This window comes from Actinokineospora spheciospongiae, from assembly GCF_000564855.1.
GTDB classification, from domain to species: Bacteria; Actinomycetota; Actinomycetes; order Mycobacteriales; family Pseudonocardiaceae; genus Actinokineospora; species Actinokineospora spheciospongiae.
This window is the reverse complement of sequence record NZ_AYXG01000118.1, coordinates 1-51,663: the sequence shown is the minus strand read 5'-3', so window position 1 is coordinate 51,663 and position 51,663 is coordinate 1. Positions and strand designations below refer to the sequence as shown.

At 72.2% G+C, this 51,663-nt stretch carries 46 protein-coding genes; 21 read left to right on the top strand and 25 right to left on the bottom strand.

Annotated features, from left to right (window positions below):
* Window positions 1–93: 93 nt before the first annotated feature.
* The 9 genes from UO65_RS16640 to UO65_RS16600 form a co-directional block, all read right to left on the bottom strand.
* Window positions 94–816 carry a beta/alpha barrel domain-containing protein gene (locus UO65_RS16640; protein ID WP_200873386.1) on the bottom strand — a complete coding sequence of 241 codons (723 nt, stop codon included), beginning with the start codon at window positions 814–816 and terminating at the stop codon, window positions 94–96.
* Complete coding sequence (trpF, locus tag UO65_RS16635) at window positions 813–1,580, bottom strand: phosphoribosylanthranilate isomerase (protein WP_063935957.1); 768 nt, start codon at window positions 1,578–1,580, stop codon at window positions 813–815. Before trpF ends, UO65_RS16640 begins: the two co-directional genes overlap by 4 nt.
* A gap of 1 nt (window position 1,581) precedes the next feature.
* Window positions 1,582–2,721, bottom strand: coding sequence for an acyl-CoA dehydrogenase family protein (locus UO65_RS16630; RefSeq protein ID WP_035283471.1), 1,140 nt, complete (start codon window positions 2,719–2,721; stop codon window positions 1,582–1,584).
* A gap of 75 nt (window positions 2,722–2,796) precedes the next feature.
* Window positions 2,797–3,171, bottom strand: a complete 375-nt coding sequence (locus UO65_RS16625; protein ID WP_035283469.1) for an ectoine synthase — start codon at window positions 3,169–3,171, stop codon at window positions 2,797–2,799.
* Complete coding sequence (gene trpA, locus UO65_RS16620; protein ID WP_035283468.1) at window positions 3,168–3,995, bottom strand: tryptophan synthase subunit alpha; 828 nt, start codon at window positions 3,993–3,995, stop codon at window positions 3,168–3,170. Before trpA ends, UO65_RS16625 begins: the two co-directional genes overlap by 4 nt.
* The gene (locus UO65_RS16615) at window positions 3,988–5,013 is read right to left on the bottom strand and encodes an anthranilate phosphoribosyltransferase (protein WP_035283466.1); all 1,026 of its coding nucleotides are present in this window, start codon (window positions 5,011–5,013) and stop codon (window positions 3,988–3,990) included. The genes trpA and UO65_RS16615 overlap by 8 nt, the downstream gene beginning before the upstream one ends.
* A gap of 1 nt (window position 5,014) precedes the next feature.
* The gene (locus tag UO65_RS16610) at window positions 5,015–5,278 is read right to left on the bottom strand and encodes a phosphopantetheine-binding protein (protein WP_035283465.1); all 264 of its coding nucleotides are present in this window, start codon (window positions 5,276–5,278) and stop codon (window positions 5,015–5,017) included.
* Window positions 5,275–6,804 carry an AMP-binding protein gene (locus tag UO65_RS16605; protein WP_084175689.1) on the bottom strand — a complete coding sequence of 510 codons (1,530 nt, stop codon included), beginning with the start codon at window positions 6,802–6,804 and terminating at the stop codon, window positions 5,275–5,277. Before UO65_RS16605 ends, UO65_RS16610 begins: the two co-directional genes overlap by 4 nt.
* Window positions 6,764–7,696 (bottom strand): MaoC family dehydratase, encoded by a 933-nt coding sequence (locus UO65_RS16600; RefSeq protein ID WP_052021257.1) that lies wholly within the window; start codon window positions 7,694–7,696, stop codon window positions 6,764–6,766. Before UO65_RS16600 ends, UO65_RS16605 begins: the two co-directional genes overlap by 41 nt.
* Before the next feature lie 555 nt (window positions 7,697–8,251).
* Between UO65_RS16600 and UO65_RS34030 the strand changes: the two genes are divergently transcribed.
* Window positions 8,252–11,614, top strand: coding sequence for an ATP-binding protein (locus UO65_RS34030; protein WP_063935956.1), 3,363 nt, complete (start codon window positions 8,252–8,254; stop codon window positions 11,612–11,614).
* A gap of 200 nt (window positions 11,615–11,814) precedes the next feature.
* On the opposite strand, the gene UO65_RS16590 is transcribed toward UO65_RS34030, so the two are convergent.
* From UO65_RS16590 to UO65_RS16555, 7 genes are all read right to left on the bottom strand, one after another.
* Window positions 11,815–12,378, bottom strand: coding sequence for a phosphoribosyltransferase family protein (locus UO65_RS16590; RefSeq protein WP_233427626.1), 564 nt, complete (start codon window positions 12,376–12,378; stop codon window positions 11,815–11,817).
* A gap of 56 nt (window positions 12,379–12,434) precedes the next feature.
* Entirely contained in the window at window positions 12,435–12,893 is a 459-nt protein-coding gene (locus UO65_RS16585; protein WP_035283464.1) for a PH domain-containing protein, read from the bottom strand.
* A 474-nt stretch (window positions 12,894–13,367) separates the two neighbouring features.
* Window positions 13,368–13,766, bottom strand: a complete 399-nt coding sequence (locus tag UO65_RS16575; protein ID WP_035283462.1) for a hypothetical protein — start codon at window positions 13,764–13,766, stop codon at window positions 13,368–13,370.
* Between the two features lie 42 nt (window positions 13,767–13,808).
* Window positions 13,809–15,152 (bottom strand): AAA family ATPase, encoded by a 1,344-nt coding sequence (locus tag UO65_RS16570; protein ID WP_035283460.1) that lies wholly within the window; start codon window positions 15,150–15,152, stop codon window positions 13,809–13,811.
* 538 nt (window positions 15,153–15,690) lie between these two features.
* Entirely contained in the window at window positions 15,691–16,455 is a 765-nt protein-coding gene (locus UO65_RS16565; RefSeq protein WP_035283458.1) for a 3-oxoacyl-ACP reductase family protein, read from the bottom strand.
* Window positions 16,452–17,438, bottom strand: coding sequence for a 3-oxoacyl-ACP synthase III family protein (locus UO65_RS16560; protein WP_035283457.1), 987 nt, complete (start codon window positions 17,436–17,438; stop codon window positions 16,452–16,454). Before UO65_RS16560 ends, UO65_RS16565 begins: the two co-directional genes overlap by 4 nt.
* Window positions 17,439–17,448: 10 nt before the next feature.
* Window positions 17,449–17,709 (bottom strand): hypothetical protein, encoded by a 261-nt coding sequence (locus tag UO65_RS16555; protein WP_035283455.1) that lies wholly within the window; start codon window positions 17,707–17,709, stop codon window positions 17,449–17,451.
* 192 nt (window positions 17,710–17,901) lie between these two features.
* Between UO65_RS16555 and UO65_RS16550 the strand changes: the two genes are divergently transcribed.
* The 8 genes from UO65_RS16550 (at window position 17,902) to UO65_RS38115 (ending at window position 25,878) form a co-directional block, all read left to right on the top strand.
* A complete protein-coding gene (locus UO65_RS16550) occupies window positions 17,902–19,470 on the top strand; it encodes a flavin-containing monooxygenase (RefSeq protein ID WP_063935955.1) in 1,569 nt (522 codons plus the stop codon).
* A complete protein-coding gene (locus UO65_RS16545) occupies window positions 19,467–20,867 on the top strand; it encodes a pyridoxal phosphate-dependent decarboxylase family protein (RefSeq protein ID WP_411431363.1) in 1,401 nt (466 codons plus the stop codon). The genes UO65_RS16550 and UO65_RS16545 overlap by 4 nt, the downstream gene beginning before the upstream one ends.
* A gap of 38 nt (window positions 20,868–20,905) precedes the next feature.
* The gene (locus UO65_RS16540; protein WP_052021256.1) at window positions 20,906–21,547 is read left to right on the top strand and encodes a hypothetical protein; all 642 of its coding nucleotides are present in this window, start codon (window positions 20,906–20,908) and stop codon (window positions 21,545–21,547) included.
* Entirely contained in the window at window positions 21,544–22,206 is a 663-nt protein-coding gene (locus tag UO65_RS16535) for a DUF6875 domain-containing protein (protein WP_052021260.1), read from the top strand. Before UO65_RS16540 ends, UO65_RS16535 begins: the two co-directional genes overlap by 4 nt.
* Entirely contained in the window at window positions 22,203–22,808 is a 606-nt protein-coding gene (locus UO65_RS16530) for a hypothetical protein (RefSeq protein WP_035283454.1), read from the top strand. Before UO65_RS16535 ends, UO65_RS16530 begins: the two co-directional genes overlap by 4 nt.
* On the top strand, window positions 22,795–24,228 hold the full coding sequence (locus UO65_RS16525; protein ID WP_035283453.1) for a multicopper oxidase family protein: 1,434 nt from the start codon (window positions 22,795–22,797) through the stop codon (window positions 24,226–24,228). Before UO65_RS16530 ends, UO65_RS16525 begins: the two co-directional genes overlap by 14 nt.
* A 221-nt stretch (window positions 24,229–24,449) precedes the next feature.
* A complete protein-coding gene (locus tag UO65_RS16520; RefSeq protein ID WP_035283452.1) occupies window positions 24,450–25,439 on the top strand; it encodes an AraC family transcriptional regulator in 990 nt (329 codons plus the stop codon).
* A gap of 334 nt (window positions 25,440–25,773) precedes the next feature.
* Entirely contained in the window at window positions 25,774–25,878 is a 105-nt protein-coding gene (locus UO65_RS38115) for a S8 family serine peptidase (RefSeq protein ID WP_146241318.1), read from the top strand.
* Between the two features lie 57 nt (window positions 25,879–25,935).
* Here UO65_RS38115 and UO65_RS34675 read toward each other — a convergent pair whose 3' ends face one another.
* The 3 genes from UO65_RS34675 to UO65_RS16505 form a co-directional block, all read right to left on the bottom strand.
* Entirely contained in the window at window positions 25,936–26,460 is a 525-nt protein-coding gene (locus tag UO65_RS34675) for a DUF3558 domain-containing protein (protein ID WP_233427635.1), read from the bottom strand.
* Between the two features lie 72 nt (window positions 26,461–26,532).
* Window positions 26,533–26,916 (bottom strand): hypothetical protein, encoded by a 384-nt coding sequence (locus UO65_RS16510; RefSeq protein WP_084175695.1) that lies wholly within the window; start codon window positions 26,914–26,916, stop codon window positions 26,533–26,535.
* Window positions 26,917–27,007: 91 nt separating this feature from the next.
* Window positions 27,008–27,874, bottom strand: a complete 867-nt coding sequence (locus UO65_RS16505; protein ID WP_035283449.1) for an alpha/beta fold hydrolase — start codon at window positions 27,872–27,874, stop codon at window positions 27,008–27,010.
* Window positions 27,875–27,930: 56 nt separating this feature from the next.
* On the opposite strand from UO65_RS16505, the gene UO65_RS16500 reads away from it, so the two are divergent.
* Window positions 27,931–28,743 (top strand): helix-turn-helix transcriptional regulator, encoded by an 813-nt coding sequence (locus UO65_RS16500; protein ID WP_233427624.1) that lies wholly within the window; start codon window positions 27,931–27,933, stop codon window positions 28,741–28,743.
* A 63-nt stretch (window positions 28,744–28,806) separates the two neighbouring features.
* Here the strand turns inward: UO65_RS16500 and UO65_RS16495 are convergent, their stop codons facing one another.
* From UO65_RS16495 to UO65_RS16485, 3 genes are read right to left on the bottom strand one after another with little or no spacing between them, the layout of a single operon-like run.
* Complete coding sequence (locus UO65_RS16495) at window positions 28,807–29,598, bottom strand: MaoC/PaaZ C-terminal domain-containing protein (RefSeq protein WP_052021254.1); 792 nt, start codon at window positions 29,596–29,598, stop codon at window positions 28,807–28,809.
* Window positions 29,595–30,824, bottom strand: coding sequence for a beta-ketoacyl-[acyl-carrier-protein] synthase family protein (locus UO65_RS16490; RefSeq protein WP_035283448.1), 1,230 nt, complete (start codon window positions 30,822–30,824; stop codon window positions 29,595–29,597). The genes UO65_RS16495 and UO65_RS16490 overlap by 4 nt, the downstream gene beginning before the upstream one ends.
* A 7-nt stretch (window positions 30,825–30,831) precedes the next feature.
* Window positions 30,832–32,049 (bottom strand): aminotransferase class I/II-fold pyridoxal phosphate-dependent enzyme, encoded by a 1,218-nt coding sequence (locus UO65_RS16485; protein WP_035283447.1) that lies wholly within the window; start codon window positions 32,047–32,049, stop codon window positions 30,832–30,834.
* A 236-nt stretch (window positions 32,050–32,285) separates the two neighbouring features.
* Here UO65_RS16485 and UO65_RS16480 point away from each other — a divergent pair, with 236 nt between their 5' ends.
* From UO65_RS16480 to UO65_RS16460, 4 genes are all read left to right on the top strand, one after another.
* Window positions 32,286–33,170, top strand: a complete 885-nt coding sequence (locus UO65_RS16480) for a class I SAM-dependent methyltransferase (RefSeq protein WP_035283445.1) — start codon at window positions 32,286–32,288, stop codon at window positions 33,168–33,170.
* A 91-nt stretch (window positions 33,171–33,261) separates the two neighbouring features.
* Window positions 33,262–34,746 (top strand): flavin-containing monooxygenase, encoded by a 1,485-nt coding sequence (locus UO65_RS16475; protein WP_233427621.1) that lies wholly within the window; start codon window positions 33,262–33,264, stop codon window positions 34,744–34,746.
* Window positions 34,747–34,760: 14 nt separating this feature from the next.
* Entirely contained in the window at window positions 34,761–36,275 is a 1,515-nt protein-coding gene (locus UO65_RS16470) for an FAD-binding protein (RefSeq protein ID WP_052021253.1), read from the top strand.
* 94 nt (window positions 36,276–36,369) lie between these two features.
* Window positions 36,370–37,662 carry an alpha/beta fold hydrolase gene (locus tag UO65_RS16460; RefSeq protein ID WP_200873385.1) on the top strand — a complete coding sequence of 431 codons (1,293 nt, stop codon included), beginning with the start codon at window positions 36,370–36,372 and terminating at the stop codon, window positions 37,660–37,662.
* Window positions 37,663–37,766: 104 nt separating this feature from the next.
* On the opposite strand, the gene UO65_RS16455 is transcribed toward UO65_RS16460, so the two are convergent.
* Both UO65_RS16455 and UO65_RS16450 read right to left on the bottom strand, forming a co-directional pair.
* Entirely contained in the window at window positions 37,767–38,285 is a 519-nt protein-coding gene (locus tag UO65_RS16455) for an RICIN domain-containing protein (RefSeq protein WP_084175684.1), read from the bottom strand.
* A 191-nt stretch (window positions 38,286–38,476) separates the two neighbouring features.
* Window positions 38,477–39,889, bottom strand: a complete 1,413-nt coding sequence (locus UO65_RS16450) for an ATP-grasp domain-containing protein (RefSeq protein WP_233427617.1) — start codon at window positions 39,887–39,889, stop codon at window positions 38,477–38,479.
* A 294-nt stretch (window positions 39,890–40,183) separates the two neighbouring features.
* Between UO65_RS16450 and UO65_RS16445 the strand changes: the two genes are divergently transcribed.
* The 7 genes from UO65_RS16445 to UO65_RS16415 all read left to right on the top strand — a co-directional run bounded on the left by UO65_RS16445 (window position 40,184) and on the right by UO65_RS16415 (window position 48,897).
* Entirely contained in the window at window positions 40,184–41,863 is a 1,680-nt protein-coding gene (locus UO65_RS16445) for a non-ribosomal peptide synthetase (protein ID WP_052021252.1), read from the top strand.
* A gap of 2 nt (window positions 41,864–41,865) precedes the next feature.
* Entirely contained in the window at window positions 41,866–42,801 is a 936-nt protein-coding gene (locus tag UO65_RS16440; RefSeq protein ID WP_035283437.1) for a chlorinating enzyme, read from the top strand.
* The gene (locus UO65_RS16435; RefSeq protein ID WP_052021251.1) at window positions 42,798–43,892 is read left to right on the top strand and encodes an alpha/beta fold hydrolase; all 1,095 of its coding nucleotides are present in this window, start codon (window positions 42,798–42,800) and stop codon (window positions 43,890–43,892) included. The genes UO65_RS16440 and UO65_RS16435 overlap by 4 nt, the downstream gene beginning before the upstream one ends.
* Window positions 43,889–45,109, top strand: a complete 1,221-nt coding sequence (locus UO65_RS38620; RefSeq protein ID WP_052021250.1) for an FkbM family methyltransferase — start codon at window positions 43,889–43,891, stop codon at window positions 45,107–45,109. Before UO65_RS16435 ends, UO65_RS38620 begins: the two co-directional genes overlap by 4 nt.
* Entirely contained in the window at window positions 45,106–46,245 is a 1,140-nt protein-coding gene (locus tag UO65_RS16425) for an acyl-CoA dehydrogenase family protein (RefSeq protein WP_035283435.1), read from the top strand. The genes UO65_RS38620 and UO65_RS16425 overlap by 4 nt, the downstream gene beginning before the upstream one ends.
* A 131-nt stretch (window positions 46,246–46,376) precedes the next feature.
* Window positions 46,377–46,865 (top strand): anthrone oxygenase family protein, encoded by a 489-nt coding sequence (locus UO65_RS16420; RefSeq protein WP_035283433.1) that lies wholly within the window; start codon window positions 46,377–46,379, stop codon window positions 46,863–46,865.
* A gap of 235 nt (window positions 46,866–47,100) precedes the next feature.
* Window positions 47,101–48,897, top strand: a complete 1,797-nt coding sequence (locus tag UO65_RS16415) for a non-ribosomal peptide synthetase (protein WP_052021249.1) — start codon at window positions 47,101–47,103, stop codon at window positions 48,895–48,897.
* 157 nt (window positions 48,898–49,054) lie between these two features.
* Here the strand turns inward: UO65_RS16415 and UO65_RS16410 are convergent, their stop codons facing one another.
* Window positions 49,055–50,980 (bottom strand): CocE/NonD family hydrolase, encoded by a 1,926-nt coding sequence (locus UO65_RS16410; RefSeq protein ID WP_052021248.1) that lies wholly within the window; start codon window positions 50,978–50,980, stop codon window positions 49,055–49,057.
* Window positions 50,981–51,663: the final 683 nt, after the last annotated feature.

The following is a 51,663-nucleotide window of genomic DNA, read 5'->3' as shown; positions in this document are numbered from 1 at the left end:
GCACATGATCGCCATAGGGGCCCCGGCCAAACACATCCACCCAGCCGGGCACACACCACAAACAACCGGGCTCCAAAACCAGAGCACATCCACTCACCCGGGCACCACGACGGGGATCTCGGCCGCAGGAACCCGCCCCAGCGCGGTGTCGAATTCCGACACCCAGTCGGCGACGTTCCCGGCGCGCAGCAGGGAGGTGCCGAGCAGGAGTCCTCTGTAGCCGGTGCGCACCAGGTGCGCGGCGACCGCCGGGTCGGCGATGCCGCTGGCGCTGACCGGGCAGCGGGTGCCCGCGGCGAGCACGTGCGGGAGCATCCGCTCGCTGCGGCCGAGGTCGCCCGCGTCCTTCTCGCCGGTCTTGATGTCCTTGTTGTTGACCGCGATGACGCAGTGCTCCGCCAGGGGCAGCGCGGCCACCTCTGCCTCGGTGGTGACCTCGACGAACGGGGTCAGCCCGAGTGCCAGCGCCCCGTCGACCAGGGTGGTGAGGCTGGAGCGGGTGAGCAGCCCGGCGGTCAGCAGCACCGCCGAGGCGCCCAGGTCCCGGGCCCGGTGCAGGTGGTCGCGGCGGGTCAGGAAGTCCTTCTGCAGCACCGGGAGCGTGGTGGCGGCGGCGACCTCGGCCAGCAGCTCCGGGGTGCCGCCGAACCAGCGGCCGGTCACCACGGACACGCAGGACGCGCCCGCCGCCGCGTAGGAGGCGACGACCTCGGCGACCGGCCGCCCGGCCATCAGGTCCTCGCCGTGCGGGGACTTCCGCTTGACCTCCATGATCAGCGGGCGCCCGGCGAGCAGGCTGTCGACGAAGGCGCTCACGGTGCCACCGCCCCTTCCTGGCCGACCACGACCGGCCGCGCCGTCGGCACCGTCAACTCCAGGACCTCCGTTTCCGGCTCGCCGCCCCAGGAGGCGGTGAGCGCGGCCACGGCGTGCCGGTCGAACCGGCCGTCGCCGCCTCTGGCGGCGGTGTCGACGTCCACGCCGAGCATCCCGGGGTGCACCGAGAGCCGCGGGTAGGACGGGCGGCTGTCGGCGTCGATCCCGCCCGCGAGGACGAACGGGATCGTCATGCCCGCCACCAGGTCGACCACGTCGGACTCGGCCAGTCGCAGCCCGGTGCTGCCGACCTGGCCGTTGAGCCCGACCCGGTCGAGCAGGAACGTGTCGACCCCGGCGCGCTCGTAGGCGGGGATGAGCCGCTTCTCCACGCACTGCCCGTCGGCGACGTGCAGCACCTTGAGGATGTGCGCCCCGGGCCTGCGCTGCCGCAGGGCCTTCACCAGCGCGGGCGGCTGGTAGGCGTGCAGTTGCACCCACTCGATGCCGGAGTGCTCCATGGCGTCGGCGATCGCGTCGGCGTCGGCCAGGAAGGTCACCAGCACCGGCCGCAGCCGCCCGGTCGAGCGGGCGGCGGCGGCCAGGTCGGCGAGCCGGTCGAGGGGCAGCTCGGCCGGGCCGCCGGGGACGCCGTGCCAGAGGCCGACGAGGTTGACCCCACCGGCGGCGAGCAGGTCGATGTCGGCTTCCGCGGTCGCGCCGCAGACCTTCAACAGGGGGTTCAGCAGGGAGCGCACGGTCACCTCACAGGCCCATCATCGACGCGATGCGGTTGTACTGGGTCTCGGTGGACCCGGAGTAGATGGTCCCGGCGACGGCGTTGCGCACGTCCTTCTCCAGGCCGGTCTCGGCCATGTAGCCGTGCCCGCCGAAGACCTGCACCGCGGCCAGGCTCGACGCCAGGTTCGCCTCGCTGGTGAGCAGCTTGGCGATGGCCATCTCGGTGGTGACGCTCTTGCCCGCGACCAGCAGCTCGGCCACGTCGTAGAGCCACTTGCGCGCGGTGTCGAGCTTGATCTTCATGTCGACGAGCTTGTGCTGGATCGCCTGGTAGGACCCGATCGGCCGGCCGAACGCCGTACGCTCCTTGGCGTAGGCCACGCACCGGTCGAGCCGGTGGGCCATCTCGCCGACGTTGGTGATGAAGGAGAACAGGATCTCCCGCTTCATCACGTGGTCGAGCACCATGAACCCGGCGCCGACCCGGCCGATGACGTGGTCGGCGGGCACCCGGCAGTCGTCGAAGAACAGCTCCGAGAGCGGGGAGGTGCGCAGGCCCATCTTCTTCATCGGCTTGCCGACGACCAGCCCGGGGGTGTCGCGGCGGAGGAGGAACGCGGTGGTGCCGAGCGCGCCCGCGCCGGGGCGGGTCAGCGCGTACACCACGAACAGGTCGGCGACCGGGCCGTTGCTGACGAAGGTCTTGCTGCCGTTGAGGACGAACTCGTCGCCCTCGCGGCGGGCGGTGGTGCGCATGTTCAGCGCGTCCGACCCGCCCGACGGCTCGGTGATGGCGTGCGCCCCGATCGCCTCGCCCGAGGTGATCAGGGGCAGGTACCGGTCCTTGAGGGCCTGCGACCCGAAGGCCTCCAGCGGGATGCCCGTGCTGCACATGCTGGTGGTCACGGAGAACGTCAGGCCCGCGTCGCGGTTGCCCTCGCCGAGCGCTTCCAGCACACCCATGACGGTGATGAGGTCGAGGCCGTCGCCGCCCCACCGCTCGTCGAACGGCAGCGCGAGCAGCCCCGCCCGCCGCACCAGCTTCCACTTCTCCCAGGAGAAGGTGCCCTCCTCGTCGCGCTCGACATGGTCGGCGCTGAATGCCTCGCACCAGCGCGCGATGCCCGCGCGCAGGTCTTCCTGATCAGCGGTCCACTCGATCACGGCGAAACGCCCTTCCTGGTCTTGTGTGGGATCACCGGTGCGGCGGGGCGGGGAACCGCCCAGCGGGGAACGGGCTCAGTACGCGGAGGCGCCGGAGCCGTCGAGGCTGTGCACCTCGTCGCCGCGCAGGGCGGGGGTGAACACCGAGACCAGGTGCAGGTCCTCGTCCGGGCTCGCGATGAGCCAGTGCTCGTCGTGCTCGTTGAGCGCGTAGAGCACGCCCGGGGTGATCGGGAAGGAGTTGCCGTCCATGTCCTGCACCTCGCCGGAGCCGCCGATGCAGTAGCAGGCCTCCAGGTGGTTGCGGTACTGGAGCTTGGACTTGGACCCGGCGGTGACGACGGTGTCGCAGACGGTGTAACCCAGGCCGTCGGCCGCGACGAGCAGGCGGGCGCTGGTGCCGTTGCCCCAGTCGACGGTCTTGACGGTGCCGAGATCACGGATGATCATGGTGTGCTCCCTGATGCGAGGGGGTAGTGGATGGGGTGGAGGAGGGAGCGGGCGAAGTCGCCGAACTCGGCGACCAGGTCCGTGCGCCTGTGCAGGGCGCGCTCGACCACCCCGACGCCGGCGGAGCCAACGATTGCGGCGTTGGCTCCGATCCGGTGCACCGCTTCGACGTCGTGCCGCGTCTTGACGCCGAAGCCGACCGCGATCGGCGCGGTGGCCGTCGCGTTCAGGCGGACCACGGTGTCCGCCAGTTCGGCGTAGCCCGCCGCGGGCGCGGTCCCGCTGCGCCCGTAGTGGGCCACCAGGTACAGGTAGGCCGTCGCGTGCGCGGCGGCTTCCCGCTGCACCTCGGGGGTGCTGACCCCGTGGTAGCAGGTGGTGACGATCGGGAGCTGCGCTTCGGTCGTCACCCGGTGGTACTCGGCCCGCAGACGCGGTGGCAGGCCGTGGACCAGCAATCCGTCGACACCGCTGTCGACCACTTCCCCGGCCACCGCTGCCAGTGACCGGCGCTTGAGGGAGTGGCTCCAGTCCGCCAGCAGGGCGATCCGGAGCCGCTTGAGGGTGGGGCGGACCCGCGCGACGAACTCCAACGTCACGTCCAGGTCCACCCCCTGGGCCAGGGCCCGGTCCGCGGAGTCGCGGACGGTCTTGCCGTCGGTGACCGAACCGGGGAACGGCACGGCCAGCTCCAGGCAGTCCACGCCGATCTCGTCCAGCGCGGGCAGCAGCTCGGCCAGCACGTCCAGCGGCGGGTCACCGGCGTTGAGGAACAGCGCGAGCCCGGGGCGGTCCGGGGTGAGCTGGTCGAAGAACCTAGCCACGGGCCACCGCCTTCGCGCGCACCCGGTCGACCAGGGCCACCACGGCACCGCCGTGCACGGCTTCGGTCGCGGCGGCGAAAGCCCCGGGCCACGTTGCGGCGTGACCACCGGCCATCGCCAGCGCGGCGGCGTTGAGGCACACGGCCTCGGTGGCCGCGGTGGTGCCGCGGCCGGAGAGCACGTCCAGGAAGTGCGGGACGAGGCTGTCGGGGTGCGCCTCGGCCAGGTCGTCGAGCGAGCCGTGCCCGGGGGCCAGGTCGCCCGGCGACAGGGTGACGGGGTCACCGCCGGTGTGGACGACGTTGTGGGCGAAGCCGAGGAGTTCGTCGCAGCCGAAGTCGTTGGCGCACAACCAGACCGTGCGGTCGGTCGCGGTCGCGGCCAGGTGGCGCAGCGGCTCCAGCGGGGCGGCCGAGGACACCCCGGTCACCTGGGCGGAGACCGGCACCGCGGCCAGGAACGGCCCGAGCGCGTTGAGGAACCGCCCGAAGGGCTTGAGCCCCAGCGGGAGCAGCGCGCGGGCCATCCTGGTCAGCGTGGCCGGGTAGACGAACGGGCCCGCGAAGGCGATCCCGTGCTCCCCCAGGGCGTCCTCGGTGTCGGGCACCGAGCGGGTCAGCCGCACCCCCAGCCGGTCGAGCAGGTCGATCGACCCGACGGAGCCGGTGTGGGCGCGCGACCCGGTCTTCACCACCGGCACCCCCATCGCCGCGGCGACGAACGCCGCGGCGGTGGAGACGTTGAACGTGCGGGGCCCACCACCGGTGCCGACGATGTTGACCGCACCCGGCCAGGCCGGGTGCTCCGGACCGGACCGCCGCTCCCGCAGCGAGACCACCAGGGCCTCCAGCGGGGCCGGGGCCGGGAGGCGGGTCGACAGCGTCGCCAGCAGCGCGGAGACCTCGGCGCGGTCGAGGGCGCCGCTCTCCAGCCGGTCCCACAGCGCCCGCCAGGCGGGCAGGTCGATCCCCCCGGCCGCGTCCCCGCCGCGCAGCAGGGCGGCGATCACCTGGTCCATGTCAGCTCCCGGTCACCGCACCCGCGGTCACGCGGGCGACGAAGGTGTCGATGGCGGTGACGCTGCGGAAGTTGTCCGGGTCGAGGTCGTCGTCGGCGATCGGGGCGCCGAAGCGGTCCTCGATCCAGGCGATCAGCTTGAGCAGGCCCAGGCTGTCGATGACGCCGTTGGCCAGCAGGTCGTAGTCGACCGCCAGCGCGGCGGGCTCCACGTCCGGCAGGAACTCCTCGATGATGAACGACTTGATCGTGTCGACGTTGCTCATGACACCCTTCTCTCCACTGTGGATTGCTCGGTGAGCGTGCCGACCGCCTTTCGGTCGACCTTGCCTGTTGCCGTCTTCGGCAGGGGGACGTCGCTGATGTGCAACGTCTTCGGGATGGCGTTGCGCGGCAGCTCCCGTGAGCAGTGCGCGCGCAGGGTCAGGCTGTTGAGGCCGCTGCCGGGCGCCCGGCGCACCGCGGCGGCGAGCAGCCTGCCCGCGACCGGGTCCGGCACCGCGAGCACCGCGGCCTCCAGCACGTCCGGGTGCGCCAGCAGCGCCCGCTCCACCTCGGCGGTGTTGACGGCGACGCCGCGCACCTTCACCTGGAAGTCGGCGCGGCCCAGGAGCAGCAGGCTGCCGTCGGGGGCGCGGCGGACCAGGTCGCCGGTGCGGAACCAGCGCAGGTCGTCGGCGCCGGTGGGGTGCGCGCCGAACTTGTCGGCGTGCCGGGAGCGGTCGAGGTACCCCGCCGTCTGGAAGGGCGTGTGCACGAACAGCTCCCCGGTGCCGGGACCGTCCACGACCGCGCCATCGTCGACCAGCAACGCCTGCACACCGGGCAGCGGGTGTCCGATCGGGACGGGGTTGTCGGTCGGGGCGACGTCGGCGATGAAGCTGTCGTTGGTCTCGGTGCAGCCGTAGATGTTGCGCAGCCTGGCCCCGGGGAACAACCGGGGCAGCTCGGCGAGCACGTGCGCGGGCATCGCGTCACCGGTGAACATCAGGTGCTCCACCGAGGGGAACGCGGTGTCGGTATCGGCCACGGTTTGCAGGATGAGGCCGAAGAACATCGGCACCGCCTGCACGACCCGCACGTCCTGGGTGGACAGCAGCTCCACCAGGTGCCTGCCGTTGGCGGCGTGCGCCGGGTCCACCAGCACGACCCGCCCGCCCGCGGCCAGCGTGGTCCACACGTCCAGCAGGCACAGGTCGAAGTTGAGCGGCGCCACGTTGAGCACCGCGGTGCCCGGGCCGATGCCGAACTCCGGGGCGGCCCAGGCGATGAACCGGTCCACCGCGCCGCCCGAGAGCGGCACGACCTTCGGCAGCCCGGTCGAACCGGAGGTGGTCAGCATCAGCGCGGTGTCGGCGGGCGCGGGCTCCACCGCGGCGAACGCGGCCGGGGCGGGCAGCTCGCGCCGCGGCTGGCCCTGCGGGACCAGCACCCTGGCGCACCCGGCCTGGGCGAACAGGGTGGCCAGCGCGCCGTCGGCCAGCGCCGGGGACGGCAGCAGGAACGGCCGCCCGGCCAGCAGGCAGGCCAGCGCCAGCGCCACCGCCTCCGGCGACTTGTCCGCCAGCAGCCCCACCGGGACACCGGGGGCCAGGCCCAGGCCGTCGATGCGGTCGCGCTCGACGCACACCAGGTCGTACAGGTCGCCGTAGTCGATCCGGGTGTCGTGCCAGACCAGGGCCACCGCGTCCGGGCGGCTCTCGGCCTGGCGCAGGAACCCGGCGACCAGCCCGTCGTGCGGGAGGACCGGCTCAGGCAGCGGTGCCGCTGTCGTGGTGATCGTGGTTGTCATCGCTCTCGCCTCCTTCGGCGGTGATCCGCACCCATCCGCCCTTGACCACCGGGCCGCGCGCCGAGGCGCACGTGAAGCCGACGAGCGGTCCGCTCTCGGTGGTGGTGTACAAGATCTCCAGCGCCTCGTCCGGGAACGCGGGCGCGGTGAAGCGCGCCCCCACCCCGGCGATGCGCTCCGCGTCACCGCCCGCGAACCGGTCGATGACGTCCTCGACGATCAGCGCCACCAGGCACATCCCCTGCACCACCCGGCCGGGGAACCCGGCGGCGACCGCGGCCCCGTCGTCGCTGTGCACCGGGTTGCGCTCGCCGGTGGTGGCCGCGAACCGGTCGACGGTCTCCCGGGTGACCACGCAGGTCACCGCGGTCGACTCGACCGGCCCCGGGTCCGGCTCCGCGTCGCGGACCACGGCCACCGGCATCACGCCGAAGGCCGCGGGCTCGGTCGCCCCGACCAGCAGGACCGCGGTGCGCAGCTCCGAGAGCGTGGCCCCGTCGCCGCCGACCAGCACGCACCGGATGGCCAGCCGCACCCCGCGCGGTTCGCGCCGGGCGGCCAGCACCTCCAGGTCGATGGCCACCCGCTCCCCCGGCTTGACCAGGCCGCGCAGCCACAGTTGCTGGCCCAGGTGCACCGCGGTCGGGCGCGGCCCCTCGGCCGGGGTGAGCTGGCCGACGAGCTGCTCGTAGGTGTTCGAGGAGAGCAGGAACGGGTGCACCGGCGACGCCTTGGGCGTCCCGGCCGCGGCCCTGGCCTCGATGGCGGTGCGCAGCAGGCCGCGGAAGTCGCTGATCTCGGCGGCGGTGACCACCCGCATGTCCGTGGTGGCGTACCGGTCCGCGTGCCGACCCGCGGCTGCCTCGCCCGGCCGGGCGGCGACTGTGCTCACGTGCGTCTCCTCGAATTCGTATTGGCCCCGACAGCCCGAAAATCGGATTCGGCCGGATCACCGTGCGGCGCACAATCCGGCCGAGTCGCGATCGCCCGTGCCACCAATGCCGGAGGACGCGCATTCCGACCCCTGTGGTCGCCGGGTGCCTCCTCGTTGGACCATTTCTACGGGGCCGCGCGCAAGCGCACCGCAACACGCGCCCGCCCCCCGGGGTGAGACGCTGGAACATGGGTGCTCACACCGGGTGCACACCGTCCACGACGGACCCCTTCGAGGCAGCGGTGCCAGGGCGAGGGAAGATCGCGAAACGGGACCGCGTCTCGCCAGTTCGACTGTTCGGCGCAACGCGGTACTCCATCCCGCCATTGTGGCGGGCCATTAACGAGGTGTTCGCCCAGTCGATGTTCCAGAGTCGACACGACATCAGGGGCAACACTTGACACGCCAATCCCGCCCGGTTGTATGGTTCCTCCGCGAATCCGGAACCGATTTCGGCGCGGAGCGAATTCGACGGACAATCGTGGAGTGGCGAGACCACCGAGGAGTGCGGTCATGCTGATCAGGCTCATCGGACTGGTGTCGGTCACCGGCGACGACGGGCAGCCCCGGCACATGTCCAGCGCCCAGGCGCAGGTCGCCTTCGCCCGGCTGATCATGGAGCGGGCGGGCGGCACCGAGCGCGACCAGCTCGCCGACACCGTGTGGCCCGAGGGGCTGCCCGACACCTGGGCCTCGGCTCTGCGCAGCCTGATGAGCCGGGTGCGCGCGTTCATGGCGGGCACCGTCGGGCCGACCGAGACCGGCGAACCGCCGCTCGTCGCCCAGGGCCGCCGCTACGTGCTCAAGCTCCCCGACACCGCCGAGGTCGACGTCGAGCTGGCCGAGCGGGCGGTCGGCGAGGCGGTCCGCGCGCTCGGCGACGGCGCGCACACCGAGGCGCGCAGGCTGGCCCAGTCCGCGCTGGAGCACCTGCGCGAGCCGTTCCTGCCGCACCACGAGGGCGAGTGGGTGCAGGGCGTCCGCGACCACGTGGACGGTCTGCTGCAGACCGCGTTGCAGGCGGCCAGCACCGCCGCCGCGGCCGAGCGCGACGACCGGGAAGCGGTGCGGCTGGCCGAGGAGGCCGTGCGCCGCTCCCCGCTGAGCGAGGGCGCGCACCGCTGCCTGATGACCGCGCACAGCACCGGCGGCGACCGCGCCGAGGCGCTGCGCGCCTACCAGCGGCTGCGCCAGGTGCTGGCCGACGAGCTGGGCATCGACCCGTCCCCGGAGACCCAGTCGGCCTACGTGGAACTGCTCGGCGTGCGCGTCGGCCGCGACCGGGCCCGCTCGGCCCCCGGCGCGGCCGTGCCGTTCAGCGGCAGGCGCGGGGAACTGGCCGCGCTGGCCGAGTCCTGGTCGCGCGCCGAGGACGGCGACTGCCACCTGGCCCTGGTCACCGGCGAACCCGGGGTCGGCAAGACCCGGCTGGCCACCGAGGCCGCCGGGCGGATCGGCCGCGACGGCGGGCTGGTCGTCTACGGCCGCTGCCAGCCCGGGGCCGCCACCGCGTTCCAGCCGATCACCCAGGCGCTGGCCGAATACGTCGCGGCCACCCCGCCGGACTCGCTGCCGGTGCTGCCGCCCGGCCCGCGCGAGACGCTGGCCGCCCTGGCCGCCGACCCGGGGTTCGGCGCGCGCCGCGGCGAGGCGGTCACCGCGCTGGCCGACCTGCTGGGCGCGCTCGGGCAGGAGTCGCTGTGCCTGGTCGTCGACGACCTGGACCTGGCCGACGAGGGCACCTTTGCGGTGCTGCGCCGGGTGGCGCTCAACCGGGCCGCGGGCGCGGCGGAGGCCACGAACGGCTCGGTGCTGCTGCTGGCCACCGCGGGCAGCCGGGCCGCGGGCCGGGCCGACGCGCGGGTCGGCGCGGCGTTCGCCGAGTTCGTGCAGGAGGCCGACCGGTACGGCAAGCTGCGCCGGGTCCCGTTGGCGGGCCTGGACGAGTCGGACGTGCGGGCGCTGTCGCGCAAGCTGGTCCCCACCGCGGCGGGCGCCGACGTGCCGCCGCCGTACCGGCTGATCGCCGACACCGCTGGCAACGCCTACCTGACCGTGGAACTGCTGCGCTGGTACCAGGAGGGCCCCGCCGAGCCGGGGCGGCGGCTGCCCTCGGGGGTGCACGACTACGCCGAGGCGTGCCTGGCCGCGCTCGAACCCGGTCCGCGCCGGTTCCTGCGCGCCGCGGCCGTGGCGGGCTTCGCCTTCGAGCTGGACCTGGCCGCCGACGCCGCCGGGCACGACCAGGACGAGGCGATGGACGCCCTGGACGTGCTGGTGGAGCTGGGCCTGGTGGCCGAGGTGATCGCCACCGGCTACGGCTCCCGCCCGGTCACCAAGTACCGCTACAAGCACGACGTGGTGCGCCGCGCGGTCTACGAGCAGCTCAGCGAGACCCGGCGCCGGTGGCTGCACGCCCGCTTCGCCGACGCCATCGAGCGCAGGCGCACCGGCGACCTCGGCTTGCAGAGCCGCGCCCTGGCCCACCACCGCGCCGCCAGCGCCGAGGCCGACGGCGACACCCGCACCGTCCAGGCGAGCTGGCACGCCGCGGCCTGGGCAGGCCGCCAGGGTTCGCCGAACGAGGCGGTGCGCCTGTTCGAGCAGGCCCTCGCCCACGTCCCGGCCGCCGACAACGAGCTGCACGCCGACGCCCTGACCCGCCTGGGCCTGGCCCAGTTGGCAGCGGGCCACCGCGACTGCGACCAGACCCTGCTCGACGGTTTCATCCAGGCCCTGCACTGGCACCGGCTCACCATCGCCGCGCAGGCCGCCCTGGGCCTGGCCGACGCGGTGCGCACCCGCCCCCGGCTGCGCCCGGAGGCCGCCGCCCTGATCGACCTGCTGCTGCGCACCCTGTCCCGGGGCGAGGGCCCCAGCGTCGGCGGCACCGTCGACGACGTCACGGTGGGCAGGCTCCTGGCGCGGCAGTGCGACCTGACCCGGGTCACCGCCGACCCGTCGGTCACCAGGGCACTGCACGCGATGACGGGGGAACTGCGCCTGCTGGAAGGTCCAGACCACCTCACCTGGCGGGCCACGCTGGCCGCCGAGGCGCTCACCGTCGCCGAGGCCGTGGGCGACACCGGCGCCAGGGTCGTCGCCGCGCACCACCGCGCCGCCACCGCCGACCTCACCGGCGACCTCACCGGGCGCGACACCGCCCTGGCCGCCCTGGCCGCGGCCATCGCCGACAGCGACGACGACGGCGAGGACCTGCTGGCCGAACACGCGGTCGCCCTCGCGGTCACCCAGGGCAGGCTCACCGACGCGGCGGCCACCGCCCGCCAACTCGCCCCCGGCGGCCTGGCCCAGCGCCAGATGCTCATCGCCCGCTGGCTGGTCAACGGCGGCCGGGTCGACGAGGCCACCACCACCCCCGGCAGCGCCGAACGCGCCCTCGCGGCAATCCTGCGCGGCGACCGGGGCGCCGCCCACCTCACCGTCCGCGCCCTCGCCATCGGCGCCGAAGCCCTCCCCACCGGCGACGAGTGGCCGCACATGGTCGGCGTGCTGGCGCTGTGCGCGGTGGAACTGGGCGACCCCAACACGGCGGAGGCCGTCCGCGCCCTGCTCACCCCCCACACCGACCTGACCTGCGGCGTCGGCTACCGCAGCTTCGTCGGCACCTCGTCGTTCCACCTGGGCAGGCTGGCGGTGGTCATCGGCGAGTGGGACGAGGCCGAGCGCCACCTGTCCTCGGCGCTGTCACAGCTCTCGGCCCGCCGGGCGCGGCCGTGGATGGCGGTGGCCCAGCACGCGTTGGCGCAGGCGTTGGAGAACCGCAACCAGATCGGCGACCGCCGGTGCGCGGAGGCCCTGCGCACGGAGGCGAGCTGGACCCTGGCGAGCCTCGGGGTCCGCAGGTACGCGTAGCCCGGTGTCAGCAGCAAGGGTCTCACCCCCGCGTATCCGAAAGCCCTTTCCCCCACACCAACCCTTCGACCACCAACACCCGAGTGCCGGATTCACCACCAAGCCCCTCGGTTGAATACCGAACGACCCGCAAGATCATGACAACCCACCACCCGAAACGGGTGGCAAAGCCTCATCCAGGGACAAATCCCCACCCGCCGCTACGGCAAATCCCTCTGCCGCACCAGCGACCGGACGTTCAACCGCCGTCGGATCTCACTGCTCTCCAAGGAGTCGACGATCACCGAGGCGCCGACCCAGGAAGCCCCGGAGTCCTCGACCAGGCCGAGCGCCCCCAGGGCCTGCCCGCCGGTGTCGATCCAGTCGTCGACCAGCAGGACCCGGTCCGAACCCGACAGCAACCTCCTGGGGAAGCCCAGGCCCAGGTGCCGGTCCCGGTAGTCCGGCGGCGTGGTCCGCCGCAACCACACATCGCTGTCGGCCAGCGGCGGGTGGTCCTTGCGAACCTCGACGAAACCCACGCCCAGGTCCAGCGCGACCAACGGCCCCAGCAGACTCCCCCTCGACTCGACACCGATGACCACCGTCGGGGCTTCCTCGCGGAAGCTGTCCGCCAACCCCGGCCCGAGCTCGGCGAGCAGCCCGGGATCACGCCACCACCCGGTGACGTCCGCCCGGCTCCGGTCGTCCGTCCGGTCACCCCGCCACGCGAACGACCCCCGCAACCGCTCGACCAGCCGCCGCCTGGACGAATCCGCTTTCACGGCGCGATCGTCCAGACCCCCCACCGCCCCGTCAACCGGAATCCCGAGCCCGGCACTCAGCTCCCGTTGCCCACCCCGGCCGCCAGCTCCTCGACCGTGGCCTTCAACTTCCGAACGCCCGCGGGCACGTGGTCGGTGCCGAAGGTGTAGAACGACAGCGCCGAGAGGTACACGTCCTCCCGGTGCGGGACCGTGGTGATGACCGGCATCCGGGACGGCAGGACGGAAGCGCCCGCACTGATCTCCATGCCGACCACCTCAGCCCAATCGACCCGGGTTCGGCGGCCGAAGAACGGCACCTCGACCAGCCCCTCCGGCCCCGCCTCGACCCTCGACCGCACGGCCGCCCACCCCGCACCCGCTGCCACGAGTGCGAACAGCACGGCCAGCACGACGTCCGCCACCCCCACCCGCCCCGCCACCACCTGGGCGACGGCGAGCAGGAGGAACAGCAGGGCGATCACGAGGACGAGCCACCGCCACTTCGACGTCACGGAGCAGGACTGGCCGGTCACGGGTGGTCCCTCCAGCGGTTGTCACTGCCCCAGAACGCTTTCGTCGCCATCGCACAGCGGTTCACCGCTCAGGCCGAGTGGAAGGGGCGACCGAACCGCTCGCAGAAAACGTACCACCGGGAATGCCCACCCAGTTCCCGCCACCGCCGGGAGGTCCGGAAGCAGAACCCGACCCAGCACACCGCGATGACCGCGAGGGCACACCCCACGAAGACCCGGACCTGGAACTCGGCGCAGACCAGACCGCAGATGACCAGAAGTGCAACGACAACACGGGGTCCCACCCACGACCACACCTCATCGGGATGCTGCGATCCCCCCACGACTTCTCCTCACCATCCGCGCCGGGTCGCCTGGATCACTTCGACTCCCTCTTGTCGACGAAGGACTGCACGTGGAAGGCGGCGCAGATCGTCGCCGACACGGCACGATACCGGCGCACCACACCTCCGGCGGGCGGGCCCGGACATCGGACTACCGCTGTTCGCCGAGGGCCTCGACTTCCCAGTCCTCCAACGGCGGGAACGAACGGCTGCCCCACACCGTGTGCGCTTCCCCGGCAACGTCGACGGTCAGCTCGAGCGTCCTCCTGGACAGACCGGTGACCACCAGGCTCAGATCGCCGGTGACGAGCTTGGCCACAACTGCCGGGAGCCGCTCGATCGCCACCGCGTCGAACACGTACCTGCCGAAGAGCACCGTGCCGAACGCGCTCCGGTCGGCGACCAGCACCTGCGCGTCGAGCCCGCCGGGCACCTCAACGTCCACCAGGTGACCCCCGTGGCCGCCCGACGCGCGCGCGTCGACGGTCACCCCCGGGACGAGGGCTCGAACGCCATCGGCCACGAACTCGACGCACCCTGCTTCCGACACCGGAACTCCTCCCGCCCGAGTCGCCGTCCTCGCGCGGACCGCTCACGCCAACTGCACGCGCACCAGTGCCGCCGGGTCCGGGTGGGTCACCACGTCCACCACCCGGTCCGTCACCGGGTGTCGGGTTCCCTCCGTGGTCGCCACGACCATCAGCGGCTGCCCGCGCAGCGCGTGCCAGAGCTGCGACAGCAGCGCCACCGACGCCGGGTCCGCGCGGTGGGCGTCGGCCAGGACGAGGACCGTGGGGGTTCTCCTGGTGAGGGCGCCGATCCAGGCGCACAGGGCCTCCACGACGCCGGAGCGGTCGGGGTCGCCCGTGGTGCGGGTCATCGTCCGGCCGCCGACGCGGGCGCCGACCTCGGGGAGGACGCGGTAGATCTCGTCCGCCCAGCCTTCGAGGTCGGCGGCGAGGCGGCGGGTTTCGACGCCGTCGGCGTAGGTGCCCAGGGCCTCGCGGAAGGCGCCCCAGCTCGACCCGGAACTCCACCGCCCGTGCAGCACCAGCGCGCCCGCCGCGTGCAGGCGCAGTGCCGCCTCGGCGGCGACCGCGATCCGGGACGCGCCGTCGCCGCCGGAGATGAGGACCAGGCGGGCGGTGTTGGCGCGCACCGGGGTCCACGCCGACATCACCCCGTCGACCCCGGGTGGGGTGACCCCGGCGTGCACGGCGCGGCGGGCCCAGTCCAGGTTGGACGTCCCGAGCCCGTCGACCGCCTGGGTTCCCACGCGCAGCTCGTACACCCGCTCGGCCGGGCCGCCCTCGACCGGGGTCCACAGGTCGCGGGCGAGCAGGTCGATCCCGGCGGGCAGGGTGGGGCCGGCGACCATCGCGGTGGGGGCGGTGGTGAGGATCTGCCCGGCGGCGGCGCGGGGCAGCAGGGCGCCCGCGTGCCGCAGCGCCGCGGTCCCGGGGGCGGTGTCCCCGGAGTCGGCGGCGGTGCACAGCACGACCCGCACCGCCGCCATCGGCACGGCGGACGTCGGCACAGCGGGCGTTGGCACAGCGGGCATCGACACAGCGGGCGCCACCGGGGCGCGGGCCGTCGAGGTGGCGACCACGACCATGCTGGCGATCTCCAGCGCCGCCCTGGTCGCGTCGCACACGCTGGGGAACAGCGCGCTGAGCACGCGCTTGTCCCCGACCCTCGGCACGGCCAGGTCCTGGCCGCCGAAGCGCAGGGCGATGTCGTTCACCCGGACGGCGACCCCGGGGTCGCCCGCGCCGAACTCGACGACCAGGGCGGTGAGCAGGCCGGGGCCGGTGGAGCTGTCCTCGCGCGGCCACGGCTGGGCGACCAGCCTGCGCAGCGAGGCGGCGAGTTCGTGGGCGCGGTGGGTGGCGGGGTCGGCGGGTGGGGGTACGGGGGGACGGCGGGTCACGGACATGCGGGTCTCCTCGCGCGCGCGGACCGGTGTTCCCGGTGGTCGCGGAGTCGGGCCAGGGGTGCTGGCGGACGGCGGTCGACCGGGGGCCCGAGCGCGTCGGGGCGGGCGGGTCGCGTAGTCGACCGCATCGCCCCACCTCTCCCGCCACCCCTGATCCGGACAATACCGCGTGCGTTTCCCGCGGTGGCTGTCCCCGGTCCACCGGGTGAATGCGCGTCGGTATTGGGTACGAATCCTAGCTGTCTCCACTCGAAACAGTCAAACAGGACGTGCCGGTCCACCCCATTGTCGCGCCAGGCTTTGCCGGTCGAGAACAAACCACAGGTCAGGCCGCACATCCGCGATGCGGGCGCGGTGAGACAAAAGCACCGCAATTGCACCCCAACAGATATCCACCGTCGCAGCGGGTACGCCGATCGGCCTAATTCACAGCAATGGCGTAACGAATTGCCGAACAACGCGCGACCGGCTGGCCGCACAAACGGAACCGGGGTGGTCCGCGTCGGCGGACCACCCCGGTCGGGGACGTGCCGGCGGCTCAGGTGACGCTGATGCCGCCGTCGATGCTGATGACCTGCCCGGTCATGTAGTCCGCGTCCAGGAACAGCCGGATCGCCGATGCGACCTCCTCGGTGGTGCCGAAGCGCGGGATCGGGGACTTGCCCTTGATCGCGTCCTGCACCCCGTCGGACAGCGTCTTGGTCATCTCGGTGATCATGAAGCCGGGGGACAGGGCGTTCACCGTGACGCCGCGGCGGCCGACCTCGGCCGCCAGGGTGCGGGTCAGGCCGATCAGGCCGGTCTTCGACGCGCCGTAGGCGGTCTGCCCCGAGGTGGCGATGATGCCCGACGGGGACACGACGTTGACGATGCGGCCCCAGCGCTTGCGGAGCATGTGGCCGATCGCCGCCCGCGAGGTGTGGAAGCTGCCGATGAGGTTGGTCTCGATGACCCTCCGCCAGTCGGCCGGGTCCTGCATCGCCATCAGCGCGTCCGAGCGGATCGCGCCGTTGTTGACCAGGACGTCCACGCCGCCGAACTTCTGCTCGACCTCGGCGAACATCGCCTGGACCTGCTCCCAGTCGGCGACGTCGCCGCCGACCACCAGCGAGTCGTTCTCCAGCTTGTCCGCGACGGCCTGCGCCTTCTCCCGGGAGCTGGCGTAGTGCACGACCACCCGGCAGCCCAGCGCGTCCAGCTCGACGCTCAGCGCCTGCCCGAGGCCGCCGGACCCGCCGGTGACCAGCACGACCGGCTGCTCCGGCCGCGTTCCAACCTTCCCACCGTTCCCAGCGCCGCTCATGTGGACACCCCTCCCCATTCCAGCAGTACCGATCCCCACGTCATGCCCGCGCCGAAACCGGCCAGCAGAACCAGGTCACCGTTGTTGATGCGCCCGCCGTCCAGCGCCTCGGCCAGCGCGATCGGGATCGACGCGGACGCGGTGTTGCCGTAGCGGTCCAGGTTGGTGACCAGCTTCGCCGGGTCGAGCCCGGTGTGGCTGAGGATCGAGTTGATGATCCGGATGTTGGCCTGGTGCGGGATGATGTGGTCGACGTCGTCGACGGTCACCTTCGCCTGCTCCAGGGTCTGCTTGACCGTCCGCACGGTGAACCGCACGGCGTTCAGGTAGATCTCGTTGCCGTTGATCTTCGCGTAGTGCAGGCCCTGCGCGACCGTCTCCGCCGTGGTGGGCATCCGGCTGCCGCCCGCCACCACCTTGAGGCTGTCGTGCTTGGAGCCGTCCGCGCCCAGGTTCCAGGCCCGAATCCAGGTGTCCGGGCTCGGGGTGAGCACCACCGCCCCCGCGCCGTCGCCCACCAGGATGCTCAGGTCCCGGTCCTCCGGGTTCACCGTGAGCGAGTGGGTGTCCGACCCGACGATCAGGATGGGCCTGGGGTCCATCATCATCAGCCCGGCCGCGGTGACCAGGGAGTACACGAAGCCCGAGCACTCGGAGTTGACGTCGTGGGCGCTCCCGGCGATCCCCAGCGCGGTGTGGACGAAGGCCGAGGTCGCCGGGGACAGCTGCTCCGGCGTGGCGGTGGCGACGATCAGGTGGGCGATGTCGGCGCCGGTCAGACCGGCCTTGTCCAGCGCCCGCCGACCGGCCTCGATGGCCAGGGAGGCCGTGGTCTGGCCGTCCTCGACGATCCGCCGCTCGTTGATCCCGCAGCGGCTGACGATCCAGTCCTCACCGACACCGAGCCGGTCGCCCAGCTCGGTGCTGGTGAGCACCTGGTCCGGGACGCTGATGCCCCAGCCGGCGATCTCGAATCCACTCATGGCCGTGCGCTCAGCCCGCGGCCGGGACGAGGTCCAGCAGGCGCTGGTGCACGGTGCGCAGCGTGGTGCTGTCGTCGATGTCCTTGAACAGCGACTCGTCGGCGGGGATGTGCGGGTACTGGTTCTGGAACCCGTAGAGCCACTCCATCAGGTCCAGCGAGTCGACGTCGGAGAGCTGGAGCAGGGCGGCGTCCACGTCCACCTCGTCCGCGCCGGACACGGCCTGCAGCTGGGTGGCGAGCTCCTCGACGGTGGGCAGTTCTGCGCTCATGACTTCGCTCCTCGGGTTTGGTTCCGACCGACCGACTTCCGTTGCGGCTGTCGGTGCTTGGGACGAATACAACCCAGGGCGGCGCAACAGCCGCGCAACCCGGCCCGTGTTGCGGGGCTGTTGCGTTCGCCGGGGTTGGCTCTCGCTCATGGGCGGCTTCGCCGTGGAGCCGAGGATGAGTGGAGATCTCTCATGACGAGCACCATCAATCCCGGGCGCGTCGAACCGCCCGCGGACAGCCAGGGCGCGCCGACCCCGCACTTCCGGGTCGCGGTCATCGGCACCGGCTTCTCCGGCCTGGGCACGGCGATCCGCCTCAAGCAGCAGGGGATCGACGACTTCGTCGTCTTCGAGCGCGCGGGCGAGGTCGGCGGCACCTGGCGGGACAACTCCTACCCCGGTTGCGCCGGGGACATCATGTCGCTGCTCTACTCGTTCTCCTTCGCGCCGAACACCGAGTGGAAGACGACCTTCGCCACCCGCGACGAGCTGCTGGCCTACCTCAAGGACTGCACGGCGAGGTACGGGGTGCGCGAGCACATCCTGTTCGACCACGAGGTCACCGGCGCGGAGTGGGACGAGCGCGAGGGCCGCTGGCACGTCCAAGCCGGGGGCCGCGCCTTCACCGCGCAGGTCCTGGTGGCGGGCGCGGGCTACCTCAGCGACGCGAAGCTGCCCGACATCGACGGTCTCGACTCCTTCACCGGCGAGCTGTTCCACTCCTCGAACTGGAACCACGACGTCGACCTCAGGGGCAAGCGGGTCGCGGTGATCGGCACCGGTTCCTCGGCCATCCAGATCGTCCCGGCGATCCAGCCCGAGGTGGGGCAGCTCCACGTGCACCAGCGCACGCCCGGCTGGGTGCTGCCGAAGAACGACAAGGTGATCGGCAAGCTCCAGTTGGCGCTGCGCCGCGGTGTGCCCGGCTACCAGAAGTTCCGCCGGGGTTTCAACAAGTGGGGTCGCGAGATCGTCGCGTTCTGGTTGGCCCGCCCGAAGGCCGCCACCAAGACCCTCCAGGGAATGGCGGAGAAGAACCTCAGGAAGAACGTCAAGGACGAGGCCCTGCGCGCCCGGCTCACCCCGGACTTCACCGTGGGCTGCAAGCGGATGCTGTTCTCCAACGACTGGTACCCGACGCTGGAGAAGGACAACGTCGAGCTGGTCACCGACGGCATCACCCGGGTCGAGGGCAACACCGTGGTGACCGCCGACGGCACCCGCCGCGAGGTCGACGTGATCGTCGCCGCCACCGGGTTCTCCGCCACCGACCGCCCCATCGCCCACCGCATCCGCGGTCGCGGCGGGGTTTCGCTGGCCCAGACGTGGGCGGAGGAAGGCATGACCGCCTACGTCGGCTCCACCGTCGCGGGCTTCCCGAACCTGTTCCTGATCCTGGGCCCGAACACCGTGCTGGCGCACTCCTCGGTCACCCTGACCATCGAGGGCGGCATCAACCACACCCTCGACGCGCTCAAGGCGATGGACAAGCGCGGCCTGTCCACCCTGGAGGTCAAGCCCGAGGCGCAGACGGCCTACAACACCAGGCTCCAGGAGCGCTTCGACGGCACCGTGTGGGCGCCGGGCGGCTGCCAGAGCTGGTACATCGGCGAGCACGAGACCAACCCGTCGGTGTTCCCGACCTACTCGTGGCGCTTCCTCAAGCAGACGAAGAAGGTCGACCTCACCGCGTACACCGCGACCACCGGCGTGGCGACCCCGGTGGTGGGTGCCCGGAGCACCGGCACCGGCCCGCGGTGACCGCGACCGACCTGCGGCCCGCCCTCGGCAGCGGCGTGGACCTGCGCCACTGGCTGCCGCGGGCGGTCGAGGTGGTGGCCGCGTGGGGCGAGCGGTTCGGCCCGTTCACCGCGCACCCCGCGAACCGGGTCGACGAGTCCGCCTTCGCCGAGGCGTTCGAGGTGTTCGCGGCCCGGATGACCGACAACTACCCGTTCTTCCACCCGCGCTACGCGGGTCAGATGGTCAAGCCGCCGCACCCGGCGGCGGTCGTGGGCTACGTGACCGCGATGCTGCACAACCCCAACAACCACGCCGCCGAGGGCGGTCCGGCCACCACCGCGATGGAGAAGGAGGTCGTGGCCGACCTCGCGGCGATGTTCGGGCTGCCCCGGCACGTCGGGCACCTGACCACCAGCGGCACCATCGCCAACCTGGAGGCGCTCTACGTCGCCCGCCAGGCGCACCCGGGCAAGGGGATCGCCTACAGCGGCGAGTGCCACTACACCCACCAGCGGATGTGCCACGTGCTGGGCGTCGAGGGCCACCGGCTGCCGGTGGACGACCTCGGCCGCCTGGACGTCGAGGCGGCGCGGGAGGCGATGGCGGGCGGGCGGATCGGGACGATCGTGCTCACGACCGGGACCACCGGTCTGGGCGCGGTCGACCCGGTGCACGAGGTCCTGCCCATCGCCAGGGAGTACGGCGTGCGGGTGCACGTGGACGCCGCGTACGGCGGTTTCTACGCGCTGTTGAAGGACTCCGGTGAGATTGACGGCCGCCCGTTCCGGGCGATCGCCGGGGTGGACTCGGTGGTGGTCGACCCGCACAAGCACGGCCTGCAACCCTACGGCTGCGGCGCGGTGCTCTTCGCCGACCCCGGCATCGGCAGGCACTTCGCGCACGACTCGCCCTACACCTACTTCACCGACAGCGACCTGCACCTGGGCGAGATCAGCCTGGAGTGCTCCCGGGCCGGTGCCGCCGCGGCGGCGCTGTGGCTAACCACGCGGCTGCTCCCGTTGGACCGCGGTGGTTTCGGCGAGATCCTGGCCGCGTGCAGGCGCGCGGCCACCGGCTGGGCCGACCGGATCGAGGCGAGCACCGAGCTGCGCCTGTACCAGCGGCCCGAGCTGGACATCGTCACCTTCTTCCCGGAACCCACCCCCGCCGACGCGACCACCGTGGACGCGGCGGCCGACCGGCTGCTGCGCGACGGCATGGCCGCCGACGACCCGGTGTACCTCAGCGTGCTCCGGGTCGACGGCGCCGACCTGCGCGCCCGCCACCCCGACATCGCCGCGCGCCCCGGCGAACCCGCCCGGATCGCGCGCAGCGTGCTGATCAAACCCGAGGCCGAGGACCACCTCGACCGGTTGCACGACCGGGTCCGCGCGCTCGCGGCCCCGGCCCCATGACCGCGCGCACCCCAGACGAGGCGGAGGGAGATCCCCCCATGACCTACACCGAGCCCGCGACCGCGGCGCGGACGATCCGGCCCGGCGGGCCGGAGGACACCGACCGGTTGTGCGGACTGCTGGCCGAGGCGTTCCAGGACGACCCGCTGACCGCGTGGATTCTGCCCGACCCGGTCGAACGGGCGGCGGCGCTGCCCGCGTTCTTCCGGGTCTTCGTCGACCTGTCGCTGGCGCACGGCGGGGTCTTGGTCGGTGGGGTCGGCGGGGACTTCGCCGCGGCGCTGCTGTACCTGTCCCCCGCCGGGTGGGAGGAGGCGCAGGAGCGCGACGAGGACGTGCAGCGCAGGCTCGCCGAGGCCGTCGGTTCCGGCACCGCGGCGCTGTTCACCATCCTGGCGATGCAGGCCGCGCACCACCCGTCGGAGGAACCGCAGTACTACGCCTCCTTCGGCGCGGTGCGCCCCGGCGAGCAGCAGGGCGGGTGGATGACCGGGATGCTGGGCCTGCTGGTCGCCCGCGCCGACGCCGAGGGTGTGCCCACCTACGTCGAGGCCAGCTCCCCCGGCGGGTACGCGGTGAGCCTGCGCAACGGGTTCGCGCCGCTGGGCACGGAGATCCGGCTGCCCGACGGCCCGGTGCTGCGCCCGATGTGGCGCCCGGCGCGGAGGTCCGGGGCGTGAACGGCGACCGGCACGTCCTCCTCTTCTCCGCCGAGGAGGTCGCCCGCGGGCAGGTGCCCGCCGAGCACGCGGCCGTGCTGCGCACGGTCCTGGACTGGAGCGAGGAGTTCCTCGTCTCCCCGCACCCCGACCTGGGCCGCACCGGCCCGGTGTGCCCGTACACCCAGTCGTCGCTGCGCAAGGGGCTCTACCACCTGGCCGTGACGCGCACCGGCGACCTGGGCGCGACCGTGGCCGCGCTGCGGTCCTGGTACGAGCGCTTCGCCGCCGACCTGTCCGACGCCGACCGCGAGCTGCTGACGATCCTGGTGGCGCTGCCGCACCTGGACCACACCGACTCCACCGAGCTGGACGCGGTGCAGCGGGCGGCCAAGGACGAGTTCGTCGCCGAGGGCCTGATGATCGGCCAGTTCCACCCGGTGTGCGCCGAACCGGGGCTGTGGAACGACGACTTCCGGCCGCTGGTGTCACCGGTCCCGCTGTTGGCCATCCGGCAGATGCTCGTGTTCGACCTGCTGTTCGTCGTCGACGACGAGGCGCACCTGGACAGCTACCTGCGCCGGTTCGCCCCGGCCATCCCGTCGCGGGTGCGCGACCTGCTCACCGTGCGGCTGCGCCCCACCGGCGTGCCCGGCGTCCCGGTGGGGGTGACGGCGTGAGCGGCGGGGGGAACGCCCTGGGGCGGGTGCGGGAAACGCCCGTGCTGCTCGGCGCCGGCCTGGTGGCCGCGCTGGCGGCGTGGGAGCTGCGCGGGCACGCGCGGCCCCTGGTCTCCGGGTCGGCGAAGGCGCACGCGCTCGCCGGTTCGGTGTCGCACCACGGCCCGGTGCCGGGCCAGTACGTCCCCCCGCCGGACGTGGTCGGCGACGCGCTGGCCAACCAGGTGGGCCTGGTGGCGCTGGCGGTCCTGCCCGCCGCCGCCGGGATCGCCTGCGCCGCCGCGCTCACCCGGCGGCTGTTCACCGGGCGGCGGCCCGCTCTCGGGATGACCCCGAGGCTGGTCTTCGCCGCCCTCGCCGCGCTGTCCGCGGCCCTGGTGACCGCCGCGGTCGCCGGGGCCGCCCTGGGCAGCGCGGTGACGGCGCTCGACTCGCTGGAGTCGGCCGTGCAGGTGCTGCGCACCACGTTCGTGGGCGCCGTCCTGGCCACCGCCGTCCTCGGCCCCCCGTGGCGCACCTCCGTCCCCGAGGTGTCCGCCGACCACCCCGCACCGGATGACCGGGCCGGAAGACCAAGGACCCTGACCCATGCTCAAGCGTAGAGACGTGATCAAGCTCGGCGCGGTGACCGGCGCCGTGGTCGCCCTGCCCCTGGAGAAGGTCGCCGCGACCGTCTTCGGCCCGTCCTGGTCGGCGGCGGCGTTCAGCCGCCCGCTGCCCGTCCCGACCCCGATGCGCCCCTCGCGGCTGCGGCTGGACCGCGACGTCTACGACCTGACCGTGGACAAGTCGACCGCGGAGATCGTGCCCGGGGTGCGCACGCCCATCCTGTCCTACAACGGCACCTTCCCCGGCCCGATGATCGTGGCCAGGCGCAACCGCACGGTGCAGGTCAACGTGCACAACCGGCTCGCCGCCGACACCGCGGTGCACCTGCACGGCGGCAACACCCCGCAGGCCAGCGACGGCCACCCGCTCGACGTGATCAAGCCCGGCGCGTCGCGGACCTACCTGTACCCGAACCGGCAGCCCGCGGCGACGCTCTGGTACCACGACCACGCCCACCACATGGAGGCCGAGCAGGTCTACCGCGGCCTGTCCGGGCTCTACATCGTCGAGGACGCGGTGTCGCGGTTCCGCCTGCCCTCGGGCAAGCACGACATCCCGCTGATGTTCCGCGACGTGAACCTGGGCGTCGACGGCACGATGACCTGGGAGCTGTTCGGCCAGCCCAACCGCTCCACGGTCCTGGTCAACGGCGTCGCCCAGCCGCACCTGACCGTGCAGCGCCGCCGCTACCGGCTGCGCCTGCTCAACTGCTCCAACGAGCGCTCGATGCGCTTCACCCTGGGCAACGGCGCGTCGTTCCTCCAGGTCGCCAGCGACGGCGGGTTCCTGCCCAGGCCGGTCAGCCGCACCGAGGTCGTGCTCTGGCCCGCCGAGCGCGCCGAGGTCGTGGTGGACTTCGCCCCGTTCAAGGCCGGTACCCAGATCATGCTCGAGAACGCCGACGGCGAGGTGGACACGGCCAAGCAACTGCTGCGCTTCGACGTGGCCGAAGGCCCCGGTCTGTTCAACGCGGACACCAGCTACGTGCCCGCCACCCTCGTCCCGGCCCCGGCCGACCGCAAGCCCACCGTGACCCGCAAGGTCGTGCTCAGCTTCGACGCGGCCAACGGTGTCTTCCTCATCAACGGGAAGCAGTTCGACCCCGAACGGGTGGACTTCACCGTGAAGCGCGGCAGCACCGAGCTGTGGGAGATCACCAACACCGACACCCAGTTCCAGATCCCGCACTCGCTGCACCTGCACCTCATCCAGTTCAAGGTGCTCGACCGCGACGGGGTGAAGGTGCCGGAGTGGGAGACCTACCCGAAGGACACCGTCCGCGTCCTCCCGGGCAGCACGGTCCGCATCCTGGCCACGTTTGACAGCGAGTACACCGGCGTCTACCCGTTCCACTGCCACTTCGTCGACCACTCGTCGGTGGCGATGATGGCGCAGATGCGCATCGTGCCCTGAACGGGCGCACCCCGGTCACCCGTTCGCCGCGATCCGGGCGCCCACAACGGAGTGGGCGGGCACGCCCGGTGATAGGGGGGCTTCCCTAGCGAGCCCCCGGCAGGGCACTCTGAAAGTGGTACCGACATGATCGATATGCAGTGGCTGGACCCATTCGCGGCCCCTTGAGACGCTGACCGCGCCCGGGGTTCGCGCAATGGCTGACCGTCTAGGATGGTGTGATGCAAACGCTGGCGGACGAGACCCTGACGGGGCTGTTGGACGGCCCCCGGGCTCGCGGTGCCTTCCTGCTCCGTTCGATCCTCAGCGAACCCTGGTCGATGCGCATCGAGGACCGGGCCCCGCTGTCGCTGGTGACCCTGGTGCGGGGCAGCGCGTGGATCATGCCGGACGGGGGCGAGCCGGTCCCGCTGAGCGTCGGCGAGATCGCCATCCTGCGCGGCCCCACCCCCTACACGATCAGCGACAAGCCCGGCACCCCCGTCCAGGTGATCATCTCCCCCGGGCAGATCTGCACCACGGTCGACGGCCGCGGCATCGGCGACGCCAAGTCCCTCGGCGTCCGCACCTGGGGCGACAACAGCACCGGCGAGACGGTCATGCTCAGCGGCACCTACCAGATGCAGCGCGAGATCGGCCAACGCCTCTTCGGCGCCCTGCCGCAGGTCCTGGTCCGCCCGATCGAGGCGGGCGACAGCGCCCTGGTGCAACTGCTGGAAACCGAGATGGGCAAGACCGACCCGGGCCAGGAACTGGTCCTCGACCGCATCCTCGACCTGGTCCTGGTCAGCGTGCTGCGCGCCTGGCTCGCCGCACCCGGCCAGGGCGCCCCGGCGTGGTACCGGGCCCAGCACGACCCGGTGGTCGGCGCGGCCCTGCGGATGCTGCACAACGAACCGGCCCGCCCGTGGACGGTCGCGGGCCTGGCCACCGCCTCCGGCGTCTCCCGCGCCGCCCTCGCCCGCCGCTTCACCGCCCTGGTCGGCGAACCACCGATGAACTACCTCACCAGCCTGCGGCTGGCACTCGCGGCGGACCTGCTGCGCGAGCAGGACGCCACCATCGGGTCGGTGGCGCGCAAGGTCGGCTACGGCAGCTCGTTCGCGCTGAGCACCGCGTTCAAGCGGGTGCGCGGCATGAGCCCCCAGGAGTACCTGCGCCAGGCCGCGGAGAACGCGGGCGTCGTGGAGAACATGGCCGCCGTCGGCTGAGCCCCCCGCCGCCGATCGCCCGTCCCCGTCCCGGGGGCGGGCGATTTCGCGTTCCGGACCGCCGTCCGGCCGCAAGCGCGGGGTCGACGATCGGCCACCGCAGGCACCCAACCCACCCCGACTTCACCGGCCGGGGCCAGAACGCCCACGACTCGGTCGACGGCAGCAACGACGACTGCAACGGCCACGGCACCCACGTCGCGGGCACCATCGGCGGCGCGGCGCACGGTGTCGCCGAGAACGTCCGACTCCGCGGCGGCAGCGGCACCTGGTCCGGCGTCATCGCGGGCATGGACTGGGTCACCGCCAACCACGCCCGTCATCGGTCGCCAACATGTCCCTCGGCGGCACCAACACCATCAGCGGCACCTCCGTGGCCACCCCGCACGTGGTCGGCGTGGCCGCCCTCTTCAAGAGCAGCCAGACCGGCGGCCTGTGACCCGCTGAACCGCGGTCCCGCGCCGGTGACCCTCCCGGCGCGGGACCGCGTCGAGCTTCACGGCAGTTCGGGCTCGACCACCTTGGCGGCGTCCAGAGCCGCAGTGCACAACTCAGGCGCATCATCACCGGACGCCTGCACGTCCACCCGCGAGGTCGCCGTCACCTCGATCGAGATCGCACACACGCTGCCACCAGCGCGGACAGACTGGATCGCCCGCCGGGACCCCACCGTCACCGGCGTCTTCTCCCCGACGGCATTCACCTGATCGATCCCCGACTCCGGGAACACGAGCACCCCCAGGGCATAGCCGTCTGGAACAGCCGGGTTGTCATCCACCTGCCACTGGCAGTACTTGGAGGACGTGGTTTCGTTCGGCTTCGGCTCCCCGGTGACCCCCAACGTGCGCTTCTGCGCATCGGTCAGCATCTCGCACGGGTCGAGCGAAGCCAACGAACCACCACCCGATTCCGAGGAAGTCGTGCTCGGGCTGCTCGACTCACCGGAATCACCAGTGGTGGGCGCACCGGTCGCGCTCGCATTCCCGACAGGATTTCCCGGCGTCTCCTGCGAGCACCCCACGACACCGCCCAGCAGTACAACAGCGGAAGTGACAACCGCCAGCGAACGCCTCACCGGAAGACCACGCCCCTCTCACGCGAACTTGCTCGCACTCGTCTCATCGGCCTCACGGTAGTTTTCCATCGCCTGCTTGATCGCGTCCTCGGCCTGCTGCAAGGTCTCGCGAAAAGCCATGAGTTGGGTGATGAAGCCCCGCTCATCGGTGGCCACCTGCTGCATGAACGGCTTCATCACCTGTGCCGCGTTGCTGCTGCCCAGCATCGGCTGTTGCTCCAAGGCACCCAGGTCACCCTGCTTTTCGTTGATCCAGTCCTTCATCTTCTTGATCGCCGCCAACAGCGCGTCGCCGCCTGTCCGGTTGACGGCGAACTGGCCTGCGGCGGCGGCGCCCGCGAAGGCGTCGATCGACTTGCCGATGGCGTCGAGCGGTGCCCCCGCGCCCTCGTCTATGTACATCGCCAGCCCCCTCACGCTCCGTGCCGATGCCATCACGATAGCCACCGCAACCACAGCTCGTCCCGGGCATCGAAACATTCCCCCGACCGCGCTACACCCGCTCCACGAACCCCCGCACCCGCTCCGCGATCCGGTCCCGATCCGGTGCCCGCAGGTACACGAAGTGCCCAGCCTCCGGCAGCACTTCAACGTCCGCACCAGGCAGCAGCTCCGCCAGCAACCGAGCTGCGGCAACCCCGTCGTGCACAGCGCTGCGGGCGGCGAACATCGCCAGCACCGGCACCGACAGCGCGCTGATCTGCTCCGCCGCGGGCCGCACCTGGAACGGCACCCGCACGCGGTACTCCCGGATACCGGCCAACACCAGCCGCACGTCCGCCCGGTCCAGGACGTCAGCCCCGGCCGACCACCGCAGGAACCGCCGCCACACCCAGTCCCGGTTGACGAGACCGCCGAGCACCCCGTACCCGAGGGCGGCCGGGGCGAACCCGGAGGTCACCGTGGTCGGGTCGAGCAGGCTGATCGACGCGAGCCGCCCCGGTGCGTGCACCGCCTGGTTCACCGCGTGCCACCCGCCCGTGGACCCCCCGACCAGGTGCACCCCGGTCAACCCCAGCCGCTCGAACACCGCGTCCAAGCACCGGGCCCGGTCCGCGGTGTCCGCGAACGGGGCGGTCTGCACGCTCCTCCCGGCTTCCCCCAGCGTGTCCACCGCGTACACCGGCCCCAAGGCGGGGATCAGTTCCGCGTGGCTGGCCGCCGTCCCCATCATCCCGGGCAGCAGCACCACCGGTGCCCCGCCGCTCCCGAACCGGTACACCCTCGTGCTGCCGTGCGCCGTCACCACGTCGTGCACCTCGTCCGGCTGCGGACACCGAGCCATCGCCAGGTCGTAGGCGGCGAAGTACCGATCCCGCCCCGGGGCGGACCTGAACTCCCCCAGTCGATTCCCTCTCATGCGGGGAACCTACGAAATCCCCGGTGCGCCGTATTGGACGAAGGTAAGGTGCGGCCGTGGACGCGGGCTGGTCGCTGGTGGTCGCCCGCCGGGACGTCGAGCGGGCTCCGGCCGAGCGCGTCTTCGCCACCCCGCACCCGAGCCTCGCCGACCACGTCCTCACCTACACCGCCCACGACTTCCCGGACTCGGAAGCGTTTCCCTGGCGCATCGCCCCCTTGGGCGCCGTCACCGTGACGATCGACCTGGCCGCCCCGCCACTGCGCCGGACCCCGGGCGGCGCGGACTTCCCGGCCTCCCCCGTCATGGGCCTACGCGACCGCCCCCTGGTGATCGAGCAGGGTGGCGCCAACCGCGGCATCATCGTCGCCCTGACCCCCGCGGGCGCCCACGCCCTCTTCGGCCTCCCCCTCAAGGAGTTGGCCAACGCCGTCCTGCCCCTGTCCGACCTGCTGGGCAACACCGCACTGCTCACCGAGCAGTTGGCCGAAGCCCCCGACTGGCGAACGTGCTTCACCACCCTCGACACCCACCTGGGCACCCACCTCCGAACAGGCCCCGAGTTCAGCCGTCCCATCCGGGGCGCCCTCCACCTCCTGACCGCGAAAGCCCCCACCCGGGTGGCTGCGGTCGCCGACGAAATCGGTTGGACCCGGCAGCACCTGAGCACCCGCTTCCGCGAGCAGGTCGGCCTCACCCCGAAGGCGGTGGCCCGGATCGCCCGCCTGCACCGCGCCGTCACCCTCCTGAACCACCCCTCCGCCCCGCCGCTCGCCGAGGTGGCCCACCGCTGCGGTTACACCGACCAGCCCCACCTCAACCGCGACTTCCGCGCTCTCACCGGCTGCACCCCCACCGAATACCGCTGACCCCGGGGACGACAACAACACCGAACAGCCGCCAGGCCGTCCGGTGTCATCGTCGGTTCCGCGCTACACAGCCAGTTGCGCCCACCCGGCCTTGAGCGCGATGCCCTCCGGCGTGCGCACGGTGAACGCCACCACCCCGTTCTCCCCGGGCTGGAACGTCACCTCCAGCGGCACCCCCGGCCGGACCGGGTTCGAGAACCGCGTTCCGATCCCCTTCAGCGCCGACGCGTCCCCATCGGCGAAGCGGTCGACCAGTTCCTCCGTCACCACCGCCAGCACGCTCATCCCGTGCGCGATCACCCCCGGGAACCCCGCCGCCGCAGCGGCTTCCGGGTCCAGGTGGATGGGGTTCTCGTCGTGGGCGACGACCGCGTAGCGCGGGACCATGTCCTCCGGGATGGTCAGGGTGACCGTGACGGCTTCCCCTGTCCCCCGGTGCATCGGGTAGCGGGGCAGTTCGCCGAACGCCTCCGGGCCGGTGGCGCCGGAGAGCATCGCGCCGGTCACCAGGGAGGCGACCACCGTGCCGTCCTCGGCCACGATGACGCCCCGCAACGCGATCCGGACCCCGGCCCCCTCGGGCTTGCCGCCCAGGGCCCCGGTCGTGACCGTCACCCGTTCCCCGGCGACCAGCGGCCGGTGCACGGTGATCTCCTGGCTGACGTGGACCCGGGAGACGTCCCCGGTGACCGCCAGCTTGTCGAAGGTCAGGTCGAAACCCCGGTGCGCCAGCACGAACGCGTGCAGCGGCGACGCACCCTCGGCACCGGAGCCCAACGGCGACCGGACCACCGAGCGGAACTCGGTCAGTTCAGCAGCCGAGACCTCGTGCTCGAAGCTGGATTCCAGGCTCATGCGGGGCTCACCACCAGGCAGGCGTTGTGGCCGCCGAACCCGAACGAGTTCGACAGGGCGGGGCCGGGGGTGATCTGCCGGGGTGCCTTGTGCACCACGTCGATCTCCAGGCCGGGTTCGGTCGTTTCGTGGTTGGCCGTGGGCGGGATGAGGCCGTCGCGCAGGGTCAGCAGGGTGGCGATGGCCTCGACCGCGCCCGCCGCACCGATGAGGTGGCCGATGACGCCCTTGATGGAGGTGACCGGGGGGCCTGCCGGGCCGAAGACCTTGGCCAGGGCCTGGGCCTCGGCGCGGTCGTTGAGCGGGGTCGAGGTGCCGTGCGCGTTGACGTGGACGATGTCGGAGACCGACAGGCCCGCGTCGGTGATCGCGCCGTGCATGGCGGCCATGGCGGCGGAGCCGTCCGGCAGGGGCATGGCCAGGTGGTACGCGTCGGCGCTGGAGCCGTAGCCGGAGACCAGGCCGTACACGTGGGCCTGGCGGGCCTTGGCGTCCTCCAGGCGCTCCAGCACCACGAAACCGGCGCCCTCGCCCATGACGAAGCCGTCGCGGTCGACGTCGAACGGGCGCGAGGCCAGCTCGGGGGCGTCATTGCGGGAGGAGACGGCGTTGAGGTTGTTGAACGCGGCCAGGGTGACCGGGCTCAGCGTCGACTCGGCGCCGCCGGCGATGACCACGTCCACGCGGCGGTCGCGCAGCATGAGCATGGCGTGGCCGATCGCGTCGACGCCGCTGGCGCAGGTGGTGGCGATGGTCAGCGCCGGGCCGTGCCAGCCAAGGCGCATGGCCAGCAGGGCCGCCGCCGCGTTCGGCATCGACACCAGCGGCAGCAGCGGGTTTACCTTCGCCGGGCCGTGCAGGAAGTAGTTGCCGACCTCGGCATCGGTGGTCTGGCGACCGCCGACGGCGTTGCCGACCACGATGGCCGTGCGGGCCGGGTCGGGCTGCGGGGAACCGGCGTCGCGGTAGGCGGCCAGGGCGGCGGTGACGCCGAACCGGGCGAACGGGTCCATCCGGCGGGCTTCCTTCTTGGTGAGGATGCCGACCTCGTCGAACCCGCGCACCGCGCAGCCGAAGCGGGTGCCGATCTTGCTCATGTCCTCGTCGGTGACCAGGTCGGCGGCCATGGACTTGCCCGCCACCACGTTGGTCCAGAAGTCGTCCACGGTCGAGCCCGCCGGGGTGACCACACCCAGGCCGGTGACCGCGATCTCGGTCGCGCCCATGGTGGCCTCAGCCGCCGATCAGCCGGAGCTGGCGGGCCGCGGTGATGAACGCCTCGGCGCCCGCGTCCACGTCGTCCTTCGAGTGCGCCGCGGTGATGGCGATGCGCAGCCGGGCCCGGCCCTTCTCCACCGCCGGGGTCATCACCGGCAGGCCGATGACGCCCGCCTTGCGCGAGGCGGTGGCGAAGTCCCAGGCGTTCTCGTCGGAGCCGACGATCAGCGGCACCACGGCGGTCTGCGACAGGCCGGTGTCGAAGCCCGCCTCCTGCACGATCGAGCGGAACCGCGCCGACTCGGTCTGCGCGTGGGTGACCCGCCACGGCTCCCGGTCAAGGATGCGGATGGTCTCCAGGGCCGCGCCGACCGCCGCCGGGTTGAGGGCGGCGGAGAACAGGAACGGCCGGGCCAGCCGCTTGAGGTACTGGAGGAACGCCTCCGAGCCGCACAGGTAGCCGCCGTTGGACGGGACCGCCTTGGACAGCGTGCCGACCTTGATGTCGGCCTTGACCTCGTAGTTGAAGTGCTCCTCGATGCCGCGGCCGGTGGCGCCGATGGTGCCGAGGGCGTGCGCCTCGTCGACCATGAGCAGCGCGCCGTGGCGGTCGCAGACCTCGCGCAGCTCCGGCAGCGGGGCGATGTCGCCGTCCATGGAGTAGACGCTGTCGACGATGACCAGCAGCGTGCCGGACTTGTCGGCGGCGGCCAGGCGGCTGTCGAGGTGCTTGGGGTCGTTGTGCCGGAAGCGGGTCAGCTTCGCCCCGCTGAGCTGCGCGCCGTCGACGATGCTGGCGTGGTCGAGCTTGTCCAGGAAGATGGTGTCCCCGGCGCCGACCAGGGCGCCGATGGTGCCGACGTTGGCGGCGTAGCCGGAGCTGAACACCAGGGCGCCCTCGCGGCCGAAGAACTTCGCGATCTCGCCCTCCAGCTCCTCGTGCAGCGGGACGGTGCCCGCCAGCGCGCGGACGCCGGGGGTGCCGGTGCCGTAGGTGTCGACCGCGGCCTTGGCCGCCTCCAGCACCCGGGGGTCGCCGTTGAGGCCGACGTAGCCGTAGCCGGACATCATCAGGAACCGCTCGCCGTCGAGGTGGACGTACGGGGTGCCCACCTCCGGGGTGTACGCCACGAAGTTGTTGCGGCGGGCGGGCTCCCACTCCAGCTCCCTGATCCGATGGTTGATCGCCTCAACCTTCGGCGTGATGTGTCGCCACGCAACTGAGTCGTTCACATGCCTCTCCTCACCGTGGGTTCCGCAAGACCGCTTGAAACCTCGTCGAGGCTTGTTCTACGACACCGGCTGCAAGTCCGACGCAAGACGTGTTCACGCGTCTCACCACTGGCAGGAGCGCAACGGGGGGCGGTTTCCGGACTTGCGCGGCTGTTGCGCCCACCGCGATTACCTCATCCCCAGTTTGAGGAGGCCGCCAGCCGCGCCCCGGAGCCACGACAAGGAAGAAGGCCACCATGACCACCCTCGAAACCCGGCAGATCAACCCCGAGGTCGACGCGATCCGCCACCACTACGAGGTCAGCAACGACTTCTACCGCCTGATCCTGGGCCCGGCGATGATGTACTCCGGCGGCTACTGGTACGAGGGCGAGGACCTGCGCGAGGCCCACGACGAGGCCCAGTACCGCAAGCTCGACGCCTTCATCGAGGCCGCCGGTGCCGTGGGCGCCAAGAAGGTCCTCGACATCGGCTCAGGTTGGGGCACCATGCTCACCCAGGCGGTGGACAAGCACGGCGTGCAGAAGGCCGTCGGCGTCACCCTGAGCCGCAGCCAGAAGGAGTACGTCGACTCCCTCGGCAACGACAAGGTCGAGATCAAGGTGGAGAGCTGGGAGGACCACCGCACCGACGAGCCCTACGACGCCGCGTTCTGCGTCAACGCCCTGGAGCACTTCGTCCTGTCCAGCCTCACCCCGAAGGAGCGCGTGAACCGCTTCCGCGCCTTCTTCAACCAGTGCCACTCGCTGATCAAGCCGGGCGGTCGCCTGGTCCTGCACATGATGACCATCGAGTCGCCGCGGATCACCCGCCAGCTCATCGACGACCTGAAGTTCCTCCAGCGCGAGGAGTTCGAGGGCTGCTACATCCCGCACACCAACGAGCTGGTGCAGTCGTTCGAGGGCAAGTTCGAGATCATCGAGCTGCGCAACGAGCGCGAGACCTTCTCCCGCGCCTGCCGGGCGTGGCTGGAGAACCTGGCCGAGCGCCGCCCCGAGGCCGTCGGGATGGTCGGTGAAGAGGTCGTGCAGCGCTTCGAGCGCTACCTGGACATCTTCGCGTACACCCTCGAGGACAAGGTCTTCAACAACTTCCGCATCGTCCTGCACCGCAACGCCTGAGGACTGGTCTGCCGTGACTATCACCGACTCCACGATCGACTCTCCGGCCGGCCCGACCTCCAGTGGCGGCAACGGAAAGCGCACCCCCCACGTGAAGGTCGCGATCATCGGCACCGGTTTCTCCGGGCTGGGCATGGCGATCCGACTCCAGCAGTCCGGCGTGGACGACTTCCTGCTCTTCGACCGCGCCGACGAGGTCGGCGGGACCTGGCGCGACAACAGCTACCCCGGCGCCGAGTGCGACGTGATGGCGCTGCTGTACTCGTTCTCCTTCGCCCAGAACCCGAGCTGGTCGAAGACCTTCGGCACCCGCGACGAGCTGTTCACCTACCTCAAGGACCTGACCGACCGCTTCCGGCTGCGCCCGCACATCCGGTTCCGGCACGAGGTCGTCTCCGCCGACTGGGACGACGAGGCCAAGGTCTGGCGGATCGCCACGACCGCAGGGGACTACACCTCGCAGGTCCTGGTGACCGGCACCGGTTACCTGTCCGAACCGGTGGTGCCGGACATCGCCGGTCTGACCGACTTCCAGGGCACGATGTTCCACTCCTCTCGGTGGGACCACGACTACGACCTGGAGGGCAAGAAGGTCGCCGTCATCGGCACCGGCGCCTCGGCGCTGCAGTTCGTGCCGAAGATCCAGCCGAAGGTCGGCGAGCTGCACGTCCACCAGCGCACCCCCGCCTGGATCGGCCCGAAGAACGACAAGCCCACCTCGAAGCTCAAGGGCTGGATGTTCCGCAAGGTCCCCGGCTACCAGAGCTTCCGCCGCGGGTTCAACCAGTGGGGCCGCGAGGTCCTGGCGTTCATGATGACCCGCCCGCCGATCGCCGAGAAGACCCTGGGCGGCATGACCGCCAAGCACCTGGCGAAGTCGGTGGCCGACCCGGAGCTGCGCGCCAAGCTCACCCCGGACTACACCGTCGGCTGCAAGCGGATGCTGTTCTCGAACTACTACTACCCGGCGATCCAGGCCGACAACGCCCAGCTCATCACCGACGGCATCACGCAGGTGGGCCCGAACTCGATCACCACCGCGGACGGCACCACCCGCGAGGTCGACGCGATCATCCTGGCCACCGGCTTCGCCGCCACCGAGCGCCCGTTCGCCGCCCGGATCACCGGCAAGGACGGCCTGACCCTGGGCAAGGAGTGGGCCGAGAACGGGATGACCGGGTACCGGGGCACCACCGTGAGCGGGTTCCCGAACCTGTTTATGCTGCTCGGCCCGGGGACCACGCTGGGGCACTCGTCGCAGACGGTCATGATCGAGGCGCAGTTGAACTACGTGCTCGACGCGCTGAAGGTCATCGACGCCCGCGGCCTGGCCTCGGTCGAGGTGCACGCGCAGGCGCAGGCGGCCTTCACCGAGAAGCTGGGCAAGCTCCAGGAGGGCACGGTCTGGACCGCGGGCGGCTGCGCCTCGTGGTACCAGGACGCGCACGGCCGCAACCCCTCGATCTGGCCGACCTACACCTGGCGGTTCCGCAAGGAGACGAAGAAGTTCGACCTGGAGTCCTACCAGGTCACCACGCTCATCGGCGAGCAGAGCCCCATCACGGCTCAGGCGTAAGGGGAACAGGGGACATGGGCAGGATCGACGCAGACACGATCGACGCGGGCAAGCCGGCGTTGAGCCGTCGCGGGTTGCTCAAGGGCCTCGGTGTCGGGGCGGCGGTGGCGGGGTTCAGCACGGTCACGGGTTCCTGGGTCACCGCGGACGCGGCGACCCGGACCCCGGGCCTGGTGGCGGCCCCGCGCCTGGAGGGGACGCTGGAGTACAGCCCCGGCGCGCTCGCCGCGTTCGGCAAGGACTTCGGCGGCCTGGTGCACGACCTGCCCAAGGCCGTGCTGCGGCCCGGTTCGGTGGCCGACATCGTCAAGGTCGTGCAGTACGCCCGCCGCCTCGGCCTCAAGGTCGCGGTGAACGGGCAGGGCGGGCGCGACGCCGACGTGGAGTCGCACTCCTGCTACGGCCAGGCGCAGGTCCGCGGCGGCGTGTCCATCGACGCCAAGGCGCTGGCGACCATCCACACCATCGGCAGCAACCACGCCGTGGTCGGCCCCGGGGTCACCTGGGGCGAGCTGGTCACCGCGGGCTACGCCAAGGGCAAGACCCCGCCCGCGCTGACCGACTACCTGCACCTGTCGATCGGCGGCACGGTCAGTGTCGGCGGCATCGGCGGCGGCACCGCGAAGTACGGCCTGCAAGCCGACACCGTCCAGGAGATCGAGGTCGTGACCGGCGACGGCCGCGTCCTCACCGCCACCCCCACCACCCGCGCGGACCTGTTCCACGCCGCGCTCGCGGGCGGCGGGCAGGTCGGGATCATCACCAGGCTCAAGGTCAAGATGATCCCGGCGCCGACCTCGGCGCTCGTGTTCTCCCTGTTCTACGACAACCTGGGCACCTTCCTGGCCGACCAGGAGAAGCTGCTGCGCGACGGCCGCTTCGAGCACCAGTCCGGGGAACTCGCCCGCAAGCCGGACGACTCCGGCTGGTGGTACCGGCTGGAGGCCGTGTCCTACGCCGTCAACCCCGACCAGGCCGCCCTGCTCAACGGCCTGCGCGACGTGCGGTCGGCCGCGGACATCTACCCCCTGCCGTACCTGGACTGGGTCTTCCGGGCCAACGCCTGGGAGGACTTCCTCAAGGAGAACGACTTCATGGCCCAGCCGCACCCGTGGCTGAGCCTGATCATGCCCGCCTCGACGGTCAAGCGGTTCGTCGAGTCGGTCGTGCCCGAGCTGACCCCCGCCGACCTGGGCGCGGGCTTCTCGGTGCTGTCGCCGATCAACACCGCCAAGGTCAGGCAGCCGCTGTTCTCCCGGGCCGACGAGCCGATCGTCTACCTGTTCGACCTGCTGCGCTTCCCGCCGCCGGGCGAGACCCGGATCGCGGCGATGCTGGAGCAGAACCGCAGGCTCTACGACCGGGCCGTCGCGATGGGCGGCAAGCGGTACCTCGTCGGCGCCATCCCGGGCATGACCCGCGCGCAGTGGCGGCGGCACTTCGGCCCCGCCTGGGACGGCCTGCTCGCGGCCAAGCGGCGCTACGACCCGGACCACGTCCTCACCCCGGGTCAGGGCTTCTTCGGCTGATCCCAGTGTCGGGGGCGCGGTCACCGCGCCCCCGACCCCGTTCCCCGCCTCCCCGAAAGGAGGCACTCACCCTTCTGCTCAAGGGAGGCACACGATGCCCACGTACGACATCATCGACACCCACTACATCGAGTCCACACCGGACAAGGTCTGGGCCGAGCTGGTCAGCGAACTCAACGGCGGCGGCAGGTGGTGGACCCCGAAGAACACCTTCAAGGCCGGGGCCCGCCCGCCGCAGGAACTCCTCGGCGAGACCGAGGTGACCGTGCACGCCAAGGGCGTCGACCAGGGCGGCCCGAAGTTCAAGTTCATCGCCCGCACCACCAGCGTGGACCCGGGCAGGCGGATCGCCGCGGACTACGTCTCCGGCTCGTTCCTGGGTTCCTGCGAGTTCTTCGTCGAGCCCGCCGCCGGGAACCGCACCAAGCTGTCGATGCACTTCAACGCCGCCCCGCAGGGCTTCATGAAGGTCATCTCGAAGCTGTCGGACGTCGGTCAGCAGCACTCCGAGGGCGCGCAGGGCGCGTTCACCCGGCTCAACGCCCTGCTCAGCGGCAAGACGGCCACCTCGGGCTCGCTCGACTCCACGGTCCGCACCTCCGACGGCGCCGAGATCGCCGTCACCGTCGCCACCCCGGCGGGCCCCTCCCTGGGCACGGTCGTGCTCAGCCACGGCTGGGCCGCGGGCCGCGAGGCGTGGGCGGGCGTGCGGCGCCGCCTGCTGAACGCGGGCCACACCGTGGTCTCCTACGACCACCGCGGCCACGGCGCCTCGACGCTGGGCTCCGCGCCGATCACCGTCGAGCGCCTAGGCCTGGACCTGGCGGACGTGCTCGCCGCGGTCGATGTCCGCGACGCCGTGCTGGCGGGCCACTCCGGTGGCGGGTTCGCCGCCCAGTGGTACGTGACCAACCGGGCCGCCGAGGCCGGGGTGCGGGTGAAGGCGCTGGCCCTGTTCGCCACCGCCGCGCACGACCAGGACGCCCCGGACAGCGAGATCAGCCTGATGGGCAACCCGGTGTTCAGTTGGGCGCTGCGCCGCGCGCCGCTGGGTCGCAAGATGCTCGGCTCGACCCTGGGCCCGGAGCCGCTGCCGTCGGTGAGCGAGACCAACCGCGCGATGTTCGCCGCCATCGACCGCAAGACCCGCGCCGCGTTCTTCGCCGCCGGTCGGGGCATGGACTTCCGCGCCGCCCTCGCCGCGGTCACCGTCCCGACCGTGGTCCTGGCGGGCGACGCCGACACCGTGATCAAGCCCGAGCTGGGTGCCGCCGTCGCCGACGCGCTGCCCAACGCGCGGTTCGAGAGCGTGCCGCGCTGCGGGCACATGCTGCCGCTGGAGGCGCCGGAGCGCCTCACCCAGGTCATCCTGGAGCTGGCGGGCTGAGCAGAGCCCTCGCCGGGTGGTGGTGCCCGGTCGGCCGTGCGCCGACCGGGCACCACCGCGTCCTGGGGTGGCCGGGAACCGGTCACCCCCGGTCGGACCTCACGTCACGCGGGGACGCCGTCGAAGGAGAAGCGCTGGTTGGCCTGGCCGTGGCAGGGGTACTGGCGCACCTCGGCCCCGTCCTCCGGGGAGGCGTACGCCACCTCAAGGCACAGGCCGGTGAGGCCGGACACGACCTGGTACCCGTGCGCGGCCTCGCCCTCCACCCGCCACCGCTGGACGGGGCTGCCGTCGCAGGTGCGCTGCACGACGTCCCCGCCCTCCTGGCCCGCGGGCGTCGCCTGGAAGCACTTCAGGGTCGCCTCGGACAAGATCAGCCAGGTGTCGTTGCCCGCGGACTTGGCGGAGAAGCGCTGGCTGACGCGGCCGTCGCAGGTCGACTGGACGATGTTGGTGTCGTCACCCGGGTTCGCGCCCAGCACGTCGAGGCACTTCCCGCTGTGCACCGGGACGATCTGGTGCTGGCCGGGGTCGGTCGTCGCGGTGGCGGTCATCGCCGGAGCCGCCAGCGCGGCGGCGGCGAGGGCGGTCATCACGGCACCACGGGCAGTGGAACGGAACATCGTGCGGTCCTCCGATGGCTGTCGGTCATGCGTCCGTCCACCTTGGTCACATCCGCGGGGCGGGCACAACGCGGTTCACACCGCCGTCCACCCCGATCACCGGTCCAGGTGACGCACGGGTGCCCCGACACCGGTGGGTGTCGTCCGGTCGCGGAGCCGAGGGGAGCCCGAACCCCTCGGCTCCCACGCCGTCAGACGAGCGCGTCGACGCCCGCGACCACCCTGCGGTACCCGGCGGTGGCGAGGGCGGTGTCGCGGTCGACGTACACGACGCCGAAGCGGCCGATCTCCACCGCGCTGAGCATGTAACCGGCCGCCCCGGTGCGCGATTCCGGGTCGAACCGCTCGGTGTCGAGAACGCCGATCAGGTCCGCCGGTCGCAGCGCCCGGTATTCCGGGCGGAGAACCCGGTCGGTGGCGAAGTAGGAACGGGGTGTCCCGTCCTCGGCGCGGAACTCGGCCGTGCTCGGGTCGTATTCGCCGGGAACCAATCCGCGCAGCATGAGAAACGGTGCCGTACCACCACCCATCCGGAGGTTGACCTCCAACCCGAAATGCCGCCACGCGTCCCCGGTGCGGGCGGAGACGAAGTCGACGCTGGCGATTCCGCTCACCCCGGCCCGGGCCAAGGCCGTTCCCGCCCGCAGCGCCATGTCCTGCACCTGCGTGCGGTATTCCGCGCGCGAGGGGAAGGTGCAGCCGACGAAGATCTGCTTCTCCGCCCCGGCGAGCACCTGGTCGTGGGTGGAGAGCACCCGGGCCGCGCCGTCGACGAGCAGCACCTGCGCCGAGGGCGAGGTGGTCTCGTCGGCGGTCACGAACCGCTCGACCACCGCGCCCATCTCGTCGACCTTGGCCGCGTAGTCCTCCCACGAGTCCGGCGGCGAGGCGAACACCGCGCGGCCGGGCAGTTCGCGGCGCACCCAGTCGGCCAGGCCGGTCCCCGGGGCGCCGTCGAAGCTGAACACGACGTTGCCACCTGCGCCGAAGCTGTCGTTGAGCTTGACGATCGCCGAGCCGACGGTCGGGTCGGCCGCGCGCAGGTCGGCCAGCGCGGCCACCACGTCACCGGTGTCGCGCAGCCCGTCGAACCCCGGTGCGACCGGCACCCCCGCCTCGGCGAACAGCCTGCGCGAGCCGGTCTTGGAGCCCAGGCCCGCCAGGTCGGGGTCGGCGGCGAACAGCGGCACGCCCAGCCGCACGGCCAGCGCCCGCTCCTGCGGCGAGCCGTTGAACGCGACCAGCACCGACGGGTCGAGCGCCCGCAGCGCGGCCAGCAGGTCCGGCCGCCGGAGCACCTTCTCAGTGAGTGGAATGGGGTCGCGGCTGCCGCAGTCGAGCATTGTCAGCCGCTCGCGGGTGCAGCCGAACAATCCAAGGGAATAATCGACGACCGCGTCGGCAATCGGTTCGCTGGTGACGAACACCACGCGCACGGCCGGGTCCCGCAGCAATTGCAGGAAGACAAGGAACCGCTCCTCGTAGTGGTTCACCCCGGGGATCTTCACCAGACCGGCGCTGTCGAGCGTCATGCTGGGCACGACCAGCACCGTTCGCGGCGAACGGGCGGAACCGAACGGGTCCACCAGGTCCCGCTGCGTCACCCGAAAGGCGGCACGATCGTCGGTTTCGATTACCATGCGTTCCCGACTCCCTCTCCGAATGGAACGCGAAGCGTACTGCCATCAGTGGTTGACGGAGCACCGGCCCGAGACCAACATGAAAGTGCCTGCCCACTCCCGGCAGGGTGTTCACCGAATCCGCACGGAAGTACCGACGCCCCAGGGTGTCCGTTCACGCTGCGCCCACGATTCCGCCCACCGCAGGAGAAGCAGATGCCACACACCGCTCACCCCGTGGAACGGCAGGCACAATCACTTCCCGAACAATTCTCCCGCATGGCCGACCGCCATCCCCGGCGGGTGGCGGTGACCGCGCCGGACGGCGAGCTGACCTACAGCGAACTGCGCGAGCGCGCGGGCGCGGTCGCCGCCGGGCTGCGCGCCGCGGGCGTGCGCGCCGACACCGTGGTCCCGCTGCTCGCCGAACCCTCGCTGGACCTCGTCGTCGGGTTGGTCGCGGCGGTGACCGCGGGCGGCGCCTACCTGCCCGTCGACCCGGACACCCCGCCCAAGCGGGTCCGGCTGCTGCTCGACGGCCTCGACGCGCCCGCGGTGCTCGCGACGACCGCCACGGCGGCCCTGGTGCCGGGGGCGACCACCGTCCTGCTCGACGACCCCGGTGACGTCGAGGGCGACCCCGGTGGCGAGCCGGTCCGCGACACCGACCTGGCGTACGTGATCCACACCTCCGGCTCGACGGGCACCCCGAAGGGCGTGCTGGTCGAGCACCGCAGCGTGCTGAACCTGTTCCGCGGCACCGGGTCCCGGTTCGGCTTCGACGAGAACGACGTGTGGACGATGTTCCACTCGGTGGCCTTCGACTTCTCCGTGTGGGAGGTCTGGGGCGCCCTGCTGCACGGCGGCAGGCTGGTCGTGGTGCCGCACGAGGTCTCGCGCAACCCGGGCCGCTTCCGCGCGCTGGTCGGGGCCGAGGGGGTCACGGTGCTGAGCCAGACCCCGTCGGCGCTGCGGCAGTTCGTCGGCACCGGCGCGCCACCGGACAAGCTGCGCCTGGTCGTGCTCGGCGGGGAGCGGCTGGACGTCGGCCTGCTGCGCCCGTGGTTCGACCGGCAGGCCGACGACGGCCCGGAGGTGGTGAACATGTACGGCATCACCGAGACCACCGTGCACGCCTCGCTGCGCCGCATCACCCCGGCCGACCTGGCCGACCCGAGGGTCAGCCCGATCGGGGTCCCGCTGCCCGGCCTGGACTTCCACCTGCGCGGCGACGAGCTGTACGTCACCGGGGTCGGCGTGGCCCGCGGCTACCTCGACCGCCCGGAGCTGACCGCCGAGCGGTTCGTCGACCTCGACGGCGAGCGCGCCTACCGCACCGGCGACCGGGTCCGCCGCCGCGACGACGGCGAGTACGAGTACCTGGGCCGCGTCGACGACCAGCTCAAGGTGCGCGGCTACCGGATCGAGCCCGCGGAGGTGGAGGCGGTCCTCGGCGGGCACCCCGAGGTGGCGGGCTGCCTGGTCGGCGCCCGCGACCACGGCGACGGCGACGTGCGGCTGGTCGCGCACGTGGTGGCGCCGCCGGGGGTCGGCGACGACCCGGTGCGCTGGGAACGCCTGCGCTCGCAGTTGGCCGCGCTGGTCACCGAGGCGCTGCCCCGGCACCTGCGGCCCTCGGCGTACTTCCCGGTGGCGGCGCTCCCGCTGACCCGCAACGGCAAGCTCGACCGGGCCGCGGTGCTGACCGGCGGCGAGGTGGCCGAGGGCACCGAGGGCGAGGTCGACCGGATCTGGCGGGAGGTGCTCGGCGCCGACGCGGTCGACCACGACCTGGACTTCTTCGACCTCGGCGGCACCTCGCTGAGCCTGCTGCGCATGTTCACCAGGGTCAACGAGCACTTCGGCACCGAACTCGACCTGGCGGTGCTGCTCGACGGCGTCACCGTGTCCTCCCTGGCCGCGGCGGTCGAGCGCGCCACCACAGCGACGAAAGGCTGACCGTGACCGATTTCTCCCTCACCCCCGACGAACTGGCCGGGTTCCAGAAGAACGGCTTCGCGGGCCCGTTCCCGCTCTACGAGCACGACGACATCACCCAGGCCTGGCGCCGCGAGCGCATCCGGCTGATGGACCGCTCCGACGCGGTCTACCAGGACGAGGCGGCCAAGTCCGGCGCCACGAACATCGCCAACTACGACCGGCACCTGGACAACGCGTTCCTGGCCGACCACATCTGCTCCCCGCAGATCGTCGACCGGGTCAGCAGCATCCTCGGCCCGGACGTGCTGTGCTGGCGCACCGAGTTCTTCCCCAAGTACCCCGGCGACGAGGGCACCGACTGGCACCAGGCCGACACCTTCGCCAACGCCTCGGGCACCCCGCAGATCCTGTGGCCCAACGGGTCCGACTTCGGCGGCACGATCACCGTGTGGTGCGCCTTCACCGACGCGATGGTCGACACCGGGTGCCTCCAGTTCATCCCCGGCACCCACCAGAGCATGAACTACGACGAGACCAAGCGGATGCACTACGACCCCGAGCAGGCCACGAACGTGGAGAAGGACGGTGTGCGGCGCGGTTTCTTCGGCTACGACTACCGCGAACTCCAGATCGACCCGGACTGGAAGCCCGACGAGTCGCAGGCGCGGTCGATGGAGATGCCCGCGGGCCAGTTCATCGTGTTCTGGTCGACGCTGATGCACGCCTCGCACCCGCACAGCGGCCTGAGCAAGCAGATGCGGCTGGGCTTCGCCGCCCGGTACGTGCCGACCTCGGTGCGGATCTACCCCGACACCGAGCGGATCGAGGAGTACGGCGGGCAGGTCAGCCTGGAGCGCTACGGGGCGGTGCTGGTCAGCGGGGAGAACGCCTTCGACCACAACCGGATCGCCACCGAGACGACCCTGGGCCACCCGTTCCCCACCCGCCGCCGGTGACGGCCCGCGCGGCGGTCGCGGACGTCGCCCCGCTGCTGCTGGCCCTGGACCCGCCGCAGCGGGCGGCGCTGCCCGCCGCCGCCGCGCCGGTGCTCTCCGCGCTCACCGACACCCTGGGCCTGCCCGGGGTGTCGGTGGTGCCGGACGTGACGGGGCTGTCGGCGGCGGAACTGGTCATCACCGCCCGGCTGTCCCGGGTGGACTGGTCGGAGCCCGTGGGGGCGGTGGAACCGCTGCCGGTCCCCACCGTCGTGCCCGCCGCCGACGGCGTGCCGCTGCGCTGCCACCTGTCCGGACCCGCAGACGGGCCGCCGGTGGTGGTCGTGTCGGCGTGCGGGATGCCGGTGGGGCTCATCTCCCGCTGGCTCGACCGGCTCTCCCGCGAGCACCGGGTGCTCACCTGGGACTCGCGCGGGCTGTTCACCCCGGAGTTCGACGACGGCGCCACCGGCGTCGACACCCAGGCGGCCGACCTGCTCACCCTGCTCGACGCGCACGGCATGACCGGCGCGCACCTGGTCGGCCTGTGCGGGGGCGCGCCGATCGCGCTGGCCGCCGCCGCGCGCACCGACCGGGTCGGCTCGCTGAGCCTGTGGCACGGCGACTACGAACTGGGGGAGGCGGCGCCCAAGACCGCCCACCAGCGCGACGTCCAGGCGCTGATGACCATGGCGGGCCGGTCCAGGGCGAAGGCGGCGTCGCTGCACGGGCTGTTCCGCAGGCCGCAGGCCCTGGCGACGCTGCGCGCGGACATCGCCCACCACCTCTACTACCCGTACGCCACCCCGGAGCTGCTGTACCGCTACGGCGCCCTCAACGGGGCGATCATGACCACCGACTGCCGCCCGCTGGCCGCCGCCGCGGCGCAGCCGACCCTGGTGGTCACCAGCGGCGCCGACACCACCGCGCACCCGGCCGGGTCGCGGTACGTCGCCGCCGCCCTGCCGAACGCCGCCCTGGTCGAGTTCCCCACCGGTGACCACCTGTCCGCCTTCGACGCGGGCGAGGACCTGCTCACCCTCGCCACCGGCTTCATCGCCGACCCCGACCCCCGCCGCCACAGCGACCAGACAGACCCGGAGCCGAGATGACCGAGCACCCCGCCGTCAGCGCCGCCGTCGTCCGCGGCGGCACCGCCTACGTCGTCCCCGACCCGGTGCGCGCCCCGCTGCCGCACCGGGCGCTGAACACCGCCCTGCCGGACCCCCTGGCCTGGCACGAGCCGGTGCCGGGGTTCCCGGTCGCCGGGATCAACCGCACCGAGACAGAGTTCCTGCACCGGGAGGTCTGGGCGGACAACGCCTACCTGCGGCACGGGATCGCCCTGCCCGACGGCGCCGTGGTGGTCGACGCGGGCGCCAACATCGGGATGTTCAGCCTGTTCGCCGCCGCGCACAGCCCCGGCGCGACGATCATCGCCGTGGAGCCGCTGCCGGAGGCCGCGGCTGCCGTCGCGGCGAACGCGGCGCTGCACGGCGCCGACGTCACCGTGGTCGCCGCCGCGGTCGGCGACCGGGCGGGCGAGGCGGAGTTCACCTTCTACCCCGGCAACACCGTCATGTCCGGCCGCTTCGCCGACGCCGCGGAGGACCAGGCGGTGCTGCACGCCTACCTGGTCACCGGGGACACCGACGCCGACCTGACCGGCCTCGTCGCCGACCGGATGGCCCCGGTGGTGCGGCGGGTGCCGGTCACGACACTGTCGGCGGTGATCGGCGAACGGACCGTGGACCTGCTCAAGCTGGACGTGGAGAAGGCCGAGGAGGAGGCGCTGGCGGGCATCGACGACGCCACGTGGCCGCGCATCCGCCAGATCGCCGTCGAGGTTCACGACCTCGACGGCCGCCTGCGGCGAACCCTGGACCTGCTGGCGGACAAGGGGTTCACCACCGCCCACGACCAGGACCCCCGGCTGGTCGACACCCCGTGCCACACCGTCTACGGCCGCAGGCCCGACGCCCGCCCCGGCAACGGGGTCACCTGGGCGCCACCGCCGGACCTGGCGGCGGAACTGGGCGTCGACCGGGTCGTGTTCGTCCGCTCCCTGGACGAGGTGCCCGAGGAGCAGGCGGGTTCGCGGACCCCGGCCGCGGCCGTGCTGGCCGAGGTGTGGGCGGGGCTGTTCGGTCCCGACGCCGTGCACCCCGACGCCGACTTCTTCGCCCTCGGCGGCAACTCCCTCACCGCCGTCCGGCTCATCGCCCAGGTCGAGGACCGACTCGGCGAGGACGTGCTGGCCCCGGACACGGTGTTCACCGCCACCCGCCTCGCCGACCTGACCGCGGCGCTGGAGGACGCCGTCCGATGACCCCGCGCTCGGTGCACCTGACCCCGGCCCACGAGGAGTTCCGCGCCGGGGTGCGGGCCACCCTCGCCGCGCACGTCCTCCCGCACCTGCCCGATTGGGAACGCGCCCGCGCCATCCCCCGCGACGCCTGGGAGCGGCTGGGGTCGTGGGGCTACCTGGGGCTGCTGCACACCACCGACGACCTGTTCCGCTCGGTGGTGCTGCTGGAGGAACTGGGCCGCACCGGGTACAGCGGGTTCCGGGCGGCGGTGGCCGTGCACTCCCACATGGCCACCCACTACCTCGCCGCGCACGGGTCGGCCGCGCTCAAGGACCGGTACCTCACCCCCGCCATCGCGGGCACGGCGGTCGCGGCGCTGGCCGTCACCGAACCGCAGGCGGGCTCGGACCTCGGCGCGCTCGCCGTCACCGCCACCCCCGACGGCGACGACCTCCTGCTCGACGGCACCAAGTCCATGATCACCAACGGCACCACCGCGGACTTCCTGGTCGTCGCCGCGCGCACCGGGCAGGCCCGCACCGGCCCCACCGGCGTGTCCCTGGTCGTCGTCGAGACCGCCACCCCCGGCGTCGAGGCCACCCCGCAGGAGAAACCCGGCTGGCACAGCGCGGCCACGGCCGAACTCCGCTTCACCGCCGCCCGGGTCCCCGCCTCGAACGTGATCGGCAAGCGCGACAGCGGCTTCTACTACCTCATGCGCGGCTTCCAGCTCGAACGCCTGGTCGCCGCCACCCTCGCCCTCGGCGGCATCGAGCACTGCCTCGACGCCACCCGCGACCACCTGCGCACCCGGCACGCCTTCGGCGCCCCGCTGGCGAGCAGGCAGGCGCCCCGCCACACGATCGCCGACCTGACCACCCGCCTGCACGCCGCCCGCCACCTGACCTACGACGCGGTCCGGCGGCTGGCGGGCGGCGACCTCCCGGCGACCGAGGCGTCCATGGCCAAGCTGCTCACCACCGAACTGGCCTGCGAGGTCGCCGACCGGTGCCTGCAACTGCACGGCTCGCCCGGCTACGCGGCCGACTCCCCCGTGGCCAGGGCGCACGCCGAGGCCAGGGCCGCCACCATGGCCGCGGGCCCGAGCGAGGTGATGCGCGACCTCATCGCCGCCGCCCTGCTCGACCACCCCTGACCCCGGTCGGGTGAACGCGAGACGCAGGCTTACAGACCCGCGCTTGTCGCGTATGGACCCCGGTGGCGGCGACCGGTTGAATATGGGTGGAAAGTCCGATCTGTTCTTGCCACCCAGGGGGTGCTTGAGTCGTGGAAACCGTCCGAGTGGTGTTGCTGGTGCTCACCACGATCACCATGGGAATCGTCGCCGGGCTGTTCTTCGGCTTCTCCATCTCGGTCATGATCGGGCTGCGCGGCACCGACGACCGCACCTTCATCGACGTGATGGCCCGGATCAACTCCGCCATCCTCAACGGCTGGTTCATGTTCTGCTACGTCGGCTCCGTCCTGTTCGGAATCGCCGCGATCGCGCTGCACTGGGGCGAGCGGTCGGTCCTGCTGCCGCTGGTGCTGGCCTTCGGCGCGTACTTCATCTCGTTCATGCTCACCGGCCGCTTCAACGTCCCGCTCAACGACATGCTGGACAAGACCGTCAAGCGCGGCAACATCACCGACCCGGCGGGGGTCCGCACCCGCTACGAGGGCCCGTGGACGCGCTGGAACCACATCCGCTCGGTGTTCAACATCGCCGCGGTCGCGTTCATGTGCTGGTCGCTGCTGGCGGCGGGCTCGGCCTGAGCACCGGGATCGCCGCGAAACCCCGCTCCCGGCCGTGGAGCGGGGTTTCGCGCTTTCCCGGGCATCCGCACGTGCACGAGTGACGTACCACCAACGGTGGTTGACGACAACCGACCCCCCGGCCACCATGAACCCGTCCCACACCGCGTCTTCGCTCGACCGTCGAGGAAACCCTTCCGCCACAGCGCGAATCCGTGGCCGGTCGCCCGGATTCCGCTCCAGCGCAGGAGAACCGATGCCGAACGCCGAACCCCCGGCCCAGCGGGCAGACCGGCGGGCGCAGCCACCGCCCGCGCGGGCGCGGTCGCTGGCGGAGGCGTTCCGGCTCGCGGTCGCCGAGCACCCCGACCGCGTCGCGGTGACGGCGGACGACGGCGAGCTGACCTACCGCGACCTGGCCGCCAGGGCGGAGCGGGTGGCGGCGGCCCTGCGCGCGGCGGGTGTCGGCGCGGACACGCCGGTGCCGCTGATCGCCGACCCGGGCCTGGACCTGGTGGTCGGCCTGGTCGCGGCGACGCTGTCCGGCGGCGCGTACGTGCCGGTCGACCCCGCCGTCCCGGAGCTGCGCATCCGCTGGCTGGTGGCCGACTGCGCCGCCCCGGTGGTCCTGGCCACCACCCGCACCGCGGGCTTCGCCCCCGACGTCCCCGCGGTCCTCATCGACGACCCGGACGAGGTGGCGACCCCCACCCCGCCCGCCCCGGTCGCGGGCACCGACCTCGCCTACGTCATGCACACCTCCGGCCCCACCGGCGCCCCCGAGGGCGTGCTGGTCGAGCACCGCAGCGTGCTGCACCTGTTCACCGCCACCGACCACCGGTTCGGGTTCGGCGCCGACGACGTCTGGCCCCTGCTGCACTCGGTGGGCTTCGACCTCTCGGTCTGGGAGCTGTGGGGCGCCCTGCTGCACGGGGGCAGGCTCGTCGTCGTCCCCCGCGCGGTGACCCGCGACGCGCGGCGCCTGCACGCGCTGGTCACCGCCGAGTCCGTGACCGTGCTCAACCAGACCCCCACGGCGTTCCGCCACTTCCAGGCCGCAGGCCCGACTCCACCCAGCCTGCGCGCGGTCGTCCTGGCGGGTGAACACGTGGACGTGGAAACCCTGCGCCCCTGGTTCGCCCGGCACGGCGACACCGGCCCCCAGCTCGTCACCACGTACGGCAGCACCGAGACGACCGTCCACGCCTCCTGCCACCGGCTCACCACCGCCGACCTGGACGCCCCGTCGGTGAGCCCCATCGGCCGCCCGCTGCCGGGCGTCACCTTCCACCTGGCGGGCGAGGAACTGTTCGTCAGCGGCCCCGGCGTGGCCCGCGGCTACCTAAACCGGGCCGCCCGCACCGCCCGCCGCTTCGTGGTCCGAGACGGCGAGCGCACCTTCCGCACCGGCGACCGCGTCCGCCCCCTCCCCGACGGCGGCTTCGCCTGGCTGGGCCGCGCCGACGACCAGCTCAACGTCCGCGGCCACCGGGTGGAACCGGCGGAGGTCGAGGCGGTGGTCAACCAGCACCCCGAGGTGGAGGCCTGCCTCGTCACCACCACCGCCACCACGGGCGACCCGGAACTGGTCGCCTACGTGGTCCCCCCACCGGGCGTGACCGGCGACCCGGTCTGGTGGGAGCGGCTGCGCCTGGAGGTCGCGGGCCGGGTGGCCGAAGCCCTCCCCCACCACCTGCGCCCCCACCGCTACCTCCCGGTCGCCGAACTCCCCCGCACCCGCGACGGCGAGGTCGACCGCGCCAACCCCGGCCGCACCACCACCCAGCACCTGCTCACCCAACTCTGGCGCGAAGCCCTCAACACCCAGACCACCCCCACCCTCACCGACGACTTCGCCACCCTCGGCGGCACCAGCGAATCCCTGCGCCACCTGCTGTCCAGGGTCGAACACCACTTCGGCATCACCCTGCCCCCCGACACCACCACCGCCGACCCCGACGAGGTCACCATCGCCACCCTCGCCGCCGAGGTCGACGCCCACACCCTCGCCGCACCCCACTCCCAAGACCGAGCCCACAACCACGCCGACTGACCCGCCACCCCGGCAGGTGGGTGCTCCCGACCACCGGACCGGTCGCCCGCGGCCCCGAACACCGCGGGCGACCGCCCGGACCCGACCAGCCCCCGATCCAGGCGGTCGAGCCCCATCAGCCCGACCCCCGGAAGGCCGAACCCCAGACCGGCAGACCTCAAGCGGGCGGGGCCTCCGCGAACGCGTCCACGGGTGCCAGCGGGATCTCCACGAGCGACCCGCCCGGCCCCCACTTGATCCCGTAGACCCCGCCGAGCTGGTTGAGCAGGTCCAGCGGCGTGGACAGCAGCCGGGGCGTGTCGGCGCTGGACACGGTCACCCGCAGCCGGTGCCCGGCTTCGACCCGGGCCACCGTCGTGGGCACCTCGATGTCGTAGCGCACCCGGGAGAACACCGGCACCGGCTGCGCCGCCTCCCGGGTGAACGGGTGGTAGGGCAGCAGGTAGTTCCCGTCCGGCGCCCGCCAGCTCTGCGCCTCGTCGACCGCCCGCTGCGACCCCAGCAGCGACCCGCTGCTCACCGGCGTGGACACCCCGTTCGGCGCGACGGTGGAGACGGTCACGGCGAACTGCGTGTCCGCCCGGCTGGACGTGGCCACGATCGAAGCCGACATCGGCCCGGCGATCACCTGCGGCGTGCTGAACGGTTCGGTCGTGTAGGTCTGCCCCAGCAGCGGCAACTGGGTGAGGTTGTCGTTGTGCGCGCACGGCGGCGGAATCCGCAACGCGTTGAACACCGCGACCAGCCCACCGGCGGTCGCCTGGTCCAACCCCCGGTTGCACGGGACGGCGGCGGGCGTATAGATGATCGTGTCGGAGCCGGACGTGGTCGAGGCGGTGGTGGACAGCCCCCCGTTGGCGCGCGGGTAGAGCGCGGTCGGAGTGGCCTGCGGGAACGGGAAGTGCGTCGCCCCCACCCACCGGTCGGTGCCGACCTCGTTCAGCCGCAGCGTCGGCCCGCCGATCCCGGTGTCGAGGCCCTTGAGGTAGTGGTCGAACCACTGCAACCGCAACCGGTCCACGTCGATCCCGGACCCGACGGTGACGTGGTGCCACGGCCCCATCGTCAACCGGTACCGGGGGTCCACGGCCTGCTCCGGCCGCATCGGCTGCCCGGCCCGCCCACCCGCCGCGATCGACTGGAGGTCGTTGTAGAGGTGGAGCTGGCCGCGCTCGAACACGTCGTCCCACCCGCCCATCATCTGGATGGGCACCCCGGAGCGGACCACGTCGTCGAGCACACCGCGCGGGCTGCGCGCCTGCCAGTAGGCCCCGTCGTAGACGAGTTCACCGTCGGTCGTGCCCTGGAGGAGCGTGCTGACGTGGAAGGTCAGCAGCCCCGCCACCCGCTGCAACAGCACCACCAGCAGGTCCGGGTTGCCCGCCGTGACGGCGTTGACCAACTGCATGAACCCGGTGAGGGCCAGGTAGACCACATTGGACGCCGCCCCGAAGTTCCCGCCGGGGAAAACCATGTCCCGGTAGGGATCAATGCTGGGCACCATCGGAAACATCGCCTTCACCGGCGACCCCGGCCCCAACTCGGCGACGGTGAAGAACTGGTTGATGGCCATGTACGAGGCCCCATCCAGCCCCACGACCCCACTGGAGTTCGGCAGCGCGGCCGCCCACCGGACGAGCGCAGCCCCGTCCTGGGCCTCCCGCTGCCCGAGGAAGTCCCAGGTCCCCTGCGACCCCCCGGTCCCCCGAACGTCGACGATCACGTTGATGTACCCGCGCTGCACCAGGTACTTGTTCCCACCACCGAGCAGGGTCAGCCCCGCATCCGGATCGGTCAACCCCGGCGCCGCACTCATCAACGCGCCGTAGGGCGTCTGGGTCAGCACCACGGGGAACGACCCCGGGGCGGCTGTGCCGTCAGGTCTGGTGGGGAAGTAGACGTCGGCGCGCAGCACGGTGCCGTCGGCCATGGTGACCGGCACCTCCCGCTGCTCGCCCATCCCGTAGGAGGCGGGCGCGGGAGTCCAGTCGGCGACGGCCACCGGCCCGGAGCCGACCAGGCACAACCCGGCCAGCAGGGCGACGGCGAGAAAGCGGGAAAGGAAGGCGGGGAGGGCGGGCATTCGGTGTTTGTACCTCGCAACCACTTGGTCCGACAAGCGTCATCCCCCGATCCGGTACCGCCCGTTTCCCAGGTCCACCGCTGAACCATTCCACGGCCGGAACATGAAAGTTGTCACCAACTGCCTGATACCCCGCACGCACTCCCCGAAAGCGCACCCCCTTTCCGCCATGAAGACTCACCAACCCCAAACGAGAACAATTTTCACGCCATCCCCCATCAAGACCAACCCCACCCGCCCACCCGTCAATCCCACCCACTGAGAGCACTCGCAGCGCCCCGACCAGGACCACCCACTGGGCCAATCGACCCCCACCCGCCCAGGTCGCACCCCGGTCCTCGATCCCGAACAGCGATCCCGGCAAACCGCACACCCCCCTCCAGCCCCGATCGCGGGCACCAGACCAATGAACGCCAACAGCCCGCCCGCGCCGTCGAGGAAGCCCCTTCAATCCTCCACACTCATTCACCCATTCGATAGATCCGGAGAACATCGCAACGCACAGTTAACAACGCCCCACCGGTGGACGGTCACCCATCAAGATCATTCCCAGTGCGGCAACAGCCGATTGCCACAAAGGACACTTCACCCCTCCTCACCTCACCCCGCCCGACCTCAGCTCCGCCCCGATCCACCTCACCCACTCACTCACCCACTCGCCCGACTGCCCATCACGCTCCACC

Coding starts and splice junctions, on each gene's coding strand:
- UO65_RS16625 (WP_035283469.1), bottom strand. CDS start 3,171: ATGATCATCCGTGATCTCGGCACCGTCAAGACCGTCGACTGGGGCAAC.
- UO65_RS16615 (WP_035283466.1), bottom strand. CDS start 5,013: ATGGACCAGGTGATCGCCGCCCTGCTGCGCGGCGGGGACGCGGCCGGG.
- UO65_RS16610 (WP_035283465.1), bottom strand. CDS start 5,278: ATGAGCAACGTCGACACGATCAAGTCGTTCATCATCGAGGAGTTCCTG.
- UO65_RS16605 (WP_084175689.1), bottom strand. CDS start 6,804: ATGACAACCACGATCACCACGACAGCGGCACCGCTGCCTGAGCCGGTC.
- UO65_RS34030 (WP_063935956.1), top strand. CDS start 8,252: ATGCTGATCAGGCTCATCGGACTGGTGTCGGTCACCGGCGACGACGGG.
- UO65_RS16570 (WP_035283460.1), bottom strand. CDS start 15,152: ATGTCCGTGACCCGCCGTCCCCCCGTACCCCCACCCGCCGACCCCGCC.
- UO65_RS16565 (WP_035283458.1), bottom strand. CDS start 16,455: ATGAGCGGCGCTGGGAACGGTGGGAAGGTTGGAACGCGGCCGGAGCAG.
- UO65_RS16560 (WP_035283457.1), bottom strand. CDS start 17,438: ATGAGTGGATTCGAGATCGCCGGCTGGGGCATCAGCGTCCCGGACCAG.
- UO65_RS16555 (WP_035283455.1), bottom strand. CDS start 17,709: ATGAGCGCAGAACTGCCCACCGTCGAGGAGCTCGCCACCCAGCTGCAG.
- UO65_RS16550 (WP_063935955.1), top strand. CDS start 17,902: ATGACGAGCACCATCAATCCCGGGCGCGTCGAACCGCCCGCGGACAGC.
- UO65_RS16540 (WP_052021256.1), top strand. CDS start 20,906: ATGACCTACACCGAGCCCGCGACCGCGGCGCGGACGATCCGGCCCGGC.
- UO65_RS16525 (WP_035283453.1), top strand. CDS start 22,795: ATGCTCAAGCGTAGAGACGTGATCAAGCTCGGCGCGGTGACCGGCGCC.
- UO65_RS16520 (WP_035283452.1), top strand. CDS start 24,450: ATGCAAACGCTGGCGGACGAGACCCTGACGGGGCTGTTGGACGGCCCC.
- UO65_RS38115 (WP_146241318.1), top strand. CDS start 25,774: ATGTCCCTCGGCGGCACCAACACCATCAGCGGCACCTCCGTGGCCACC.
- UO65_RS16510 (WP_084175695.1), bottom strand. CDS start 26,916: ATGTACATAGACGAGGGCGCGGGGGCACCGCTCGACGCCATCGGCAAG.
- UO65_RS16505 (WP_035283449.1), bottom strand. CDS start 27,874: ATGAGAGGGAATCGACTGGGGGAGTTCAGGTCCGCCCCGGGGCGGGAT.
- UO65_RS16495 (WP_052021254.1), bottom strand. CDS start 29,598: ATGAGCCTGGAATCCAGCTTCGAGCACGAGGTCTCGGCTGCTGAACTG.
- UO65_RS16490 (WP_035283448.1), bottom strand. CDS start 30,824: ATGGGCGCGACCGAGATCGCGGTCACCGGCCTGGGTGTGGTCACCCCG.
- UO65_RS16480 (WP_035283445.1), top strand. CDS start 32,286: ATGACCACCCTCGAAACCCGGCAGATCAACCCCGAGGTCGACGCGATC.
- UO65_RS16470 (WP_052021253.1), top strand. CDS start 34,761: ATGGGCAGGATCGACGCAGACACGATCGACGCGGGCAAGCCGGCGTTG.
- UO65_RS16460 (WP_200873385.1), top strand. CDS start 36,370: ATGCCCACGTACGACATCATCGACACCCACTACATCGAGTCCACACCG.
- UO65_RS16455 (WP_084175684.1), bottom strand. CDS start 38,285: ATGTTCCGTTCCACTGCCCGTGGTGCCGTGATGACCGCCCTCGCCGCC.
- UO65_RS16445 (WP_052021252.1), top strand. CDS start 40,184: ATGGCCGACCGCCATCCCCGGCGGGTGGCGGTGACCGCGCCGGACGGC.
- UO65_RS38620 (WP_052021250.1), top strand. CDS start 43,889: ATGACCGAGCACCCCGCCGTCAGCGCCGCCGTCGTCCGCGGCGGCACC.
- UO65_RS16425 (WP_035283435.1), top strand. CDS start 45,106: ATGACCCCGCGCTCGGTGCACCTGACCCCGGCCCACGAGGAGTTCCGC.
- UO65_RS16415 (WP_052021249.1), top strand. CDS start 47,101: ATGCCGAACGCCGAACCCCCGGCCCAGCGGGCAGACCGGCGGGCGCAG.
- UO65_RS16410 (WP_052021248.1), bottom strand. CDS start 50,980: ATGCCCGCCCTCCCCGCCTTCCTTTCCCGCTTTCTCGCCGTCGCCCTG.